Source organism: Shimazuella soli (assembly GCF_022511585.1).
GTDB lineage: Bacteria > Bacillota > Bacilli > Thermoactinomycetales > Thermoactinomycetaceae > Shimazuella > Shimazuella soli.
The window spans coordinates 1-57,671 of sequence record NZ_JAKWBN010000010.1 but is presented as its reverse complement, the minus strand read 5'-3'; the positions used below and the strand labels follow the sequence as shown (position 1 = coordinate 57,671).

54 protein-coding genes and 1 pseudogene (1 of these 55 running past the window's edge) are annotated in these 57,671 nt (G+C 38.4%); 48 read left to right on the top strand and 7 right to left on the bottom strand.

The window, feature by feature from the left end; genetic code table 11:
* The 3 genes in view from MK805_RS16130 to MK805_RS16120 are tightly spaced (at most 59 nt apart) and all read left to right on the top strand, a layout consistent with a single transcriptional unit that may run on beyond the window.
* A protein-coding gene (locus MK805_RS16130; protein WP_240876946.1) for a hypothetical protein crosses the window boundary here: on the top strand, positions 1-560 show its 3' portion. The gene continues 292 nt to the left of window position 1, outside the view; 560 of the gene's 852 nt are visible here — the last part of the coding sequence; the start codon falls outside the window, past its left edge; its stop codon occupies positions 558-560.
* Between the two features lie 59 nt (positions 561-619).
* Positions 620-1,345: a ClpP family protease gene (locus MK805_RS16125; RefSeq protein ID WP_240876945.1), complete on the top strand. Its 726-nt coding sequence runs from the start codon at positions 620-622 to the stop codon at positions 1,343-1,345.
* Positions 1,320-1,532, top strand: coding sequence for a YlzJ-like family protein (locus MK805_RS16120; RefSeq protein ID WP_240876944.1), 213 nt, complete (start codon positions 1,320-1,322; stop codon positions 1,530-1,532). The genes MK805_RS16125 and MK805_RS16120 overlap by 26 nt, the downstream gene beginning before the upstream one ends.
* Positions 1,533-1,553: 21 nt before the next feature.
* Here MK805_RS16120 and MK805_RS16115 read toward each other — a convergent pair whose 3' ends face one another.
* The gene (locus MK805_RS16115; RefSeq protein ID WP_240876943.1) at positions 1,554-2,414 is read right to left on the bottom strand and encodes an esterase/lipase family protein; all 861 of its coding nucleotides are present in this window, start codon (positions 2,412-2,414) and stop codon (positions 1,554-1,556) included.
* Between the two features lie 307 nt (positions 2,415-2,721).
* On the opposite strand from MK805_RS16115, the gene MK805_RS16110 reads away from it, so the two are divergent.
* The 13 genes from MK805_RS16110 to MK805_RS16050 all read left to right on the top strand — a co-directional run bounded on the left by MK805_RS16110 (position 2,722) and on the right by MK805_RS16050 (position 17,660).
* The gene (locus MK805_RS16110) at positions 2,722-5,064 is read left to right on the top strand and encodes an FtsK/SpoIIIE family DNA translocase (protein WP_240876942.1); all 2,343 of its coding nucleotides are present in this window, start codon (positions 2,722-2,724) and stop codon (positions 5,062-5,064) included.
* 489 nt (positions 5,065-5,553) lie between these two features.
* Positions 5,554-6,846 carry an EF-P 5-aminopentanol modification-associated protein YfmF gene (yfmF, locus tag MK805_RS16105; protein WP_240876941.1) on the top strand — a complete coding sequence of 431 codons (1,293 nt, stop codon included), beginning with the start codon at positions 5,554-5,556 and terminating at the stop codon, positions 6,844-6,846.
* Positions 6,843-8,132, top strand: a complete 1,290-nt coding sequence (gene yfmH, locus MK805_RS16100) for an EF-P 5-aminopentanol modification-associated protein YfmH (RefSeq protein ID WP_240876940.1) — start codon at positions 6,843-6,845, stop codon at positions 8,130-8,132. Before yfmF ends, yfmH begins: the two co-directional genes overlap by 4 nt.
* Complete coding sequence (gene ymfI, locus MK805_RS16095; protein ID WP_240876939.1) at positions 8,133-8,876, top strand: elongation factor P 5-aminopentanone reductase; 744 nt, start codon at positions 8,133-8,135, stop codon at positions 8,874-8,876.
* 199 nt (positions 8,877-9,075) lie between these two features.
* On the top strand, positions 9,076-9,324 hold the full coding sequence (locus MK805_RS16090; protein ID WP_240876938.1) for a DUF3243 domain-containing protein: 249 nt from the start codon (positions 9,076-9,078) through the stop codon (positions 9,322-9,324).
* A 240-nt stretch (positions 9,325-9,564) separates the two neighbouring features.
* Positions 9,565-10,320, top strand: a complete 756-nt coding sequence (locus tag MK805_RS16085) for a DUF3388 domain-containing protein (protein WP_240876975.1) — start codon at positions 9,565-9,567, stop codon at positions 10,318-10,320.
* Between the two features lie 23 nt (positions 10,321-10,343).
* Positions 10,344-10,715, top strand: a complete 372-nt coding sequence (locus MK805_RS16080) for a helix-turn-helix domain-containing protein (protein ID WP_240876974.1) — start codon at positions 10,344-10,346, stop codon at positions 10,713-10,715.
* A 15-nt stretch (positions 10,716-10,730) separates the two neighbouring features.
* Positions 10,731-11,330, top strand: a complete 600-nt coding sequence (locus MK805_RS16075) for a helix-turn-helix domain-containing protein (protein WP_240876937.1) — start codon at positions 10,731-10,733, stop codon at positions 11,328-11,330.
* Between the two features lie 72 nt (positions 11,331-11,402).
* Positions 11,403-13,085 carry a helix-turn-helix domain-containing protein gene (locus tag MK805_RS16070; RefSeq protein ID WP_240876936.1) on the top strand — a complete coding sequence of 561 codons (1,683 nt, stop codon included), beginning with the start codon at positions 11,403-11,405 and terminating at the stop codon, positions 13,083-13,085.
* 56 nt (positions 13,086-13,141) lie between these two features.
* On the top strand, positions 13,142-13,909 hold the full coding sequence (locus MK805_RS16065) for a helix-turn-helix domain-containing protein (protein WP_240876935.1): 768 nt from the start codon (positions 13,142-13,144) through the stop codon (positions 13,907-13,909).
* Positions 13,910-14,158: 249 nt separating this feature from the next.
* Positions 14,159-14,743 (top strand): CDP-diacylglycerol--glycerol-3-phosphate 3-phosphatidyltransferase, encoded by a 585-nt coding sequence (gene pgsA, locus MK805_RS16060; RefSeq protein ID WP_240876934.1) that lies wholly within the window; start codon positions 14,159-14,161, stop codon positions 14,741-14,743.
* A gap of 11 nt (positions 14,744-14,754) precedes the next feature.
* Entirely contained in the window at positions 14,755-16,008 is a 1,254-nt protein-coding gene (locus MK805_RS16055; protein ID WP_240876933.1) for a competence/damage-inducible protein A, read from the top strand.
* The gene (locus MK805_RS16050) at positions 16,005-17,660 is read left to right on the top strand and encodes a DEAD/DEAH box helicase (RefSeq protein WP_240876932.1); all 1,656 of its coding nucleotides are present in this window, start codon (positions 16,005-16,007) and stop codon (positions 17,658-17,660) included. The genes MK805_RS16055 and MK805_RS16050 overlap by 4 nt, the downstream gene beginning before the upstream one ends.
* A gap of 45 nt (positions 17,661-17,705) precedes the next feature.
* Here the strand turns inward: MK805_RS16050 and MK805_RS16045 are convergent, their stop codons facing one another.
* Positions 17,706-18,020 (bottom strand): metal-sulfur cluster assembly factor, encoded by a 315-nt coding sequence (locus tag MK805_RS16045; RefSeq protein ID WP_240876931.1) that lies wholly within the window; start codon positions 18,018-18,020, stop codon positions 17,706-17,708.
* A gap of 233 nt (positions 18,021-18,253) precedes the next feature.
* On the opposite strand from MK805_RS16045, the gene recA reads away from it, so the two are divergent.
* From recA to MK805_RS15980, 13 genes and pseudogenes are all read left to right on the top strand, one after another.
* Positions 18,254-19,357, top strand: coding sequence for a recombinase RecA (gene recA, locus MK805_RS16040; RefSeq protein WP_240876930.1), 1,104 nt, complete (start codon positions 18,254-18,256; stop codon positions 19,355-19,357).
* Positions 19,354-19,989 (top strand): regulatory protein RecX, encoded by a 636-nt coding sequence (locus MK805_RS16035; protein WP_240876929.1) that lies wholly within the window; start codon positions 19,354-19,356, stop codon positions 19,987-19,989. Before recA ends, MK805_RS16035 begins: the two co-directional genes overlap by 4 nt.
* Positions 19,989-20,987, top strand: a complete 999-nt coding sequence (locus tag MK805_RS16030; protein WP_240876928.1) for a metallophosphoesterase family protein — start codon at positions 19,989-19,991, stop codon at positions 20,985-20,987. Before MK805_RS16035 ends, MK805_RS16030 begins: the two co-directional genes overlap by 1 nt.
* A pseudogene (locus MK805_RS16025) lies at positions 20,974-21,981 on the top strand (AAA family ATPase); the annotation flags it as partial. The gene MK805_RS16030 and the pseudogene MK805_RS16025, both read left to right, overlap by 14 nt.
* Positions 21,982-22,438: 457 nt before the next feature.
* Positions 22,439-22,687, top strand: coding sequence for a hypothetical protein (locus MK805_RS16020; RefSeq protein ID WP_420833102.1), 249 nt, complete (start codon positions 22,439-22,441; stop codon positions 22,685-22,687).
* Positions 22,674-23,348: an OLD family protein gene (locus tag MK805_RS16015; RefSeq protein WP_240876925.1), complete on the top strand. Its 675-nt coding sequence runs from the start codon at positions 22,674-22,676 to the stop codon at positions 23,346-23,348. The genes MK805_RS16020 and MK805_RS16015 overlap by 14 nt, the downstream gene beginning before the upstream one ends.
* Before the next feature lie 430 nt (positions 23,349-23,778).
* The gene (gene rny, locus MK805_RS16010; RefSeq protein ID WP_240876973.1) at positions 23,779-25,272 is read left to right on the top strand and encodes a ribonuclease Y; all 1,494 of its coding nucleotides are present in this window, start codon (positions 23,779-23,781) and stop codon (positions 25,270-25,272) included.
* Positions 25,273-25,353: 81 nt separating this feature from the next.
* A complete protein-coding gene (locus MK805_RS16005; protein WP_240876924.1) occupies positions 25,354-26,151 on the top strand; it encodes a TIGR00282 family metallophosphoesterase in 798 nt (265 codons plus the stop codon).
* A gap of 113 nt (positions 26,152-26,264) precedes the next feature.
* Positions 26,265-26,525 (top strand): stage V sporulation protein S, encoded by a 261-nt coding sequence (locus tag MK805_RS16000; RefSeq protein ID WP_022737614.1) that lies wholly within the window; start codon positions 26,265-26,267, stop codon positions 26,523-26,525.
* A gap of 59 nt (positions 26,526-26,584) precedes the next feature.
* On the top strand, positions 26,585-27,550 hold the full coding sequence (locus MK805_RS15995; protein ID WP_240876923.1) for a dipeptidase: 966 nt from the start codon (positions 26,585-26,587) through the stop codon (positions 27,548-27,550).
* A 163-nt stretch (positions 27,551-27,713) separates the two neighbouring features.
* A complete protein-coding gene (locus MK805_RS15990; protein WP_240876922.1) occupies positions 27,714-29,474 on the top strand; it encodes a 2-oxoacid:acceptor oxidoreductase subunit alpha in 1,761 nt (586 codons plus the stop codon).
* Complete coding sequence (locus MK805_RS15985; RefSeq protein ID WP_240876921.1) at positions 29,461-30,327, top strand: 2-oxoacid:ferredoxin oxidoreductase subunit beta; 867 nt, start codon at positions 29,461-29,463, stop codon at positions 30,325-30,327. The genes MK805_RS15990 and MK805_RS15985 overlap by 14 nt, the downstream gene beginning before the upstream one ends.
* A gap of 195 nt (positions 30,328-30,522) precedes the next feature.
* Positions 30,523-30,897: a DUF192 domain-containing protein gene (locus tag MK805_RS15980; RefSeq protein ID WP_240876920.1), complete on the top strand. Its 375-nt coding sequence runs from the start codon at positions 30,523-30,525 to the stop codon at positions 30,895-30,897.
* A 421-nt stretch (positions 30,898-31,318) separates the two neighbouring features.
* On the opposite strand, the gene MK805_RS15975 is transcribed toward MK805_RS15980, so the two are convergent.
* Positions 31,319-32,203, bottom strand: a complete 885-nt coding sequence (locus MK805_RS15975) for a DMT family transporter (protein WP_240876919.1) — start codon at positions 32,201-32,203, stop codon at positions 31,319-31,321.
* 243 nt (positions 32,204-32,446) lie between these two features.
* On the opposite strand from MK805_RS15975, the gene MK805_RS15970 reads away from it, so the two are divergent.
* The 4 genes from MK805_RS15970 to MK805_RS15955 all read left to right on the top strand — a co-directional run bounded on the left by MK805_RS15970 (position 32,447) and on the right by MK805_RS15955 (position 35,651).
* Entirely contained in the window at positions 32,447-33,142 is a 696-nt protein-coding gene (locus tag MK805_RS15970) for an SDR family oxidoreductase (RefSeq protein ID WP_240876918.1), read from the top strand.
* Positions 33,143-33,180: 38 nt separating this feature from the next.
* Positions 33,181-33,648, top strand: coding sequence for a nuclear transport factor 2 family protein (locus MK805_RS15965; protein ID WP_240876917.1), 468 nt, complete (start codon positions 33,181-33,183; stop codon positions 33,646-33,648).
* A gap of 27 nt (positions 33,649-33,675) precedes the next feature.
* On the top strand, positions 33,676-34,524 hold the full coding sequence (locus MK805_RS15960; RefSeq protein WP_240876916.1) for an alpha/beta hydrolase: 849 nt from the start codon (positions 33,676-33,678) through the stop codon (positions 34,522-34,524).
* A gap of 224 nt (positions 34,525-34,748) precedes the next feature.
* The gene (locus tag MK805_RS15955) at positions 34,749-35,651 is read left to right on the top strand and encodes an AraC family transcriptional regulator (RefSeq protein WP_240876915.1); all 903 of its coding nucleotides are present in this window, start codon (positions 34,749-34,751) and stop codon (positions 35,649-35,651) included.
* A 151-nt stretch (positions 35,652-35,802) separates the two neighbouring features.
* On the opposite strand, the gene rnz is transcribed toward MK805_RS15955, so the two are convergent.
* A complete protein-coding gene (gene rnz, locus MK805_RS15950; RefSeq protein ID WP_240876914.1) occupies positions 35,803-36,714 on the bottom strand; it encodes a ribonuclease Z in 912 nt (303 codons plus the stop codon).
* Positions 36,715-37,093: 379 nt separating this feature from the next.
* The gene (locus MK805_RS15945) at positions 37,094-38,326 is read right to left on the bottom strand and encodes a cytochrome P450 family protein (RefSeq protein WP_240876913.1); all 1,233 of its coding nucleotides are present in this window, start codon (positions 38,324-38,326) and stop codon (positions 37,094-37,096) included.
* Positions 38,327-38,571: 245 nt separating this feature from the next.
* Here MK805_RS15945 and MK805_RS15940 point away from each other — a divergent pair, with 245 nt between their 5' ends.
* Positions 38,572-41,214, top strand: a complete 2,643-nt coding sequence (locus MK805_RS15940; protein WP_240876912.1) for a phosphoenolpyruvate synthase — start codon at positions 38,572-38,574, stop codon at positions 41,212-41,214.
* A 120-nt stretch (positions 41,215-41,334) separates the two neighbouring features.
* Here MK805_RS15940 and MK805_RS15935 read toward each other — a convergent pair whose 3' ends face one another.
* Positions 41,335-41,628: a hypothetical protein gene (locus MK805_RS15935; RefSeq protein ID WP_240876911.1), complete on the bottom strand. Its 294-nt coding sequence runs from the start codon at positions 41,626-41,628 to the stop codon at positions 41,335-41,337.
* Positions 41,629-42,100: 472 nt separating this feature from the next.
* Here MK805_RS15935 and miaB point away from each other — a divergent pair, with 472 nt between their 5' ends.
* The 14 genes from miaB (at position 42,101) to glnA (ending at position 57,525) form a co-directional block, all read left to right on the top strand.
* Positions 42,101-43,573: a tRNA (N6-isopentenyl adenosine(37)-C2)-methylthiotransferase MiaB gene (gene miaB, locus MK805_RS15930; protein WP_420833099.1), complete on the top strand. Its 1,473-nt coding sequence runs from the start codon at positions 42,101-42,103 to the stop codon at positions 43,571-43,573.
* 14 nt (positions 43,574-43,587) lie between these two features.
* Positions 43,588-44,016 (top strand): YlbF/YmcA family competence regulator, encoded by a 429-nt coding sequence (locus MK805_RS15925; protein ID WP_240876909.1) that lies wholly within the window; start codon positions 43,588-43,590, stop codon positions 44,014-44,016.
* Positions 44,017-44,228: 212 nt separating this feature from the next.
* Positions 44,229-44,804, top strand: coding sequence for an outer spore coat protein CotE (gene cotE / locus MK805_RS15920; protein WP_240876908.1), 576 nt, complete (start codon positions 44,229-44,231; stop codon positions 44,802-44,804).
* A gap of 167 nt (positions 44,805-44,971) precedes the next feature.
* On the top strand, positions 44,972-46,324 hold the full coding sequence (locus tag MK805_RS15915; protein WP_240876907.1) for a putative amidoligase domain-containing protein: 1,353 nt from the start codon (positions 44,972-44,974) through the stop codon (positions 46,322-46,324).
* Between the two features lie 121 nt (positions 46,325-46,445).
* Positions 46,446-49,019, top strand: coding sequence for a DNA mismatch repair protein MutS (gene mutS / locus MK805_RS15910; RefSeq protein ID WP_240876906.1), 2,574 nt, complete (start codon positions 46,446-46,448; stop codon positions 49,017-49,019).
* Between the two features lie 12 nt (positions 49,020-49,031).
* Positions 49,032-50,855 carry a DNA mismatch repair endonuclease MutL gene (gene mutL, locus MK805_RS15905; protein ID WP_240876905.1) on the top strand — a complete coding sequence of 608 codons (1,824 nt, stop codon included), beginning with the start codon at positions 49,032-49,034 and terminating at the stop codon, positions 50,853-50,855.
* 1 nt (position 50,856) lies between these two features.
* Positions 50,857-51,630: a class I SAM-dependent methyltransferase gene (locus MK805_RS15900; RefSeq protein WP_240876904.1), complete on the top strand. Its 774-nt coding sequence runs from the start codon at positions 50,857-50,859 to the stop codon at positions 51,628-51,630.
* On the top strand, positions 51,627-52,556 hold the full coding sequence (gene miaA, locus MK805_RS15895; RefSeq protein WP_240876903.1) for a tRNA (adenosine(37)-N6)-dimethylallyltransferase MiaA: 930 nt from the start codon (positions 51,627-51,629) through the stop codon (positions 52,554-52,556). The genes MK805_RS15900 and miaA overlap by 4 nt, the downstream gene beginning before the upstream one ends.
* Positions 52,557-52,590: 34 nt before the next feature.
* Positions 52,591-52,842, top strand: a complete 252-nt coding sequence (hfq, locus tag MK805_RS15890) for an RNA chaperone Hfq (protein ID WP_240876902.1) — start codon at positions 52,591-52,593, stop codon at positions 52,840-52,842.
* A gap of 101 nt (positions 52,843-52,943) precedes the next feature.
* Positions 52,944-53,882 carry an AAA family ATPase gene (locus MK805_RS15885; RefSeq protein ID WP_240876901.1) on the top strand — a complete coding sequence of 313 codons (939 nt, stop codon included), beginning with the start codon at positions 52,944-52,946 and terminating at the stop codon, positions 53,880-53,882.
* A gap of 48 nt (positions 53,883-53,930) precedes the next feature.
* Complete coding sequence (locus MK805_RS15880) at positions 53,931-55,166, top strand: methionine gamma-lyase family protein (protein WP_240876900.1); 1,236 nt, start codon at positions 53,931-53,933, stop codon at positions 55,164-55,166.
* A gap of 14 nt (positions 55,167-55,180) precedes the next feature.
* Entirely contained in the window at positions 55,181-55,672 is a 492-nt protein-coding gene (locus MK805_RS15875; RefSeq protein WP_240876899.1) for a DUF456 domain-containing protein, read from the top strand.
* Positions 55,673-55,779: 107 nt separating this feature from the next.
* The gene (locus tag MK805_RS15870) at positions 55,780-56,163 is read left to right on the top strand and encodes a MerR family transcriptional regulator (RefSeq protein ID WP_240876898.1); all 384 of its coding nucleotides are present in this window, start codon (positions 55,780-55,782) and stop codon (positions 56,161-56,163) included.
* Between the two features lie 24 nt (positions 56,164-56,187).
* Positions 56,188-57,525, top strand: a complete 1,338-nt coding sequence (gene glnA, locus MK805_RS15865; protein WP_240876897.1) for a type I glutamate--ammonia ligase — start codon at positions 56,188-56,190, stop codon at positions 57,523-57,525.
* 53 nt (positions 57,526-57,578) lie between these two features.
* Here the strand turns inward: glnA and MK805_RS15860 are convergent, their stop codons facing one another.
* Positions 57,579-57,671 (bottom strand): IS3 family transposase, encoded by a 93-nt coding sequence (locus MK805_RS15860; RefSeq protein WP_420833056.1) that lies wholly within the window; start codon positions 57,669-57,671, stop codon positions 57,579-57,581.

Sequence of the window (57,671 nt, the reverse complement as noted above, 5' to 3'; positions counted from 1 at the left end):
AACCTCCAATTGATGAACCAACAGTAAAAGTGACATCACCAAATGATGAGCCAATTAAAAAAGATACTCCTATTACAAAACATAAGGAAGAGAAATCAAAAGATTCGGAAAAGAGTAACCACGAAAAGCATCCGAACGAACATAAATCAGAACCGACCGAATCAAAATCCACATCTGAGCAAAAAACACTTCCTGCATCCAATCAGAATACAGCTATGACATCATCTAAATCGGATAACTATACTTCAAATTCTACGGCTTCATCTGCTGGAGAGCACAAAGTAACAGCATCTGCAGGAAATATTCAAACAGACAAACAAGAGGTTCAAAACAAATCTGTTTCTGGAGCAGTTGACACAAAAACACAAACCAACCAGAAAAGTAATTCATCTGACAAAGTCGCAGTGTCATCAGAAGAAACTCCTGATCCTAAGACAAAGTCTGGAACGTTGCCAGAAACAGCCGGAAATGATCTAAATCATGCAGTTGCTAGTTTTGTCATTGTTTGTTTTAGCATTGCCTATCTCTTAGCAAGAAAAGAAACTCATCCTGAAAATTAGGATGAGTTTCTTTTTGTTTGGTTCATACTAAGGAAAACATAGAAAGGTGGATTTTATTAATGAATGATGAACCAGAAATCCAAGAAGATGCGAAAAAGAAAAACGTAGTTCAAGCAATTCAGCAGTTAGGGCAGACCAATGTACCACAAATGGAGTCAAATATTTTCTGCCTGCCCATCATTGGACAAATAGAAGGGCATTTGGTTATGCCGCCACAAAACAAAACAACCAAATATGAGCATGTTATTCCCCAAATTGTCGCAGCAGAGCAAAATCCAAAAATTGAAGGAGTAGTACTGATCTTAAATACAGTCGGTGGTGATGTAGAAGCAGGATTAGCCATTTCAGAGATGATTGCCACCATGAGTAAACCTACAGTTTCCATCGTATTAGGTGGTGGACATAGCATTGGCGCCCCAATCGCAGTTTCTGCTGACGTTTCTTTTATAGCTGAAACAGCAACAATGACCATACACCCCATCCGGCTAACAGGTTTGGTGATTGGTGTTCCACAGACATTTGAGTACTTAGAGAAAATGCAAGATCGGGTGATTCGGTTTATTTCCAGTCATTCCAAGGTGACAGAAGAGAAGTTACGTGATTTGATGTTTCGGACTGGTGAACTTGCAAGAGATATCGGAACGAATGTGGTGGGAAAAGATGCAGTGGGAATGGGGCTCATTGATCGAGTTGGTGGTATTTCCGATGCAATGAGTGAGCTTAATCGGCTGATAAAAGAGCGAAAAGGAGGAAGCACTGATGCTTCATTGGACACTTCTTCCTGAGGAAATCGTATTCCAAGATCTCACCAATGCGGTTCCACCTATTCATGAAACGATTGTGGATGGTGTAAGGCTTTTAGTTCAGCAAGATGGAGATGCTATGCGAGTAGTTCGGTTACTAAGCCCTGATCCTGCTCATTTTCTCGACCCCCGATTTCAGCCTGGAAATGTGATTTTTCACAGTTCATAATATGATTTTTGTGAGAAAAATTTATTTCACGGCGCGTTCAGGGTTTGCTGGGCCATCATGACTCAATGCATCAAGGATAAAGTTGAAGGTATTCAGATCAAATGGAATGAATTGATGTTCAATCAAATCCAAAGGATAGTAATTTTGTAAGGTGATGTTGACTACTCGTTCAGAAGGCCCAGTTAAAAAGGCTGAAGTATAAGGGACAACTACTTCATCGGTACGTGTGCCAATTGATGTATAAGACACAGTGCCAGGAGTTTCGTCCCCTTGATTTAGTTTTTGAAGAAAATCTGACCCTATCAGTTGTTGCTTGCAAGCATCGCAGTTTGTAAGATCAGCTACGGTAGAAGTAAGCAATTGTAAATTGGCAATCCCATTAGTACCATGATTGCTAGGAACCAGCCCGATCAGATCATCTACTTTATCTTGTCCGCCAAGAAATTTGATATAGTAACGGGCCATCATTCCTCCTTGGCTATGACCAACAAGAGAAACTTTTTTCGATCCTGTCAGTTTCAGTACATTGTCTACAAAGATTTTTAACTCGTCAGCGGACTTTTCGATAGGTCCAGTAGAAGGACCAAGGTTTCCGAGGCCATAATTCAGCGTGTATACACAATATCCCCTCGCTGCTAACCAAGGAGCAAGTGCAGCCCAATTTGCCTGCATGGTTTCAAATGTTCCCGGGACTAATATAACTGGATAAGGGTGTTTCTCATCTGGATGACAACTGGGATTATTTGCTCCAATTGGCGCAGGTCCTTCCTCCGATAGAAATGCTGTGGAGGAATTGGTTTCTGCAAATGCTGTGTTACTAATTAACATGAGACAGGCGCTGGCAAGAAAGGAAAAAATAATTCGGTAAGCTTTCATTTGCATTTGAGTTCCCCTTCCGTCGCATAAAGAAAAAGACCTACAAATTTCTGCGTTTAAACAGAAAAATTGCGGTCTCCATTCTCCGTGCAATTCTTTTATTTTTGATTAACTTATAGTTATTAAAACAAAATGATGAAAGCGCTGTCAATATATAATTTCATATTTTTATATAAGGTTTTGCTTTTTTTAAATTGCAGATGGAAGAGCTTAAATCCACTTCCATATCTAACCAATAAATTCCCAAAAAAACTCACTTGACACGGTGATCCATGTTATAATGCTGGTGAAAGGTTACAGGGAGTTGGATGAAATGGCGAAAAAAGCAACGAAACCAATAAGTACGCCGCGTACAGAAAAATTCAAGCGAGAATTATTATTTGAAATATATGGTATAACGATTCTGGCATTATCGATTATTGCTATGGCAAGTTTGGGAGCGATCGGTAGGAATTTAACGTACCTGGCACGCTTTTTTGTAGGGTCCTATGATTTTCTCATTCCTTTGATTGGAGTGGGTTTAGGTTTTTATGTGATGTTGAAACGCAGATGGCCAAATGATTGGTCACCACGTATGACTGGTATTGTTATAGTTCTCCTTTCGCTTTTAGCTTTCTCCCACTATTTTACGTTTCAATTGCTGATTGCCCAGGGGTTTCATGGGTCCATTATCGATAAGACTTGGAATCTGCTCTTAGCAGAACGGGAATCACGCCTGCCGACGGATGTAGGTGGTGGGATGATTGGCGGAGTGATCTTTGCTCTTTTTTATTTTTTATTTGAAAGTATTGGAACCGTTGTGGCACTCTGTGCATTATTTTTGTGTGGTTTTTTACTTGTGACGGGTTTTTCCTATGTGAAATTTTTCCATCATATAAGTAAGTTTTGGGATGGCAAAAAAGCTGCTTGGAAAACAAAATTGGCTACGTTTTTCGCTTCTTATTATAAGAAAGAACAAAATGTAAAAAATAAAAGACGGCGCAAAGTAACATCTATCGGAAGCGTGACAAAAGATCCAATCATCGAAGAGAAAGAAGAGATAAAGCCGACAATCTTTGATTTTGAAGAGTCTGCTCTAAATAAAGCACCAGTTGAAGAACCGAGGGAACAATTAACGTTAAAAATGGGAACTAAACAGGAGTCACTAAAGCCAGTAAAAGAAGAGGAACATGTAGAAGTTCCTTTTCAGATGGAATCTTCCAATGAACATTATCAGCTGCCTCCGATAAACATCTTGGCACAGCAGAAAAAAACACCGATAGCGGACAAGCACGATCTTAATAAAAATGCGGAAAAATTGGTACATACATTAGAGAGTTTCGGTGTTTCTGCAAGAGTCATCCATATTCATCGTGGACCAGCTGTGACCCGATATGAAATACAACCGCAAGTAGGAGTAAAAGTAAGTAGAATTGTAAATCTAGCCGATGATTTGGCTTTAGTCCTAGCTGCAAAAGATATTCGGATCGAAGCTCCAATACCAGGAAAATCAGCAATTGGTATTGAAGTGCCAAATACAGAAGTTGCGATGGTTGGTCTGCGTGACATCATCGAAAGTGATGAATATCAAAAATCTGATTCAAAATTGACGATTTCTCTTGGTAGAGATATTTCAGGAGACCCCAATGTTGCGGTTCTATCGAAAATGCCGCACTTATTAGTTGCGGGGGCAACAGGTTCAGGAAAAAGTGTGTGTATCAATGGTATTATTGTGAGTTTGCTCTATAAGGCAAAACCAGATGAAGTAAAACTGATGATGATTGATCCTAAAATGGTAGAACTTAACATTTACAATGGTATTCCACATCTTCTTGCTCCAGTTGTCACTGATCCACGTCGAGCAGCTATTGCTCTTAAAAAAGTAGTCAAAGAAATGGAAAAACGATATGAAATGTTTGCAAATATTGGAGCTAGGGATATTGAAAGGTATAATACTTTAGTAGCACAAGAAAAGAATGGACAGCCAAAGTTACCATATATTGTTGTGATAGTAGATGAGTTAGCTGATCTTATGATGGTGGCACCCGGTGATGTAGAAGATGCGATTTGTCGTCTCGCACAAATGGCCAGAGCCGCAGGTATTCATTTGATTATTGCAACGCAAAGGCCATCAGTTGATGTTATTACTGGTGTGATCAAAGCGAATATCCCTTCTCGTATTGCATTTGCTGTTTCTGCTCAGACAGATTCTCGAACAATCCTAGATATGGGTGGAGCAGAAAAACTACTAGGAAGAGGAGATATGCTCTACTTACCAGTAGGAGCTCCTAAACCAGTTCGACTGCAAGGTACGTATTTATCCGATGAGGAAGTGGAGCAAGTTGTTTCTTTTGTGAAAGGTCAACAAGAAGCAAAATATGTACAAGAAATGATTCCTACTTCGACAGAAGGACAGCAAATAGATGATCCTCAAGACGACCTATATTTAGAAGCTGTACAACTAGTTGTAGAAGCGAAAACTGCTTCTGTTTCCTTACTGCAAAGAAGGTTGAGAGTTGGTTATTCCCGAGCAGCTAGATTAATAGATACGATGGAGCAAAATGGAATTGTTGGACCATATGAAGGTAGTAAACCTCGAGAAGTTCGTCTTTCTCTAGAAGAATGGAAACAACAACAAAATGGTAACGCTAATTCCAAGACAGAACAAATTAATTAGAAATCAAAAAGACACCATCAAACGGTGTCTTTTTTTACGAAAATAAGAAAAAATGGTTGAAAAATTTTTTCCTACACAGACTAGGAATATATGTCTTTCTGTAGGAAGGAGAGTAATATAAGCAGTAGAAATAAGAGGAATCACCAAAGTAATACTTGGGCAGATTTTAACTAGATAGAGCACTTAATGATAAGGCGAATCAATTTCCAAATCAAAAATTTGGGATAGTGGATAGCAATTCAGGAGGAAAAATAACGAAAAATGTCGTAGCTATTACTTTTAAAGAGAATGGAATTTTCGATCCGAGAGTTGACGAAAAAAATTGACGATCAGAGTGTCATTAAGAATTAGAGGACTACAAACAACAGATTATAAGCGGTAAAATAAAGGTACCCACTTCTTTATAATCGATAAAACCCTAGTGGAGTGATCATTACTAAGGTTTTTAAGAGATGTAAATTAGGTGAAACATATGAAAGAGGTGTATGCATGAGTTTTGCAACTTTTCAAACTGTATCATTAGGAAATATTCGACTTCATATTTGTCCAAGTGATAAATTCAAGACGACTACATTTTCTGCATTTATTACTAATTCACTGCAATCCGATTCGGTAACAAAAAATGCCTTATTGCCAAATGTTTTAAGCAGGGGAACTCGTTCTTATCCTACTACTGTCGCCCTACGACAAAAATTCAATGAATTATATGGTGCTGGTTCATTTGGAGATGTATTTAAACGGGGAGAACGACAAGTAATTCAGTTCGGAATGGATTTAGCCAATGAGACATATTTACAAGATGCACCATCTTTATTGGAAGAAGGAATCCGCTTATTTTGTGAGATTATATTAGATCCTTTTGCGGAAAATAATCAATTTCATCCTGCTTTTGTGGAAGCAGAGAAGAAAAATTTAAAACAAAGAATAGATAGTTTACAAGATGATAAAATTCGTTATGCTGCTGAACGATGTGTACAAACGATGTGCGAAGGGGAACCTTATTCTCTCTATACATATGGAAATGCAGAAGATATTGCGGCAATTGATGCAAAATCACTTTACGATCATTACCATGAAATACTTGATCGCTCTCCTATCGATCTTTATTGTGTAGGGGATGTAGATAGTGAAGAAGTAAAAACATTATTTGCAAAATACTTCGATGATAAGATGCAAAAAGCTACAAGAGCAGAAGTTCCATTTGCAACCGTTTCTCATCATGTTGACAAAGTAAAAATGGCAGTTGATCGATTAGATGTCAATCAAGGTAAACTAAACATGGGTTGTCGTACGCAAATATCTATTCGTGATGAAGCTTACCCTGCTCTACTCATGTACAATGGTATTCTTGGTGGTTTTGCTCATTCTAAATTATTTATGAATGTCCGAGAAAAAGAAAGTTTAGCATACTATTGTTCTTCGTCTATTGAAAGCCACAAAGGGCTTTTGTTCATTCAAAGCGGTATTGAAGAAAAGAATCTAGAACGTGCGATTGAAATCATAAAAGAACAATTAACAGTTATGAAAAATGGCGAAATTACGGATAGAGAATTAGAACAAACCAAAGCAACACTTTCCAACCAATTACGAGAGGGACAAGATAGAGCCTTTGAATTAATCGGTTTTCATTTTCAATCTGTCTTAAGTGGGAAATCTCGTACATTAGAAGAACTGCTGCAAAAAATTGATGCGATAACCAAAGAAGATATCAAAAAAGTAGCAGAACAGGTTGAATTGGATACGATATATTCTTTGCGTGGAAAAGAGAGGGAAAAACAGTGAAAAAGTTAGATCATCCTCAACTGAAAGAAACATTGTATTATGAGCAACTGCCAAATGGTCTACAGGTATACTTATTACCTAAACCTGGTTTCCAAAAGACATATGCAACTTTTACTACCAAATATGGGTCTATTGACAATACCTTTCAAAGAGAAGGGCAAGAGAAACATCAAGTACCAGATGGGATTGCCCATTTTCTTGAGCATAAGATGTTTGAACAAGAATCTGGAGAAGATGTATTCCAGCAGTTTGCAAGACAAGGAGCTGCAGCAAATGCTTTTACGAGTTTTACTCGTACGGCTTACTTGTTTTCTTGTACAGACCACACAATGGAAAACTTGTTAACACTCCTAGATTTTGTTCAGGAACCTTATTTTACGGATCAAAATGTAGAAAAAGAAAAAGGAATCATCGGCCAAGAAATTAAGATGTATGATGACAATCCAGATTGGCGATCTTATTTTGGATTGATCGAAGCGTTTTATCAAAATCATCCAGTTAAAATTGATATAGCAGGAACGGTTGAGTCTATCAGTAAGATTACGAAAGAAACACTATATGACTGTTACCATACTTTTTACCATCCAAGTAATATGTTGTTGTTTGTAGTGGGTGGTATTGAAGCTGAAAAAACGATTCAATTGATTCGTGAGAATCAGGCAGCTAAAAAGTTCGATCCACCAGCGAAAATTGATAGATTTTATCCAGGAGAATCCAATGCAGTTTCCGAAGCTAAAAAAATCATGAAATTGAGTGTACAGACTCCAAAATGTTTAATGGGTTATAAGGAGAAAAATACAGAAGTAAATCGTACTGGTACAGATCGTTTAAAGCAAGAGCTAGCAACTCAAATTTGTTTAGACGCTATGTTTAGTACTTCTTCCGATTTTTATCAATCTCTATATGATGATGGCATTATAGATGATACTTTTGGTTTTGATTACTCACTGGAGCAAGGATATGGTTTTACGATGTTTGGTGGAGACACACATCAGCCTGAAGAGTTAATTAAACGTATTCAAGAGGAGGTTCCTCGTCGTCTCTCTACTGGTATAACACAAGAAGAATTCAATCGGATTCAAAAGAAACGGATTGGTGCAAGTCTTCGCTCTTTAAATTCATTGGAATGGATTGCCAATCAGTTTACGAGTTATCGCTTTCAGGATGCTGATTTATTTGATATTATTCCTACATTAGAAAAACTGACTTTGGATGATGTGAATGAAAGATTGAGAAACCATTTTCAACCTGAACAATTTGCGGTTTCCCTGGTACTGCCAAAATAGATGTCAGTAGATAAAAAGATCGCATGGATTACAGGTGCTAGTGGAGGGATAGGAGCTGCTATTGCTACTCAATTAGCTAGTGCAGGGGTAGATGTGGGTGTTTGTTATAATCGGAACCAAGCAAAAGCAATGGAAGTAGTACAACAGTGTCGTGATAATGGTGTGGATGCTTATGCTTTTAAGCTTGATGTTACCAAAGAAGAAGATGTGAAAAAGGTATACAAATCTATTTATTTTTCATTGGGAAAACCAACAATATTAGTACATGCAGCGGGACATACAGAAGTAAGCCTCTTCCAAGATTCGAGTACAGAACAATATCATCGTTTGATGGATGTACATGTAAAAGGAGCTTTTCTTCTTGCAAGAACTACTTTGCCACATCAATTGCAAGAAAGATGGGGAAGAATTATATTCGTCTCTTCAATCTGGGGATCAGTTGGCGGAGCAACAGAAGTTTTATACTCAACAGCAAAATCCGCTCTTCATGGAATGACGAAAGCTTTAGCAAAAGAAGTTGCTTTATCAGGAATCACAGTGAATGCAGTTGCACCTGGAGCAGTGGATACGAAACTTTTAAGACAACAACTTACAAAAGAAGAAATTCAAGATTTGGAAGAAGAAATTCCCGTGGGTAGATTAGGGAATCCACATGAGATTGCATCAACAGTTGTATTTTTGTGTCAACAAGAAACATCCTATATAACTGGACAAGTGATACATCAAAATGGTGGTTTGTACTAACGAAAGGAAGTTTCAATAATAGAAAATGTAGAGGTTCCTTAGGTCAGTGGGGATAGATGAGTTCTTGGAGCCAGTGTCTGGTAATTCTTGTCACATCTTAGCGAAAAGACATACTTTCCTATAGGACCGACGCATAATTCCTCTAAGAAGTGGTGATATTATCTTTAGAATGTTATTCACTTTAGGAGGGAAATCTATCATGTCTGTACTACACAACTTTGATGAATGGAAAAAATTTTTACAAGATCGTGTGGAACAAGCATCTAGTCTTGGAATGGACAAATCAACTATACATGATCTTGCTTATGAAATCGGAGACTACCTATCAAAAGACGTAGATCCTAAAAACGAACAAGAGCGTTTGTTAAAGGAATTGTGGGATGTTGCGGATGAAAATCAGCAGCGTGTTATGGCTGATCTTATGGTGAAATTAGTCGACCGCACATAAGTAAAACGTCTGGTTCTCTGATGAAGAGTTCCAGACGTTTTTATTTTGACTCCTAAACTCTACACAATTTTATCATAAAGGCTTCGACTTGCGAAACCACGGGGATTTTATAGCTTCACATTTGTTTTTATTCATTCATACTAGAGTTTTATAGGTGTATTCTCTTCCGAGAGAAAAGAACATGTGCTATACTAATGCGTATAGCTCATGAAGCCTGTCATTCCTTTGAGAGGTGGTATCATGGCAAGTCAAGAATGGTACATGGAGTACCAAATACATAAAAACAGACCAGGGTTATTAGGTGATGTTGCCTCTATATTAGGGATGCTTGCTATCAATATTATCACGATCAATGGTGTTGAAGATCGGCGACGTGGTTTACTCTTACAAACGAGTAACCACGATAAGATTGAATCGCTTCGTCATATATTGTTGCAAGTGGAAGACATTACGCTAACAGCACTTCGACCTCCTAAATTAGTGGATCGTATTGCGATTCGACATGGAAGATATTTAGAACGGTCATCTGAAGATATGCGTACCTATTTTTTTACAAGAGAAGAATTAGGTATATTGGTTGATTTTATGGCAGAGCTATTTCAACGTAAAGGTCATCAGCTAATTGGCATTCGAGGCATGCCTCGAATTGGGAAAACAGAATCGATTGTTGCTTCCAGTGTTTGTGCAAATAAGAGATGGATTTTTTTGTCATCCACTTTGTTGAAACAAACAATGCGTAGCCAACTTACGAGAGATGAATTCTCCGAAGAAAGGGTTTTCATCATCGATGGTGTTATGTCGACTAGAAGAGGCGATGAAGAGCACCGAATGCTACTCAGAGAAATAATGAGTTTAAACGCAACTAAAGTAATTGAACATCCAGATGTATTTGTCCAACAAACCGAATACTCCTTAGATGATTTTGATTACATTATTGAATTAAAGCAAGATTCGTCTGAAACTATCACACTTGAAGACTTGGAACAAGATTTTTAAGGGGGATAATGCACTTGGCTGGCGTGGGGAAGTACTTGAAACAAGCGCGTGAGAAAAAAAGTTATACGCTTGAAGATATGACTGAACTCACGAATATTGAGAAGAAATACTTGCAAGCTTTGGAAAAGGAAGAGTATGATTTACTTCCTAGTCCTTTTTACGCACGCGTCTTTCTTAAAACGTATGCAAAGTATTTAAACCTTAATATAAGTTCTCTTTTGCAGTTGTATGAATCATCGCAAATGGCAAAACAGTCTTCCACGCCAATAAAGCCAAAGATAGAAGCAGTTGAATTACCTAAGCGGTCACCAGCTAAAAAAAAGAAAATTTCTTCTCTCTGGTTGATTGTAGCTATTATCCTCATTTTGGGTATGGTTTACATGCTTTTCCAATAGAGGGAGGATCAAAAGTTGAAAGAATTGGGATACCATTTGCGATCAACACGTGAACAGTTAGGTATTTCCATTGAAGAATTGTCAGAAGCGACTAGGATAGAAATAAAATATTTAGAGGCGATTGAACGTGGAGATTTTGAAGCTCTACCTGGCCCAGTATATATTCGGTCCTATCTTCGTACATATTCCATCTATATAAATTTGGACCCTCGCAAGGTTATTAAGATTTATCAAGAAAGTAAACAGGTAGCAGCTGAGCACTTGTCACGTACTGCAAGGATTCAAAGAGAACAAGTGCTACAGCGTTCCGATGAAACCTCGGTCCTTTCTCGAAGTAAAAAGCAGGAATTTGGACGTTCTTCGGAAAAGATGGTAACTATGTCACGTGCTGTGAAAAACCAATCACAGACAAATAAGTCTAAAAAGAAAGCCAAAAAGAAAAAAGATTCAGGATTTGCTAAGTTTTATAATGGATTACTAATCACTGGTTTTCTGTTATTATTGGTTGCGGCAGGTATTGTTGTTTATCTCCGCTCAACAAGCACAGAGGTTGCAGAAATATCTGACAAGGTAAAGCCTTTGACAGCTTCAGAATCCAATGGTATGCTTGGATAAAATTTATGACAATTTTATGTCGGTTGTGCAATTGTTGATGATTGATGCACAACCTATCAGGAGGTGGCTGGGGTGTCTGTCGAAATTGGTAATTTTCTTCGACAAGCCCGAGAGTCGGTAGGACTGTCCCTCGACGAAGTACAAGAAAAAACGAGAATACAAAAATCGTTTTTAGAAGCAATTGAAAAGGGAGATTTCGATAAATTACCAAGTCCATTTTATGTGAGAACCTATCTTCGATCTTATGCAAATTGTGTAAAAGTGGAACCTCATTACATTTTGCGTGAATATCGGAAAAAGGAGCAAGCAGAACGATACCAAACAGGTCAATTTGACGCTTCTCAATTGACAGAGCAGTTAAACAAATTGGGTCAAACTGGTATGCATAAGTTTGGGTTAACTGGTGCAATGCCGAAAATATCACCAAATACGAAATCTTCGGCTGCTATTAATCGAACAAGCGCAAAAACAGCTCTAACCATTGCAAATCCAATATCGAACACTGCTAAGCTTCCTATGATGCAGAGGCGAGAAGAATTAGAGAAGACAGCAAAACCTCAGGTTCTCTCGAGCAATAAGCCTAAAAAGGAACAAAAGTTTCCATCTTTATTACCATCACAAGCACTTACTACTCGTGGTGGAACACCTACAGTAAAAGAAAAACGTTTTGTAACAAATGAAAACTCTATGGTAAACCCGTCTAATAAAGAAGGAAGTACCGCTGTAGAACAGACGACATTGATTCAGAAACAACAATCTTCTCGCTTGAAAAAACAGGTTACATCACCTCAATCTACGGCGAGTAGTACTGCACAATTTGTACCATCAAGATTGAATAAAACACCTGAATCTTCTACTTTATCTCGTACACAAGCAAATAAAAGACCAACTCAACCAGAACAGGTCGTAAATGAACATACAAAACCACTTAAAACAGAACAAAAGACAAATTCTTTCCAAGAAAGTACAATACTTTCTCGGTCTTCACGCTTTCGTAATTCTAACACTTTACCTACTGTTAATAATAAGTTTTCAAATGGAAATACAGAGTTACAGGAGAAAGCGGCAGTAGAAGAGGAAAATATTAGTAATAATCGGTCAGTTGGCGGTTTCAAAGAATCTCGTTTTGCATCAAGAGATACAGGGGATTTCAAGACAGGATCTTCTATCTCCCAAGATACAACAGAAGTAAAAACACTTCGCAGAAGTTCTATTCGAAATCGTCCGGTTCAAAACTCAAATGGGTTCTTTAGTAGTAGAGTTATCATCGCTAGTATTGCTGCTGCTCTACTTCTTGTGGGTATCGGTTGGTATTTATTATCAGGAAATAGTGAGGACGACAAAAAAGTTGTTCAAGAAAAAAATACTACCACTGAAGAAACAAAAACAGAACAGAAACAGCAAACAGCTGGTCCTTCTACCAAAGAGACTGCTGCTAGTACATCTCTGGGGAACTTGAAAAAGGAATCTGCAGGACTTTACACGCTGACAGGTACAGATACTGCAAAAGTTGTTCTTGATCCATCTGGAACATCTTGGGTACAGCTTCGGACTCAGCAAAATCCTACCACTGATCCTAATAAATATTTAAAAGATGTTACCTTAACAAGTAAAGATGCTACTTTTGAATATAACCATACATTCAAAGATAAACCTGATCTTTATATTGTATTAGGTTCACCAGATAATGTAAAAGTAACAATTAACGGTACTCCCGTTACTTCATCAAAAATCATACACATTGTAAAAAAATAAGAGCAATGGCCCTCTCTTGGGCTGTTCTTTTTTATATACTGATAGGGGAGAGACTATTGAGTCAACTTAAAGAAGTGCGTGAAACGTCTTTTCTCGATCTGGAGGAGATTTCAGATCATCTTTCTATACCTAAGTTGTATTTGCAAGCAATCGAGGAAGGGGATTTTTCTCATTTGCCTCAAAAAAGGCAATTGGCAGAAAGATATATTACTACTTACGCTGATTTTTTAGAAGTTGATGTGGATCCTATTATTGATTCTTATCGTCATTTTAGGCGTCCAGAACAAACTTTCACTCCCAGAAGAAGGGGAAGTAGATCTGCTCGATCAAAAGAGAAGCCTGTTTGGTATACTTATCGATATTATTTATTAATATGTGGTGCTTGTTTAAGTTCAGCACTTGTCGCATGGCTCTTCATACCAAGTGAGAAATCAGGAAGTACAAATTCGATGAAGCAACCATTACAAAATCAAACAACTCCTGTCTCATTTAACAAAGAAAGGCCGATTTTTACATTACAGAAAGCATCCTCTGATTCATCCATCGAACAGACATGGTTTATTTCACAAGCGGATTATATACATGTGCAAATACAATCACTTGAAGATGTCAATTTTCGAATTCGTGAAGATAATATCAAAGGGAAAATCATTGCCGATAAAGAATTGTCAAAGAGTGAATCTTTTGATTTAAACGGCAAAAAGTGGGTTTTTATTCACATTGATGACCCGAGCAAAGTAATAATGAGAGTGAATGATGTTGTAATTGATACAGTTTCTCAAAAAACGGGAACTACCTATGAATTTAAAATTGTATCTAATTAAATTCTATCCTGTTACATTTTTGACATCACTCTCTGCTGTAGTTTATACTTACGAAAGGATTGCTTTCTTCCTTTTTTGATATTCAATTTTGAATGGAAATAGTGGATAATAGTGATGAAGACCGAGAAAGTTTCATAAATAAACATGTGTGCGATATCCGTACAACAAAAAGCCCATGGCATTGGGATAACGGCTTATTTTTCATCTCCCTTCCCAGCCAAGAGAAGTAAATCAGGGAGGTAGTTGTTGGTGAACTTGGCCAATAAAATAACATTAGTACGTATTTTTCTTGTGCCTGTCGTGATGATTTTTTTGCTAATTCGCTTTGATTTTGGCGTCGTGCGACTTGGCGTGGTTACACTTCGGGTTAGTGAGCTGATCGCAACTTTTGTTTTTATTATCGCTGCTGTTACAGACGGATTAGATGGCTACATAGCAAGAAAAAATAAAACCATTACCAATTTGGGCAAGTTCTTAGACCCACTTGCTGACAAGCTATTGATAACCGCTGCGCTTATCTCACTTGTAGACATGCAGCGGCTCCCGGCGTGGATTGCTATTGTAATCATAAGCCGTGAATTTGCGGTTACAGGTCTTCGATTGATTGCAGTTGCGGAAGGCCATATTATTGCAGCGAGTACACTTGGTAAAATTAAAACCATTGTACAAATTGTGGCAATTGTATCGCTTATGTTGAATAATTTTCCGTTTTCTAACTTTGCTTTCCCCTTTTCCATCATTGCTACATGGTTAGCTGTCATTATCACCATTTTGTCAGGACTTGACTATTTTTATAAAAATAGGAAAATCGTATCTCTTACTAAAAACGGATGAGGAGTTGCTCCATGCAAGCCGAAGTAATTACAGTCGGATCCGAGCTCATGCTAGGTGTTACACTTAATACTCATTCACAGTTTATTTCTCGTGCATGCGTTCCTATTGGTGTAGAAGTTGCCTATCATACGTCTGTTGGAGATCATGCTGATCGTTTAGCAGAGGTAATAAAGGTAGCTCATAGTAGATCACAGCTGGTATTCCTATGTGGTGGTCTCGGGCCAACATTAGATGATTTAACAAAAGAGACATTGGCAGACATGTTAGGAGAAACATTAGTAGAAGATCTACAATGGCGACAACGTTTAGAAAGACATTTTTCAAAGCGTAATACTCCTATTCCCACTAATAATTACAAACAGGCATTGGTATTTTCCTCAGGAATTGTATTCCCCAATGAAAAAGGTACTGCTCCAGGCTTATCCATTACGAAAGATGGAGTTATTTATATATTATTGCCTGGTCCTCCCGGTGAATTAAAACCAATGTTTGAACAACAAGTACTTCCTTTTTTGCATCGTATATTACCATCGAAAGAGGTCATTTACTCACATCCCATGTCTTTTTTGGGGATTGGAGAGTCTGCTCTAGAAGAAGAGTTAAAAGATTTAATTATCACTTCTGATAATCCTATTCTTGCCACATATGCAATGGATATTGGAGTAACTTTGCGAATCACCTCACACGCAGAATCGGAAGATTTAGCAAAACAATTGATTGAACCAATTCGAAACGAAATTTTGTCCAGAGTTGGGAAACACTGTTATAGTGAGAGCGAAGAATCTCTAGAAGAATTAGTAATTCATCATTTAAGAAATAACAAGCAAAGTGTCGCTACAGCAGAAAGTTGCACAGGTGGCCTCGTTGTTCATTTATTAACTACTGTTCCAGGTGCTAGTGAAGAAGTGAAAGGTGGATTTGTATCCTATTCAAATAAAGCTAAAACCGATATTGTAGGTGTTTCCACTCAGGTACTAAAAGAATTTGGAGCAGTAAGTATGAAAGCTGCTGAGCAATTAGCAGAACAGACAAGACAAAGGTTTCAAACTGACTTTGCAATAAGTGTGACAGGAGTAGCAGGTCCTGCTTCATCTGAAAGTAAACCAGTTGGTTTGGTGTATATTGGTTTGGCTCAAATAGGTATGCCTACTGCTGTCTTGGAGTTATCGTTAACAGGAGATAGAGAACGTATTCAAAAATCTGCAGCAAAACATGCATTGTTCTTTCTACTTGAACGGCTAAAGAAAGGTGAAACTACGATATGAAACGTTTTGAGGATTTTGATCTAAGTAATGATATCATGAAAGGGATACAAGATATAGGTTATGAAGAGCCTTCCCCTATTCAAGCTGAGTGTATCCCAGCTGTTATACGCGGAGAAGATGTGATTGGGCAAGCTCAAACTGGTACAGGCAAAACAGCCGCATTTGGTATTCCAGTTTTAGAGCGTATTGATCCATCTGATAATCGTGTCCAAAGTATTATTTTAACCCCTACTCGGGAGCTAGCTATTCAAGTTTCCGAGGAACTACGGCGTTTAGGGCGTCCAAAAAGAGTGAAAACATTGCCTATATATGGTGGCCAATCCATAATTAGACAAATTAAAGCTTTACAACAAGGTGTACATGTGGTGATTGGCACACCGGGAAGATTACTAGACCATTTGCGCAGAGGCACATTAAAAACAGATGGTGTAGAAGTAATAGTTTTAGATGAAGCAGATGAAATGCTAGATATGGGTTTTATCGATGACATCGAGACAGTACTCAGATTTTTGCCTGGACAACGTCAATTACTACTGTTTTCAGCTACCATGCCCCCAGCAATTCGTCAGTTATCTCACAAATATATGAGAAAACCTAAATATATCACTATCAATCGGGGTGAAGTTACCGTACCTATGATTCAACAGGTTTATTACCGAGTCCTGGAAAATATGAAGGTGGAAGCTCTCTGTAGAATCTTAGATAGTGAAGAAATTGAGTTAGCAATTGTTTTTTGCCGTACCAAAAAAGGGGTCGATGATTTAACGGAGGCTCTTCAAGTAAGAGGTTATTTAGCAGGCGGGCTACACGGTGATCTGCAACAACAACAACGTGACCGGGTAATGGGGCAGTTTCGCCAAGGTGAAATAGAACTTCTTGTTGCTACAGATGTTGCTGCTCGAGGCATTGATGTCGGGAGTGTAACTCATGTGATTAATTACGATATCCCTCAAGATGTAGAAAGTTATGTCCATCGAATTGGACGTACTGGTCGTGCAGGTCGCACAGGGATGGCTCTTACTTTAATTACTCCTCGTGAAATGAAACAACTGCGTCTAATCGAGCAAGAAACAGGAGCAAAACTTGTATCCCGTGAGCTTCCCACTTTAGAAGAAGTAGCAGCGAAACAACAACAAAGTTGGATTTCACAAATTGAAGATGTTATTCGCTCTGAAGCTGATCTTTCTTTATTTGAAGATATGACCCAGCAGCTTGCCGACAAGTTCTCAGCAGAAAAAGTGGCAGCAGCATCTTTATACCTTACTTTCTTTGAACGATTTAATAAAGCTAGCGATGCTTCTTATAATTTTGGGGAGACAGGGGCTTCTCCTGGGATGGTGCGTTTCTTTATTAACGTCGGGCGTAATAGCAATCTTCGTCCACAAGAGCTCGCTAAAGCAATTGCTGATCATGCTGGTATTGGTTTGCGTCAAGTGGGACGAATCAATATTTATGATCGTTTCTCGTTTGTAGAAGTTCAAGAAGAGATTGCTCCGTTTGTTTACGAGGCTCTTCAACAATCCCGTATCAATGGAATGCGTGTCAACATGGAACCCGCAAGACCAAGGACCAATTCACCAAGACCTGCAACACGCGAATCACGTTCTGATTCAGGTAGGAGTCGCAGACCAGAAGTGAATGCAAGAGGTTGAATATAAGTAAAATGCACCTAGCTGAGGAATGCTAGGTGCATTTTTTCAATCTGGAATTCCTAGAGCTATTTTTGCATAGCGAGACATTCGGTCTTTGCTCCATGGTGGGTCCCAAACGATATCTACTTCAATTTCGTCTACACCTTCGACTTTTCGAACAGCGTCTTCTACTAGACCATTTATCATTCCAGCTAAGGGGCAACCCATTGCGGTTAAAGTCATGGTTATTTTGACATTATTGGATTCACTTATATCAATATCATAAACTAATCCTAAGTTAACGATGTCGATGCCTAGTTCAGGATCGTTTACTTCTTCTAACTGCTCCAATATTTGGCTTCTCAATTGATCTTTGTCCATATGACTACCCTCCTATGAACTTAGATTACCACATTTGTGCAAGTTCTAACGCAAATATTTTACAGAATAAATGTTCGGGAAAAGGCTTGTTATCCTTTGAGAAACAAGTTATGATAGAGAAGATGAAAGTGATGAAAAACTTCTTACTACTCATAAGATCGTGTATACAAACTGAAAATAAGTAAGAATAATGCAATCATTCTAACTTTATGAAAGAGGGAGAGTTTCTACATATGTCAGATCGTAAACAAGCCTTGGAAATGGCACTGAGACAAATCGAAAAGCAATTTGGTAAAGGTTCTATTATGAAAATGGGAGAAGAAGCTTCCAATCAAGTAGAGACTATCTCCAGTGGTGCTCTTGCTCTTGATATTGCACTTGGAGTAGGAGGATATCCTCGTGGACGTATTATTGAAGTATATGGACCAGAATCGTCAGGTAAAACCACTGTCGCATTGCATGCAATAGCAGAAATTCAAAGAAATGGCGGTCAAGCTGCATTTATTGATGCAGAACATGCCCTTGACCCTGTTTATGCACAAAAATTAGGTGTGGATATTTCTGATCTACTCTTATCCCAACCAGATACAGGGGAACAAGCATTGGAAATTTCTGAGGCTTTGGTGCGCAGTGGAGCAATTGATATTATTGTGATTGACTCTGTAGCAGCGTTGGTTCCAAAAGCGGAGATAGAAGGAGAAATGGGAGATTCTCATGTAGGTCTTCAGGCCCGATTGATGTCCCAAGCATTGAGAAAGTTATCTGGTGCGATCAACAAATCCAAAACTATTGCGATCTTTATCAACCAGATCCGTGAAAAAGTTGGTGTTATGTTTGGTAACCCAGAAACAACTCCAGGAGGACGTGCTTTGAAGTTCTACTCCAGTGTACGTTTGGAAGTACGTCGTGCGGAAACCATCAAACAAGGTACCGATATGGTTGGAAACCGGACTAAAATCAAAGTGGTTAAAAACAAAGTTGCCCCTCCATTTAAAGTGGCTGAAGTAGATATTATGTTCGGTGAGGGTATTTCAAAAGAAGGTAGTGCACTAGATATTGCTACGGAATTAGAGATTGTAAATAAGAGTGGAGCATGGTACTCTTTCAATGGTGATCGCATGGGTCAAGGCAGAGAAAATGCAAAGCAATTCCTCAAAGAAAATACGGATACCTTCTTAAAGATTGAAAATCAAATTCGTGCACATTATGACCTACCAGTTATTCATGTAGAAGAAGCTGCCGCTACGGTAGAAGTCGAAGAAGCGGAAAAGCCAAAAAGAGGCCGTAAAGCAAAGGAGAAAGCGGAGGAAGAAACACCGCTATTTGATCTCAAGTGATAATTTCAGCTATTGTAGGACAACGACATAAGCGTTACGAAATCCAAGTGGATGGAGAGCCTGTGCTCTCTGTCCATGAGGATGTTTTGGTAAAGTATGGTTTACATAAAGGGATGGAAATAGAACCTTCCTACCTAACAGAAATCAGCGAGGCTCAGGAGCGTCATTATGTAACCCAAGCCTTTTTTCGTTATATCAGTTATCGTCCAAGAACCGTGAAAGAAGCAGAGAAACATTTACTAGAAAAAGGATTTGATGAAATACTTATCAAATCTGTTCTCGAATCAATGAAACAGCAAGGCTTTTTGGATGATCATCAATATGCAGTTAGTTGGATTAAAGAAAGACAGATGGGTAAAAAACTAGGAATTAATCGTCTTAAGCAAGAATTAAAACGCAAGGGAGTTTCTTCTACTAATATTGATAAGGCTATTCAAGAAGAGAACATCATCGAGGAGCGCCAGTTGGTGACGGAGGTCGCCGAACGGCGCTATTCTCGTCTTTGTCAAGAAGATTGGCAAACCATTGAACGTCGATTGGGCTCTTATCTTTTACGAAGAGGATTTCCCTCCCATTTGGTTCGTCAAGCATTGCAGCATATCAGAAACAAACGTGATCTGGAGGGGTCATAATGCGTTTGCTTTATTTCACAGATACGCATATTCGAGGGACTTCTCCTCGTGGTCGTACAGATGATTTTTTTGAGTCGATGAAGCGAAAATTAAACGAAATTATACAGATAGCAGAAAAAAATAAAGTGGACTATGTGTTACATGGTGGAGATGTCTTTGACCGTCCTAACTTGTCCCCTGCAGTGGTTCGGGAGTTTGCCCAACTTTTTCGTGAATTTTCCGTCCCCGTATATGCCATTGCTGGTAATCATGATATTTTTGGCCATAATCCTGCCACTGTAGATCGTACGATGCTTGGTTTACTAGAGGCTTTTGGTGTTTTGACATTAGTAAAACCAAAAGAACATGTTGTGTTATCAGATGGTACTTATCAAGTTCAATTAACTGGACAAGCATTTCATTACGATTTGGATAAACGTACCATAACAGAAGACTATGCCGTTACCAATCGTATAGGAGCAGATTATTGTATACATATGGTTCATGGTATGCTTGTAGACAAAGCATTGCCGGAAGGAGTGCCTCATACGATGGTATCCGCTTTATTGGAAATGGAAAGCGATGCAGATATATTATTGACAGGACACTATCATGCAGGTTTTCCTATCCAGCATAAAAACAATAAATATATTATCAATCCAGGTTCAGTTGCTAGACTTTCAAATCAGCAAGCAGAAATCAGGCGTATGCCACAAGTTGTTCTAATCGAATTAGGAAAAGAAATTCAAATCCAGTTTCAAAAATTAACGACAGCTGCTCGTGGAGAAGATGTTTTTGATCGATCTGTTCAAGAAGAGTCTTTATATCGACAGGAGAAATGGGCCCAATTTGCTCAAGAAGTGAATGCAGCGGGCATCTATCAAGGGATTCAAGTAGAGGAAATCATTGAAGAGATCGCTAAGATTGATCTATTGGATCCTTCTGTTAAAGCGGAAGCATTGAAAAGAATTGGAGAAGCTCAAGAGATGGCAGGGGAAAAGAATAATGATACATTTTAAAAAATTAATCATAAAAAACTTCCAATCCCATGTACATACAGAACTAGATTTTCATCCGGGTTTAAATGTGTTTGTAGGTCCATCCGATAGTGGAAAAAGTGCTATTTTACGTGCACTTCGTTGGGTCTTATTCAATTCCCCTAGAGGAACGGAATATATTCGTATAGGTGCTAATCTCTGTGAAGTAGCACTCCATTTAGATGATGGAACTATTATTAGACGAATTCGTAATCAAAATTCCATTAATCGTTATCAATTGGAAAAAATAGGCGAAGAGCCGCAAATTTTTGAAGGTTTTGGTTCAGAAGTGCCTTTGGAGATAGCCAATGCTCATCAATTTAGACCTTTGGAGTTGGATCAAAAAGATATTTTTTTACAAGTGGGTAATCAGCTTGATGGTCCTTTTCTCCTATCTGAATCCAGCGGGGTAAAAGCCAAGACAATTGGTCTAGTTAGTGGTGCCCATTTGATAGATAGAGCATTGAAGAAGTTAAATAGTGATCGAATACAACTCGCTTCAAAAAATAAATATCTTCTTGAACAAAGGAAAAATGTGGAGCAAAAACTTCAACCCTTTGAGAATCTAGATATCTTAGAGTCAGCTCTCCTACAAGCTGAAAAACGGGCATCTGACATAAAAGAAAAACAATCTCTTCTTATTCAATTAAAGCAGTTGGCATACCAATATAAACTGGTAACTCAAGAAAAACGAGTACAAAAAGATATATTGGAGAGGTTTCCTAATATAGGCGAAGCTGAACATATCTCTATTTCATTAGAAAATAAATTATTATATCTTCGCCAATATCGACAACTTTTAATTCGTTATCGTCTTCATGTTGAAGAAAAAACAGAACAGGAGTCTATTCATAACAAAACTGAATCTATTATCCAAGTAGAACAAATTCAACAGGAAATAGACACGAAAATGAAAATCGTGAATAACTACAAAAAGTTTCAAAATGAATACAGTAAGATTCAACTGGAAAAAGAAAAATTAAAAAATGTTTTGCAGCAAACGGAGAAAATAGATCACGGAATGAATTTTGTAAGCGCTGTAGAAGTAAAGCGCAATCAGTTAGAAGCATTAATGAAGTGGAAACAGATTTGGGAAAATACATGTGAAAGGAAACAAAAAGTAGAACAGTATTTAAAAATCAACGAAGGTTTTCTAGCAAATTTGCAACTTCATCTACCAGAAGTAGAAACAAAACTATCTCTTTTAGCAAAACTACAAACTTATTTGGTAGATTTAACAGATAAACGAAAAAGAATAGCAATAGGATATCAGTGCATAGCTGAGGTAAACAACACTTTACAAGGCTTGTTAAAAGAATATGGAGCTTTACTTACGGAACATGGAGAATGTCCTATTTGTGGGTCAGAAATCAATGATCACTTGATTCAACACTTATTACAAGAACTTGAAGGAGGAAGTAATTATGCAGCAGCTGGAAGAGAAGATCAGGCAAATAAAAACAAAAATTGAGGAAGCAAAAGATTTACGTCGTAGAGCGGAATTAAAACTAGAAAATCTGGAAAAACAGGAAAGAGATATATTAATGGAGTTGGAGCAACTAGGAGTAAAACCAGAGCAACTGACAGAAGAAATAAGTCGTTTGGAGCAAGAAGTTCAAGATGGATTAGAAGAAGTAGAACAATTACTTCCTAAGGAGCTACTTGCTGATGGAAACCATTGAGCAATTTGAGAGGATGGATCTTACATTAAAAGAAGCTAGAGAAGAATGGATTCGTCGAAAAACAAAAAAAGATATGCTTGTGAAGGAGCAGCAGGAGTTACTTGACCAAGAAGAGAAACTACGCCAAGAACAAGAGTTATTGGACAAAGTTCGTCTTTTGTTTCAACGATCTGGTGAATATGCACGTAAACAAGCAAAAACTCAATTGGAAACATTAGTTACGAATGCACTTCAATACGTATTTGGTTCTTCTTTTCGTTTTGAGATAGATCTATCACCCGCAGAAAAAAATCCTACAGCTGAGTTCTATGTTGTTACAAAATGGAATGAAGAAACGATCCGAACTAAACCTCAAGAAGCTAGAGGTGGTGGAGTAGTGGATATTATCTCCCTTGCCCTTCGAATTGCTTTCTTGGAGACAGTAAGGCCTCGATTAAATGGTCCGATTCTATTAGATGAACCAGGTAAACATGTAAGTGAAGATTATATTTTACCTATGACACAATTTTTACAGTCTGTACATGAGACTTTCGATCGTCAGATTTTATTTGTGACACATAATATTCATTTAACAGAATCAGCTGACCAATCTTTTTTTGTTCGTCTAAAGGATGGAAAATCAGAGGTGCATGTTAGTCGCCTTGACAATGGGATTTCATAACGAATACAATTGAGCTGTATCTTTTTATTTTTATCATCTTAAGATACACCTGACCGGTTGCATGTGTGCAAAATGAACAACAAGGTAAAACGGTAGACCGAGTAATTCGGTCTTGTTTTTAAAACCACCCATGTATTGAAGTAGTCTTGTGAGAATACTGCAAGATTGGTAATTTATCTTCAAAGATAGGAAAAACATAACTAAGTTTGGCTTATGCAGGAAATAGTAGATTGATCTCTACTATTGGACGGTAAAATTACGTGCCTCTTACTTAAAGAAATAGAGTATTTCTGGATTTTTTGGGAATAGCTCACTTCTGATAGTAAGAAAACCTCATCATAGTGGTGGGGGTTGAAATAAAAGAATAAGGGAGGTGAACACTACAGTGCTAGACACAGGACATATCCTGCTGCTGTTCGCCTCGCTAATCATGGGATTTGCTGGATATTGGCTACGGAAAAGTATTGCTGAATCTCGTATCGGTAGTGCTGAGAAACAAGCAGAACTGATTTTAGAGAAAGCTAGACATGATTCAGAGGCTATGAAAAAGGAAAAAATCCTTGAGTCACGAGATGAAGTATACCGATTGCGAAGCGAAGCAGAACAGGAAATACGTGAACAGCGAAACGAACTCTCTCGGATGGAACGAAGAATCGTTCAAAAAGAAGAAACATTCGATGTGAGACAACAAAATCTAGAAAAACGTGAAAGTGAACTAAATGATCGTGAGAATACGATAAACACACATTTAAAAGAAATAGAGGATTTAAAAGAAGCTGGGGTCAAAGAAATGGAACGTATTTCTGGCTTAGCAACTGAAGAAGCCCGTCAAATCATTATGAAACGTGTAGAAGATGAAATGCGCCATGAGACTGCCCAACTCATTAAAGAAATGGAGCAACAAGCGATTGAAGAAGGAGATAAGAAAGCTAGAAATATTCTATCTCTCGCTATTCAACGCTGTGCAGCTGATCATGTAGCAGAAACAACTGTGTCTGTAGTTACTTTGCCAAACGATGAGATGAAAGGACGGATCATAGGTCGTGAAGGGCGAAATATACGCACATTAGAAACACTAACTGGAATTGATTTGATTATCGATGATACTCCAGAAGCTGTAATTTTGTCCGGTTTTGACCCGATTCGTCGAGAAGTTGCGCGTGTTGCGTTGGAAAAATTAGTCGCTGATGGTCGAATTCACCCAGCCAGAATTGAAGAAATGGTTGAAAAGGCTCGTCGTGATGTGGATGAGAGAATTCGTGAATATGGTGAACAAGCTACATTTGAAACAGGGGTACACGGTTTGCATCCAGACCTTATAAAAATCGTTGGACGTCTTAAATTTCGAACGAGTTATGGTCAAAATGTATTGAAACATTCCATGGAAGTGGCTTATCTCAGTGGGCTTTTAGCTGCTGAGTTAGGAGAAGATATTCATCTAGCAAAGCGTGCGGGATTGCTTCATGATGTTGGAAAGGCAATTGACCATGAAATCGAAGGTTCTCATGTGGAAATTGGAGTAGAGTTAGCCAAAAAGTTTCATGAACATCCAGTCGTTATCAACAGTATTGCTTCCCATCACGGTGATGTTGAAGCAGAAAGCGTTATTGCAGTTCTTGTAAGAGCTGCTGATGCTCTGTCAGCTGCCAGACCAGGGGCTAGAAGGGAAACATTAGAGGCCTATATCCGTCGTCTGGAGAAATTAGAAGCGATCTGTGAGTCTTTTGATGGTGTAGAAAAATCATATGCTATCCAAGCCGGTCGAGAATGTAGAATTATTGTACGACCTGAAGAAGTAGATGATGCTGAGGCAACTCGATTAGCCAGAGAAATAACCAAACAAATTGAAAATCAACTAGATTATCCAGGACATATCAAAGTAACTGTAATTCGGGAGACTCGATCAGTTGAGTATGCAAAATAAAGTGGCCTCTGCGCCGCTTTATTTTTTTCATAAAATAAACGAATAAAAAGTTTTAGTGGATAGAAAGAGGATATCAAACACATGAGATTATTAATGATTGGAGATATCGTCGGTAAAGTGGGTCAAGATACACTTCGAACATACCTCCCCGAATTAAGACAAACCTATCAACCTGATGTTGTTGTGGTCAATGGAGAGAATGCTGCTATAAATGGTAGAGGAATCACTAGAGATATTTATCGAGGATTTCTTTCCTTAGGGATTGATTGCGTGACAATGGGCAATCACACATGGGGGCAATCTGAAATCTTTGATTTTATTGAGGATGAGGAGAGAATTATTCGGCCGGCTAATTACCCGGAGGGAACACCAGGAAGAGGGTATACAATCATTTCCACAACAAAAGGGAAAGTTGTAATTATCAACCTTATGGGCAGAACATATGCTGCTAGCTCATTGGATTGTCCATTTCGAACAGCAGATAATATTTTAAATCGTATATCAGGAAATCCTTATATCTTAGTGGATATGCATGCAGAGACTACATCTGAGAAACAAGCACTTACATGGTATTTAGATGGGAGGGTATCAGCTGTGGTTGGAACGCATACACATGTACAGACAGCAGATGAAAGAATCTTACCAAAAGGTACCGGTTATTTAACGGATATTGGAATGACAGGTCCTTATAATGGAGTAATCGGAATGGAGGTTGATGCTGTTGTAAGAAGATTTGTAACGCAACTTCCGGTTCGATTTGAGGTATCAAAAGAAGGATTTATGTTGCAAGGAGTTTTAATTGATTTCGATACTTCAAATAAACGAACAAAAAAAATGAAGAGAATTCGTATTGATAATGACAGACCTTGGTTAAATTAAAATAATTTTATTTGGATTATTTCAGTTCTGTCTACTTTTTTAAGAAGGAATTTTTACACTTTAGTCGAATATGATAGGAGTGGACTTACTCCAACCATCGAGGAGGTACATTCATGGAAGTATTAAAAGTTTCAGCAAAATCGAATCCCAATTCCGTCGCAGGTGCACTTGCTGGTGTTTTGCGTGAGAGAGGTCAAGCCGAAATGCAAGCTATCGGCGCAGGTGCACTAAACCAAGCTGTTAAAGCGGTTGCAATCGCACGAGGATTTGTTGCTCCAAGTGGAATTGATCTCATCTGCATCCCTGCCTTTACCGACATTGTCATCGATGGTGAAGAACGCACGGCGATAAAATTAATTGTGGAACCTCGATAAACGTTTAAACCTGTTATGTCATGTAGCAGGTTTTTTCTTTATATATGGGGGGTGAGGGTTTGTATTGGATAGATAATCACTGTGATGTACTCTATCAGCTTTGGAAACGGGTAAAGGAGGATTGTTCTTTTTTTTCTAATAAACAACCACAAGAAAATTTATTTCTTTCGGATGATTCTCCTTTAGATGTTTCTTATAACTCTTTAAAATATAGCAATGTATTTCTTCAAAATTTTGCTATTTTTGTCCCAGATCATATCCCCCAAACTGGTAAATTAGGAGTTGCTCTTAAACAAATTGATTTGTTTTACCAAAACGTTGAACCTTTTGTTCCTCTTTTATCATGCAGAAATGGAAACAAAATAGAAGAAAAGACTCGCTCTGTACTTTCTCTCGAAGGTGGAGAAGCGGTGGGCAAAGATCTTTCTATCTTGCGTTTATTTTATCGATTGGGAGTAAGACAAATAGGTTTAACTTGGAATTGTGCGAATGCCCTTGCAGATGGTTGTAAGGAGACCCGCAATGGTGGTCTTACTAATTTTGGTAAGGAATTTGTGAAGGAAATGGTAAGACTCGGGATGATTGTAGATGTTTCTCATTTATCCGAGCAAGGATTTTGGGATGTTGTATCTATTCCAGACGTGAAAGTTATGGCATCCCATTCCAATTGCCGGAAAATTTGTGATCATCCTAGGAATTTGACAGATGATCAGATTAAAACAATCATCGAGTTGAATGGTTTAATTGGAATTACATATGTCCCTCAATTTGTGTTTCATCCTTATCAAGAGGCAACAATGGAACATTTGTTGTTTCATCTTGAACATATCCAATATTTGGGAGGAGAGGATCATCTTTCTTTTGGTTCTGACTTCGATGGGATGGAGAATAAACTATATGGATTGAGTAATGCTTTTGACTTACCATCTTTTTACCGTGTCTTGAGTCGATATTTTCCAAAGTCATTAGTAGATAAATGGACTTACCGTAACGCACTCTATTTTTATAAAAATTCACTAAGATAAGATTGCTTATTGCAATTTCTATTACACAGGAATAGAATTAGAAAAGGCAATAGTTAGTGTTTGTTAATTTACCATAATAAACGAATGAATAAGCATTATTGATGCACATCTGGGAATTTCTCCAGATGATTGTTTGGCGTGAAGTATTAAAGGAGATGAGTTCATGATTAACCAGCTTTCCTGGAAAGTAGGCGGACAGCAGGGAGAGGGGATTGATAGTGCTGGGGAAACTTTAGCTACAGTACTCAATCGCCAAGGCTACTTTCTATTTGGGTATCGTCATTTTTCTTCCCGTATTAAAGGTGGCCACTCCAATACGAAAATTCGTATTAGCACAGAACCTACCAGCTCTATTTCAGATGATCTAGACATTTTAGTTGCATTTGACCAAGAAACGATTGATTTAAATTCTTATGAACTAATAGACGGTGGTGTAATTTTAGCTGACGCAAAATTTAATCCTACTGTTCCAGAAGGCATCAAGGCACATTTAATTGCAGTGCCATTTACAAAGATTGCTGAAGAAGTTGGTATGGCTCAAATGAAAAACATGGTAGCTGTTGGTGCATCTGTAGCGCTACTAGGTATTTCTGTTGAATCATTCCGTGAAGTTTTAACAGATAGATTTGCGAAAAAAGGACAACAAGTGATTGATAAAAACATGGATGCAATCACAAGAGGAATTGAGTATGTCAAAAACGAAGCTACCAATCTTTCTATCAAAGACTTCAGCTTAGCACCATCTGATGGAAAGAAACGTTTATATATGATTGGTAATGATGCTATCGCTTTTGGTGCGGTTGCTGGTGGAGCAAGACTTATGGCGGCTTACCCGATTACTCCATCTTCTGAAATCATGGAATACTTAATCCGTCGTTTGCCTGAATTTGGTGGAACTGTAGTACAAACAGAAGATGAAATTGCTGCAATCACAATGGCAATTGGTGCAAACTATGGCGGTGTGCGTGCATTGACAGCTTCCGCTGGACCTGGGCTATCTTTAATGACAGAAGCTATAGGTCTTGCAGGCATGACCGAAACACCTGTTGTAATTATAGATACACAACGTGGTGGTCCAAGTACAGGACTTCCAACTAAACAGGAACAAAGTGATATTCTTGCTATGCTTTATAGCACACATGGTGAAATACCTAAAATCGTTATTGCACCAAGTTCAGTGGAAGAATGTTTCTATGATACGATTGAAGCATTTAACCTCGCTGAAGAGTATCAATGTCCTGTAATCATTGTTACAGATTTGGCATTGTCTCTCGGCAAACAAACCGTAGAACCACTAGATTATAGTAAAATTGAGATTCGTCGTGGAAAATTGGTTACGGATGAAGAGGAATTACCGGAACTTGAAAATTCAGAGTTATTCCCGCGCTATGGATTCAGTGAAGATGGCGTGTCTCGTCGTGTTCTTCCTGGGAAAAAACATGGCCTCCATCATGTGACTGGTGTGGAGCACAATGAATCAGGGCGTCCATTTGAAGGTGCTGTCAACCGTAAAAAAATGATGGACAAACGATTGTCCAAATTGACTAACTTATCTTTCCCAAATCCAATTCATGCAGATACACGTCATGAAGATGCAGATATCTTGATTGTTGGAATTAACTCTACTTATGGAACCATCCAAGAGGCAATGGGTCGTTTAGAAGCAGATGGATTAAAAGTAAATCATGCTCATATCCGTCAATTGATGCCTTTCCCAACCGAACAATTAAAAGAGCAAATGGAAAAAGCGAAAAAAGTAATTGTCGTAGAAAACAATGCTACTGGACAACTGACCTCACTCATTAAAATGAATGTAGGTATGGCTGAAAAATTGGTTCACGTTGGCAAATACGACGGAAACCCATTCTTGCCTATGGAAATTTATAAAGAGTGTAAGGAGCTGTTGGTTCATGGCAACGTTTAAAGAATTCCGCAACAAAGTGAAACCTAACTGGTGTCCTGGTTGTGGTGACTTTACGGTTTTGGCCTCTATGCAACGCGCGTTTGCAAACTTAGGTAAGGAACCTGAAGAAGTTGCTATCGTTTCCGGTATCGGTTGTTCTGGTCGGATTGCAGGTTATGTGAATTCCTATGGATTCCATGGTGTTCATGGTCGCTCTCTACCAATCGCTCAAGGTTTGAAACTCGCCAATCGAGATCTAACTGTAGTTGCTTCTGGTGGAGATGGTGATGGCTTTGCGATCGGTATGGGACATACGGTTCATGCCATTCGCCGTAATGTGGATATCACCTATATTGTAATGGACAATCAAATCTATGGTCTTACCAAAGGTCAAACTTCTCCACGTTCGGAGATGGGATTTAAAACGAAAAGTACACCAAATGGTTCCATTGAAGCTGCGATTTCTCCAATGGAAATGGCACTAACAGTAGGAGCTGGTTTCGTAGCACAAACGGTATCCAGTGATTTAAAAGGAATGACTGCTGTAATCGAAGCAGGTATTAAACATAAAGGTTTCTCGTTGATCAATGTTTACAGCCCATGTGTGACTTACAACAAAATCAACACGTACGATTGGTTTAAACAAAATCTTACTAGTCTAGATGATATTGAAGGATATGATCCATCAAACCGTGGAAAAGCAATGCAAACCTTGATGGAACACAATGGTCTTGTTACTGGAATTATCTATCAAAATTCTGAAAGACCTTCCTATGAAGAATTAATAAAAGGTTATAAAGAAGAAGCCCTTGTTAAACAAGATCTAAATTTAACAGAGGACCAATTTGATCGTTTGATAAGTGAATTTGCATAAAATTATGGAGAGCAGGGTTTATCCCGCTCTCTTTTTATTTGCAGTTCATTTGCGAAGTGGTTAAACGATATACTCCAATGCACAAGAAATAAATGGATTAGAAAATATAATGTAAACAAAGATTGACACATGAGGATAGCTGGCGACTAGATCATAATTTTTTACTATTCAAAATTTCTAGTTGGAGGAAAAGAGTTGAAAAAATGGATAGATGTTTATCGATCACATATCTTTTTTCGAAGAGCAGAATTAGCCCTAACGGAAAAAGAACTGTCGAAAGGGCTCCTTGGACGAAATTCAGCTGGTAGTGGATTGTTTCTCATGGGGGGAAGAATGGTTCATACGTTTCAAATGAAATTCCCGATTGATATCGTCTATTTAAATCAGAATGGAGTTATTATTGCATTAGAAAGGAACGTAACACCAAACCAGTATGGAGGTTACTATGAAGAGGCAGCACATATAGTGGAGTTTGATGCGGGGACTATTCAAGTTTGTCAGATAAATATTGGAGAAAAATGGGGTTGGGGAAGACCGATTGTAGGTGAAAGTCAAGCAATAAGTAAGTAATAGGTAGAATTTGGTATTAAATGTAGTTCGTAAGAATTTATAGTCGATGAAATTAGTCATACAGCTTTTAACTTCATCCATGCAATAATTATACAGTGATAGAAACAAGTATCAACAATAAAGTATGTATTAAACCTCAAAAGTTGGGCCAATAAATCCAACTTTTGAGATTCATATCAGTAGTAGATATTTGTTTTTCGGCGTATTGTTAGATCAAATCTTACATAGTTACGTAGATACTTTATATGATTTTGATATATTTATCCACGAAGTGGTTGGGAAAAGGCTTTACAAGTTCAAATTCCAATTGGAACCAAACCCAGACTCATTGTTCTGTGGGAGTTTAGGCCGCCGATTAGTCGGCCATTTTGCCCGAAGGGTTGATGCCCCTCTGGTGCTTGGCTCCCAACTTCATCTGTCACTAGGCCATGGAGGATCGATTCATCGATGAAATAAATACACCAATAATCACCAGTCCCGTTCCTATCACTTGCGTAATTCCAATGTGTTGTCCCATTGCTACAGAAGCGAGCAAAGTGACGACAGGTACAAGATTAAAAAAGACGGAAGTTTTACTTGCCCCAATGGTAGCAACCCCTTGATTCCACCATAAAAAGGTCAACACAGCACCGCAGGTTCCCATGAAAGCAATAGCTCCCCAACCGATCCAGAGCGTTTGACTCGATACAGCTGCATGCTGCAGGGAAACAAAGGGTAACAGACAGAGAGTTGCGACTGCCATGGTGTAAGTCGTCGTAGCTAAGGAAGAACTATCTTTTAAAAATTTTCTCCCTAAAACAGCATACAAAGCCCATGTGATATTGGCTCCCATTGCCAAGAGATCACCGAGGTTTACGCTTTGAAAAGTCGATAGGAACGAACCGTTGGTGATAACATAAACCACTCCAACGATAGATAAAACCATTCCCAATAGCTGTGCGAGGCGTAACCGTTCCTGCAATAGAAAGAATGCAAAAATCGCTGTAACCATTGGATTAGTTGCCATGATCAGTGATGGATGCAACGGTGATGTAAATTTGAGTGCGTAAAATTGGAAAGAATTGGTGACGAATACTCCCACAACTCCTAACATCACATACATTTTCCAATTCATTTTGAGTAACTTCTTGGTTGGTGGTTCTTTGATCCATAGAAGAGAGACCATTATGATTGTGGCAATAATAAAGCGCCAAGCCGTCACCGTAAGCGGAGACATGATCTCCACAGCCAATTGTCCTGCATTAAAACTTAATCCCCAAAAAATAGCAACAAATGTTAATCGTAAATATATCATTCCTGTTTTCATATTATTATGCCCCTTCGTTCTATTGAAAGATGAGTGTTTTGATAATCTGAGTATAAGATAGGAAGAAGAGGCTATCTTGTACAATTCTCTGTTTTTCATTGTACAATTTCGCTTTCCAGCTATCGAAAATGCTTATAAAAATGAATTGTACAAAAAAAAGAGTAGTTTTGTACAATATTCGACCTAGCAGTTTTTTTAAGATAGAAACTGTAAAACAAAACGTGATGGAGGTGATTTAACGGTATGGAAAAGAAGGTAGCTTTGGTGACTGGAGGGAATCGAGGAATCGGTTTCGAAGTTTGTCGTCAATTGGCTCAAAAAGGATATCAAGTCATCCTTTCTTCGCGAGATATGCACAAAGGACAACAGGCTGTAGAGAAGCTTAGAGCTATTGGATTAGAAGTAGAATACAGCCCGTTGGATGTTACGAATTCAGTACAGATTCAACAACTTGCCACAACCCTATCATCTAGAAAGTTGGAAGTACTTGTAAATAACGCAGGTATTTATCTAGATGAAGGTATGTCGCTGTTAACCACAGAGGCAGATGTTGTACGGAAAACGATGGAAACTAATTTTATGGGGCCTTTGCAACTGATCCAGACTCTAGTTCCTATCATGAAAAAACAACCTAGTGGACGGATTGTCAATGTAAGTTCTGGTTATGGAGCTATGAGTAGCATGAGAGGGAGAACAGGGGTGTATCGTATTTCGAAAACTGCACTCAACGCTGTAACCAAAATTATAGCAGACGAACTCAGAGGAACTTCGATCAAAGTGAACGCTGTCTGCCCTGGATGGGTGAGCACGGATATGGGAGGACCGAATGCTCCTGTCAGTATAGAAGATGGAGCAGATACCATTGTTTGGCTTGCAACACTCGATCAAAATGGGCCAACAGGCGGATTTTTTCGCAATCGTCAACCGATTGCCTGGTGAAAGATAAGAAGTCAAAATATAGTAGAGGAGCTATCAACATGTCAAATGAACATACAAAAACGCTAGATAAGATAGAGATCAAGGAGACTATTGCAAAGTTTGCCTATTATGCGGATCATCGCGAATGGGATGCACTAACCAATTTATTTACGGAAGAAGTAAGAGTCGATTATACCTCATTGGCTGGTGGAGAACCAGGTACCGTGCCGGCATCCGCATTGGTAGCTAATTGGAACCAATCACTGACTCCATTGAAGATTACTCAACACTACATTTCCAATCATATCGTTGAGTTTACTAACGAACAGAAAGCCATTTGCCGCGCCTATTTCCATGCGATGCATGAATACCCCAATTCATTTGGTGAAGACCAATGGGTATTAGGTGGAACCTATACATTTACTCTCATAAAGCAAAATCAAGCTTGGAACATTTCTGAAATCACGATGACTGCACGTTGGGCTTCTGGGAACCAAAACATTCTCAACCTAGCCAATCCTTCATAGATCTATCAAACAAAGGAATGAAACAACATGAATATAGAAAAAGTCTCTTTTATTTCTGATGGACTCAGGATTGCGGGTCAAATCTTTTATCCCGAACATTACTCCGCTAATAAAAAATACCCTGCCTTGCTCTTTGAAGGACCCATGACAGGATTGAAAGATCAAGTAGTAGAGATATATGCTAAAAAGCTCGCTAATTTGGGCTATTTGACACTTACTTTTGATCATCGTTACTACGGTGAAAGTGAAGGTGAGCCAAGACAACTCGAAGCTCCTGCAAAAAAAGTAGAGGATTTACAAAATGCTGTGAGCTATTTGTTAACACGAGAAGATGTTGATGCTGATCGGTTAGGGGCAGTTGGAATTTGCGCTGGCGGCGGTTTTATGTCGAAAACGGCAGCATTGGATCAGCGAATCAAAAGTTTAGTGACAGTGGCTGGTTTTTATCATGACCCAAAGGTGGTTCGTGCATGGTTAGGTGAAGAAGGTTATCAACACAAGATCGAACTTTCCAAACAAGCTCAAGAAAAGTATGAACAGACTGGTGAAGTGGTATACATCCCGTCCGTTTCAAGCGATTCCAATGAGACAGAAGTGGCAATGCCAGGCGATGAACCTTATGCCTATTATGGAACAGATCGAGGAGTTTCTCCTCATTATATCAATCGTTTTGCTGTCATGAGTTTTGAAGAGTTTCTTCATCTTAACTCTCTAGATTTTGCAGGGCAGATTCACTGGTTGTTCATGGTACACAAGATTTGTATTGCACCCCTGAAGGTGCTCAACAATTTTTCGATCATCTATCCACCACCAAAGCCATCCAGTGGATTGAAACCACGAACCATATCGATTTATATGATCAAGATCTCTATGTAGATCAGGCTATTGACTATATCCATGAGTGGTTCCAACGCCACCTCCACAACAGATAAAATGGAACCAAATGACCTATTCTTTTGAATGGGTCATTTTTTTGTGCTCATAATAGAAAATATATTATATACAGAATTAAAAACATTTTTGATACAATTGATGCGGTCAGGCATATCTCTTTGCTAAAGTCTCAACCTTCGATCTAGATATAGAGGAGCGAGTAGATTATGAACGACCACTCATTACAGAATTCATCTCAGAGAAAGCCAACTGAGATACAAATGATAGGGAAACCCGTTTTACACTGTGAAGAATTAGGTTGGAAAAATATTGAATTTTCGCAGTGGATACAGGTTAAACCTCAAGAAGCCTATGCACCTCCGATGGACAAACATTTAATTGTTGTTCATATGACTCCACAACCAGTGAAAATGAGAGAATCTGCAGACCGCTATCAATACGAAGGATATGTACATGCAGGTGAAATAAACGTTTTATCATCAGGTGAAGAAAGTTTTTGTGCTTGGGATCGGGACCTTACTTTTTTGCGATTGGAAATTCACTCATCATTTTTACATCAAATTGCAGATCAAACCAATTTTTCTTACCATCAGCAAATTGAACTCGAACATTCTTTCCACCAACCCGATTCTAAAATCTTTCAAATTAGTCAATGGCTTCTTGATGAATTTAGAAAAGGAGCTCCTAATGGAACGCTTTATTTTGACTCTTTAGCTAACCTTTTGGGGATTCATTTGCTACAAAATTACACAGCTAAAAAGATAGATACCTCCCAACCCGATGTGATCTCCAAACAACAAATCAACCGAATTCTCGAATTCTTACATGCCTATTACCAGAAGAATTTTACACTAGAAGAGCTATCCACAGCCGTTCACATCAGTTCTTCGCACTTGGTTCGACTCTTTAAAGAAGCAACCCATCTCACTCCTCATCAGTATCTGATTAAAATCCGTATCGATCACGCCAAACAACTTCTCGAACAGCCGGAGTTAAGCATAGGAGAAATTGCCCATGAGGTTGGCTTTTTTGATCAAAGTCATTTTTATCGTTATTTCAAACGAATCGTTGGCATAACTCCCCGTGCCTATAGGAACCAACAGCGTTGATACGCTCCTTCTATTCTAAATAATCTATCATTGATCAGAATGTCATTTTGCTCATTCGTTTAAAGTCTCATTTTAGGGCCGATAGGAAATTAAAATTAGATTCTGTGCCTTCTTTGCAATTTTTCCCATCTATTGTGCCGCTTTGAGTCTATTAAATTTCATAGAATTGGTGTTCGTTTGCTATTTGGGCATTTGGAAAGATGCTTCTCACTTCTTCTATCAAATCATCTTCCATTACTTCATGGTAACGAGGACTCAAGTGGTTTATGATTAATTGTTTTGCTTCGGCTTTTTGGGCAGTGAAGGCAGCTTCGATAGTTGTAGAATGAAAGTATTGGGATGCTTTATTTTGTAATTTATGAAGTTGTGTAGCTTCATGAACTAATAGATCAGCATTTCTAGCTAATATGATACTATTTTGACATGGTAGCGTGTCTCCTAATATCGTAACTATTTTACCTGGTGTAGGAGCATCTATGAATTGCTTCCCATCTATTTGTCTCCCGTCTGGCAAAATGACAAGTTCTCCACGTTTTATTTTTTGAAAAATGGGACCAGGTTTTATCCCTTGAGACAGTAGTTTTTTTGTATTCAGTTTGCCAGGTTTATCATTCTCTTCTATACGAAATCCAAAACACGTAATTCTGTGTTCAAGTTGTTTAATACGAATCGTAAAATGTTTTTCAGTTAAAGTCATTTCATCTAGTATCTCTACATAGTCAATTGGATGACTTAAATGAGTTTCACTTATGGATAGGGTAACTTCTATAAATTCTTTGATTCCTCTTGGTCCGTAAATGGTGAGTGGAGACTCTGTCTGAAAAGAACGTGTACTGAGTAATCCAGGTAAACCATAAATATGATCCCCATGCAAGTGAGTAATAAATATACGACTGATTCTACTTAATTTAATAGGAGATTTCATAATTTGATGTTGAGTTGCTTCACCACAATCAAATAACCAAATATCGCCATTGTATTCTGGTAAAAGGAGTGCTAAAGAAGATACATTTCGAAAATTTGTGGGTACTCCTGCACTCGTTCCTAAAAAGTAAAGTTTCATAAGAATGTCCCTTTTCGTTTTTATATCTATTTCAGGTATGTAAACAGATAAAGATATTGTAACAAAAGCTTTGTCCAGTTTGCCAATAGTGTGCAATTGTATTTGCAAGGTGACCTAGCTATGAAAAATTGAATTCAAATACTTAGATAATTAATTAAATAGAGCCTGTTGCATTATTCAACGTAAAAGCGCAGATGCGGGTGGGTGAAGCGTCCTTTGTGTTTTTTCAACAACAGACGCGGAGAACACACACATCAAGCGACTTTATCCAGTGTTCAATTTTATTTATGCAACAACCTCTAAATATTGAATCAAGTATCGATGTGCAAGAAGGAAAAAGATAAGAACGGAAGTGTCGTCTTCCGTTCTTCTTCAACAGTTAGAAGGTTACAGGTAACTTTTCCAGTGAACGAAGGGTACTTGCTTGATAATGAAGCTGGTCAATTTTCGTATTTAATCGTAGGTGAGGAAATCGACGAAGCAAGGTACCAAATGCGATTTTTCCCTCTAATCGTGCCAGTGGAGCCCCCAAACAGTGATGAATACCCGTACTAAAAGCAAGGTGTTCCGCTTCATCTCGAGCAATGTTTAGTTCATCGGGATGGGTAAATTTGTTGAGATCTAGATTAGTGGAAGCTATGGAAATAACGATATTATCTCCTTTGCGAATGTTTTGTTCATGAAGTGCTATATCTTCTCCAGCAATACGATTGATAATCATAACAGGTCCAGTATAGCGTAGTAGTTCTTCTACAGCAGTTGAAAGCAGGGAAGGATTGTGACGCAACAAATTCATTTGCTCGGGATGCTGCATGAGTGCTAGCATCCCATTTGCGATCAAGTTAGCCGTGGTTTCATGACCAGCAGTGATGAGTAACCAAATAGTAGAAATTAATTCATTTTCGCTTAATTTATCTCCTTCTTCATATGCTTCTATTAAGCTGCTAATCACATCGTCCCTAGGGGATTTACGTTTCTCGTTTATTAATGCTTTGATGTAGCGAATAAAATCTTCAAGTGCAGCAGCAACCATTCCTGCTTGTTTTGGATCTAAAGAAGCTTTTTCGATTTTTTGAGTCCATCCTCGAAACTGATTTCGGTCATTTTTCGGGATTCCTAGCATCTCTGAAATGACTAAAATAGGTAATGGATAAGCAAAATCTTCGATGAGATCCATTGTGTTCTTATCCATTACCTTGTCCAATAGCTCATCTGCTATTTCTTGTATTCGGGGTTGTAGACCATCGATCATTCGAGGAGTAAATGCTTTAGACACCAATCTACGCAAGCGAGTATGGTCTGGAGGATCAACTGTAAGCATATTTGGCATCGTTTTCAACCATTCTACTAAGACACTAACAGAAGTATTTTCTTGGAGTTTTTCTTCCTCTATTTGCTGAGGCTGAAACTTGCGCATATCTTTTAGAAAACGTTTGTCCTTCAGTATACTAAGAGCATCATCGTAACGATGTACAAGCCAGGCTTTTCCCATACCAAAGAAATCATCAATAGGAACAAGGGCTTTCTCCTGAAATTGTATTTTTTCGTGGAACTTAGCGAAATCTTTCATATATTCTGGTGAGATAAAATCATTACTCGTGATTTTTTCCATTTTCATTCCTCTTTCTTTTTTAGAAATGAATCAATTGATTGGAGATTTTTTCTGATTGACTATATGGTCAATTGGTTCCTAGATTTATTTTATCCCATATCGACCTGATGGTCAATCACAGGAGGATGAAAGAAAGGATAATTCTCTGAAAGGAATAAGCCAGTAAAAAGTGAGTACTCACTTTACTTTGTAGGTGATTTGAGCTAAAGTAAAGAAAAAACATTGCTTTTTTTGGAGGGAAGTTCATGTGTGCGAATATTTTATTTTTTGCACAGATTCATGCCGAAAATATTGGGGAAGTGGGAGGAAAAGGGGCTAATTTGGGTGATTTATTTTCAGCTGGTTTTCCTGTACCTGATGGTTTTTGTGTAACTACTTTTGCTTACCAATCCATTATTGAATCGAGTTCTGAAATGGAAGCACTGCTAAAGGAGTGCACAAAAGTAAATGCAAATAATCTTGATGATATAAAAGATATAGGAAAACGGATTCGTGATCATATGGAGAGTTTGGCGATTCCAAGTACTCTCCAAAAAGAAATCATAAACGCTTGGAAATCTATTGGAGATAACTACACCTACGCAGTAAGATCAAGTGCTACAGCCGAAGATTTACCATCTGCATCATTTGCCGGACAGCAAGATACGTATTTAAATATTCGAGGAGAGCAGTCCTTGTTAGATGCCATCCGTAAGTGTTGGGCATCTTTATTTACAGATCGTGCCATTGCTTATCGGGCGAGAAATGGATTTGATCACCGTCAAGTTTATTTGTCTGTAGTAATACAGCGCATGGTTCATCCCGAAATTTCTGGGATTCTTTTTACTGCTGATCCTGTAAGTGGAAATCGACTGGTGACTTCTATTGATGCAAGCTTTGGATTAGGAGAGGCTCTTGTATCGGGATTAGTGACAGCAGATTTATATAAAGTAAAACATGGAGAAGTCATATCAAAGAAAATTTCAACCAAAAAAATAATGATTGAATCGCTTGAAGATGGCGGGACGAAACAGAGCGATATACCAGAAGAAAAGCAGAATCAACAAGTACTATCTGATACTCAGATTTTGTCTCTTGCTGATCTTGGAAGCCGAATAGAACAGCATTTTGGATTTCCGCAAGATATTGAGTTCTGTGTAGAAGATGGAAAGTTTTTTGTGGTTCAAAGCAGACCGATTACATCCTTGTATCCCATGCCAAAGATAGAATCCGAAACATTACGTGTCTTTTTATCTTTTGGGCATATTCAAATGATGACAGAACCGATGAAGCCATTAGGTATATCTATTTTTCAAACGCTTTTTCCATTTGGAAAAGAACAAGCAAGTACAACAAGCAAGTACATTTTGCCAGCAGGTGGAAGGCTATTTGTAGATCCATCAGATATATTGCGATATTCACTGGTTAGGAAAATTATCCCTAAAATTTTATCCAATATGGACAATAAGATGAGCCTTGCCCTTCAAGAAGTAATAAAACGTCCCGACTTTACTGCTGTTCCGCCTTCTAAAGAAATTGGTAAAGCAGTGAGAAAAAATATTTCCCCAGTAGTGAAAGAGGTTTATCAAAATATATTTCGAAGAGATCCTTTTTTAGCAAAAAATCGAGTTGAGATCTATATACAAGAACAACATACGGAATGGAAAGAGTCTCTTACAGGGTTAGAGGGGTACGAACAGTTAGTAAAAATGCAAAAATTATTATCTACTTCTTTATTATCCATTTTTCAATATCTATTTCCCTTTATCGCTCCATTTCTTTTGACAGCTGGCTTATTAAAGAAATATCTTCATGATTGGGTTCAAGATGATCAAGCCTTACAAAAACTGAGTCAATCTTATGATGGAAATATTACAAGTGAAATGGGACTTGCAATTGGAGATTTAGCTGATCAATTACGAATATTGCCTGATGTAGTGCAATATTTACAAACTGCTGATGACTCTACGTTTTTTACAGGATTAGATAAGATAGAAGGAGGAAAGCAGTTTCAGCAGGTGTTTCATGATTTCATAGAGAAATTTGGCCAAAGATGTCCTGGTGAGATAGATATAACAAACCCTAGATGGAGAGAGAAGCCGACTTTATTAGTTCCAGCAATTTTGGGACATATGAGAAGTGTAAAAACTGGGGAGCATAGAAGAAAATTTCAATCAGGGGCAGAGCAAGCAAAAGAAACGGAAATAAGAGTGCTTCAACAATTGAAACGTCATCCCATTCGTTATCGAATCATGAAGAGACTGATCAAATTATACCGTAACTTAGGAGCGCTTCGAGAGCACCATAAATATTTCCTCATTACCCTATTAGATGAATGCAAAAAAGTGATCATGAAGCAAGCAGATGACTTAGTAGTGAAAAAAGTAATCATGGATCGTGAAGATGTATATTATTTGTCACTTCCCGAAATCATTCAATTAGTAAAGGGGGAAGAGATAGAGGATTTGTCACAAACCATAAAAAATCGAAAAGAAGCGTTCATTATGCAACAAAAATGGACTCCTTCACGAGTGATGACAAGTGAAGGTGAAACAGTTACCCCTAGATCAAAATTAGAAAATTTACCAAAGAATGCCTTAGTTGGTACACCTGTATCGGCTGGTGTTGTACAAGGAAAGGCTCGAATTGTATATAAACCAGAAGAAGCACAGTTGCATGAAGGAGAAATACTGGTAGCACCCTTTACAGATCCAGGGTGGACGCCTTTGTTTCAATCTGCTATCGCATTGGTCACAGAGGTAGGCGGACTGATGACACATGGATCCGTAGTTGCGAGAGAATATGGTATTCCCGCCGTAGTTGGGGTAGAAGATGCGTTGAAGAAGATAAAAGATGGTCAAATCATACGTGTGGATGGGACACAAGGGTTTGTAGAGTTTGTAGAATAAGATATATGTATAAATACCCTTATTTCTTTAAATGATTTCAGGAGGTAAGGGTGTTTTTACTTGCAACATAGGCGCCCCCCGACCTGATTTTGGTGGGTCGGGGAGCTATCGCCCAAGTGCTCAGAGTCGATCACCCTTCACACTGAGAATCCTCTTCTCATCGAATCGGATCTCGGTTTCGAAGTGGTAGAACCAGTCTTTCTCTGTCACCAGTGTGATGCACCCTTCCTCTACGAAGGCCTTTTCATACTTGCCTTTGTGGGTGGACTGCCGCCTGACAGGGATGCCGAAGATTCGTTTCTCCGGAATGATGACCTTGTACTCCACACCTTCACGAGTGTACCTGAGATACCCTCCATTGGGAAGGCGGATTTCATTCTCTGTGCTTGTACTTGGGTGATTGTCAGCAATCATGGATTTCTCCTCTCGCTTGCTTAAATTTAGTATATCGAATTATATTTCAATATGCGAGAAAATTTTTTATAAACAGGTTTGCCATCCAAATCAAAAAATAGGAATAAATAACTCTACTATTCTAAAAGGAGAACAAAAAGGTAAGTTAGGTCCATTCGTTTCTGTGATAGAAGTGATGTTATAATTATTATTGCTAACAAATGGTAAAAGGAGATCGAAATATTATAAAAGAAAGTTTAATGGTGTCATTTATTCTTTAAAAGTTCACGATTTATTCTGCTGTTATATTAGTGATGCTAGTTTTATAAGCAAAAGGAATCCCAAATGACATTTTTGTTTTTAAAGAAAATAAAATAAACAAGTTTGCAATCCAAACGATTTGAAGAAAATGCATATATCCGATATAATAGTCAAGTTACAACGCTGAAATCATTGATCTGAATAGATATTCCATATAGAGAGGGTGGAAACCGTGAGTGGAAAAGATTACAGCAAATATTTTATTGCTCCTGATTTGAAAGAAGCGAAAAAGCGGGGCAAAGAAGATATCCAAGTTTTACAATTCGATCAGATACCACAAGAGATGCAAGGTATTGGATCAGGTAAGAAGTACATGATTGAAACATATGGCTGTCAAATGAATGTCCACGATAGTGAGACCATTGCTGGGATATTAGAACAAATGGCATATACACGAACAGAATCTCATCAAGATGCAGATATTATTTTATTAAACACTTGTGCAATCCGCGAGAATGCAGAAGATAAGGTGTTTGGTCATATTGGCAGTCTGAAAGCCTTAAAAACGGAAAAACCTGATCTTATACTAGGCGTTTGTGGATGTATGTCACAAGAAGAATCTGTTGTTTCACGTATCTTGCAAAAGCATCAGCACGTAGATTTAATTTTTGGGACTCATAATATACATCGATTGCCATATCTTTTATTTAATGCATTGATGTCCAAAGAAATGGTAGTGGAAGTATGGTCCAAAGAAGGCGATGTCATAGAAAACATGCCAAAAGTACGTGCAGATGGACTTCGGGCATGGGTTAATATTATGTATGGATGCGACAAATTTTGTACGTATTGTATTGTACCATACACTCGAGGAAAAGAACGCAGCCGCCGGCCTGAAGATGTATTAAATGAGATTCGCGATTTGGCTCGTCTTGGCTATCAAGAGATCACTTTGCTCGGGCAAAACGTCAATGCCTATGGAAAAGACTTTCATGATATCACCTATCGTTTTGGAGATCTGATGGATGATGTAAGAAAAATTGGCATCCCTAGGGTTCGTTTTACTACTAGTCATCCTAGAGATTTCGATGATCATTTGATTGAAGTATTGGCCAAAAAAGGGAATTTAGTGGAACACATTCATCTTCCTGTTCAATCAGGAAGCAGTGAAGTGTTAAAATTAATGGCAAGGAAATATGATAGGGAACGTTATCTGGAATTAGTGGCGAAATTGAAAAAAGCTATTCCAGACGTTGTGCTTACTACTGATATTATTGTTGGATTTCCAGGAGAGACGGAAGAGCAGTTTGCTGAAACTATTTCTTTGGTAAAAGAGGTAGAGTATGATATGGCATTTACATTCATCTACTCACCTAGAGATGGCACTCCAGCAGCAAAAATGAAAGACGATGTACCAATGGAAGTCAAGAAACGTCGTCTTGCTGAATTGAATGATGTGCTAAATGAAATTAGTAAAAAGAAAAATGCTTTATTACAAGGCCGAGTTGTCGAAGTTTTAGTAGAAGGAGAAAGTAAAAAAAATCCAGATGTGCTCTCTGGTAGAACAAGAACAAATAAATTAGTTAATTTTGTTGGGCCAAAACATTTGATCGGAAAAATGGTTTATGTCTCTATTGAAAAAGCACAGACATGGACATTGAAAGGCAAATGGGTGGAAGAAATATCTAAATCTCCAGTAGCATAGGGTGGGTGGATAAGATGTTAGAACATCCAGTTTTGAAATCTGCTGAGCTTTTCGCTGAAAAAGTACGTACAAGTTCTGAAGTAGAGCGATTCCATATAGCGGAGCAACAAGTCAATAATAGTCAATCTGTGCAAAACTTGATTGAAACGATAAAAAAGAAACAAAAAGAATTGGTTCATGCCAAACATTATGAGAAAACAGTGTACAGAATGCAACTAGAAAAAGAACTGGATGAACTGAATGATAGACTGGATCATATGCCTATTGTGTTGGAATATCAGCAACGGCAGGTAGAGATGAATGAGTTACTACAAATGATCCAACAAGTAATTGCTCAAACTGTTTCCGGAAAACTAGAAGTGGAGACAGGTGGTGTAGTCGCAAGTGGCTGTGGTAGTGGCGGTGCTTGTGGTTGTGGCAATAAACATAAAAAAACAGGTTAAATCGAGCAGGTAGGAAATTTCCTATCTGTTTTTTTATTAGAAAAGAAAAGACAATTTGCGCATTTGTATCATTTTTTTCTTATTTTTGCGTAATACATGTTATAAGATCAAAATCATTTGTACGGCTTTAAAAAAGTCTATGGGTTTTTAGCACCCAAGGCAGATGCCCTGCATACATTGGTTTTGAAAGACCGTTGGAGGAGGGAATTTAGGTGCCAAATACAGATAGAGTAGTGGAATATCGTCAGGTTATTACAAAAGCGGTAGTTGGGAAAGGGCGAAAATTTTCGCAAGTTACTCATTCCATTGAAACACCTGACAATGTACACAATGTTTTAGGGGCATGGGTAATTAATCATCAGTACGAATCTGCAAAAGTTGGAGAAGCAATTGAAGTACAGGGAAGCTATGATGTGAATATTTGGTATTCCACTAAAGGAAACACCAAAACAGATGTGATGAAAGAAACAGTAAGATATGTGGAACAAGTTCCACTCAGTTATTTTGACCCACATACGAGAGAATTAAGTGTTTCTGTAAGTGCTACAGCTACACAAACACCAAATTGTGTAGAGGCATCCATTTCATCCAATAATGATGCGGTGATCGTTCGGGTAGAGAAAGAGTTTGCAGTTGAACTTGTTGGTGAAACCAAAATTACGGTTGCCTGCTATCCAGCAGAATATGCAGAGATTGATGATAAAGATTTTGTTTTCCAATCCCAAAATGGGGAGGAAGGATTTGAAGAGTTGGATCCAGACTTGATCATTGATGATTTAGAAGATTAATCCCCCCAAAAAGTTTCCCCTTTTTGGGGGTACCAGAGAAGGCGGAGGAAGAGGCCTTCTTTTCTTTTTCATGGGTAAATATAGGAAAGATAAACAAAGCTTTCTTAATAACCTATCTACCTGTTACTACATAGACTAAGGGTAGTGGCAAAGAAGGGGGAAGGTTGATGAGAGCCGTTACCCTGCGGGATGAATATGAGAAAAAACAGGGATTATCATTACTAGATGAACATGGAAAATTATCTGCTACTACCCAACTTAATGAGCATATTACGCTAAATCCAGCTCAACAAGTTGAACGAGTAGCAGATGAGGCTACAAAAAAACGTGTTTTACGAGCACACGGTATTCTTGTTCAAGACCGAGGCTTTATTATAAGACAATATATCGTGTATGTGTGTCAAACCAAAGTTCTATTTATGTATTGTTCAAAATCAGATGGTCAATGGTTACAAAAAAGACCAGCTCAAGTAAGTTATCAACGAGTTCCAATAACTGCGGATAAATCAAAAGAAGTGCAAAATGTCCAGAATATGTCGATAAGAGCCGTATATGCACTTGGTCTTGATTATGCAGTTGTAATTTGTGGGATAGCCTCTGGTAAAAATATTGTGATTCGAAAAGTAAATCCAAGCCCAAAACTCAGTTCAACAATGTTAGATGCTTATGAAAAGGCATTTAAGCAACATAAAGAAAAGTCACGCACAACCATATCTGCTAATGAATTAATGATTGGTGCCGATCCTGAATTTGTAATGCGTTCTCAAACCGGGAATATTATACTTGCGTCTAAATACTTTCCGTTACGGGGGAAAGTAGGTTGTGATGCCATTTGGTTAGGGCAAAACCGTTCTCACAAGCCATTAGTAGAAGTAAGGCCGCGTCCCTCGACAGATCCACAAATTTTGGTAGAACGCATATACCATTGTTTGTCATATGCTGCTAGGAAAGTTGCGCATATACCATGTAGCTGGTTAGCTGGTGCTATGCCATTTTCTGGTTTTCCTATTGGAGGTCATATTCATTTTAGCGGAATAGAACCTAATTTTGAAATGCTTCGTGCACTTGACAATTATTTGACTCTTCCTCTCATGATGGTTGAAGATCAAAAAGGAATTAGCAGAAGGCCAAAATATGGCTATTTAGGTGACTATCGAATCAAAAATCATGGTGGTTTTGAGTATCGCACTCCTCCCAGTTGGTTGGTATCCCCTACACTTACCAAAGGTGTTATAGCTGTTGCTAAGCTCATCATATTGAATTACCGAAAATTAACACTCAATCCACTCAGTAACCCTGATCTTCAAATTGCTTATTATAAAGGGGAAAAAGATTCTTTTCGATTTTGGACATCATTGCTTATTCAAGAATTGAAAGACTTAGATGATTACTCGCAATATGAAAAATACTTAGATCCCTATTTTGAATATTTACAGAGCGGGAAGAGTTGGGATGAATCCCGTGATTTTCGCAGAGCATGGAGACTTCCGCCTTATCGGGAAGGATACAAGAGAAATTAACCAAATCCTTGATGCAAAGTGGGCATCAAGGATATTTCTAATTCATTATGTTTTATGCCATAATCTGTTGGGCATTTTTATGATACACTAAAGAGAAATTTATTGGTTGGAGGACTTACGATTGGCTAGATATACACCCATGATTGAGCAGTATCTTTCGATAAAAAACAAAAACCAGGATGCTTTTTTGTTTTTTCGATTAGGGGATTTTTATGAACTGTTTTTTGAAGATGCTGAAAAAGCTTCCAAAATTTTAGAGATAACGTTAACCGCTCGAGATGGTGGAGCAAGTGAAAAGATTCCTATGTGTGGAGTTCCATTTCACTCCGCTTCTGCATACATAGAAAAGTTAGTAGCAGCAGGACACAAAGTTGCAATTTGTGAGCAAGTAGAGAATCCAAAACAAGCAAAAGGTGTTGTGAGACGAGAAGTGATTCGTGTCATTACTCCTGGGACTGTGATGGAAGAAAATATGCTATTAGCAACAGAAAATCATTTTCTGACTGCTCTGTATCAAGAGGGAAGTAGCTATGGAATAGCTGCTGTGGATCTTTCAACTGGAGAGTGTTTTTTAAGCGAGTTACACCAGACGTTGCCGGCTGTATTAGACGAAATTGCAACTTTTGAACCCAAAGAATTAGTAGTGGTTCATGAGCTAGCTACAAACTCGTTACTACATGATGAATGTAAACGTTTAGGCATAGTAGTTAGTGAATTTGATGATATAGATACTGTTTCATCGTTGGAGGAACAATTTCCGAATGTACATGAAGTTTGCAATACTTCTGTGCTTCTGGGAACACTTCATTATGTCTATCAGTATTTATTACAAACTCAAAAACGATCTTTGGGCCATCTTAAGCGATTGAGGCGTTATCATGCTCATTCCTATATGTTATTAGATGAGGTAGCTCGCCGGAATCTGGAATTAACGAGATCTCTTCAAAATGAGAAACGAACAGGTTCTTTACTAGCTCATTTGGATCATACGGCAACAGCAATGGGGAGTCGCATGTTAAAACAATGGTTGGATAAGCCTTTACTTTCTAAAAAGGAAATTATGCATCGACAAAATATTGTGTCTCAGTTTATAGACGAGATGATTTTGTTAGAAGAGTTAACCGATCATTTGAAAAGGGTATATGATTTAGAGCGGTTAGCAGCTCGTGTTTCATTTGGATCGGCTTCACCACGTGATCTCTATCAATTAAGAAAATCACTAGAGGAAATACCTACGATCAAGGAGAAACTTGCATCTTTTTCATCTGATGTTTTACATCGCTTGGCGGATAGTCTCGATCCTTGTCAAGGTGTACAAGCACTTATTGCATCTGCTATTGTGGATGATCCTCCTATTTCTTTAAAAGATGGAGGAGTCATTCGTGAAGGATATCATGAAGAGCTGGACAAGCTTCGGCATATTCAGAGCAATGGGAAGGGTTGGATTGCCAAATTAGAAGAACAAGAACGGAAACGCACTGGCATCAAATCGTTAAAAGTAGGTTATAATCGTATCTTTGGTTACTATTTGGAGATTACCAAATCAAATCTCCATCTTGTACCAGAAGAAGGATACATTCGTAAACAAACATTAGCAAATGCAGAAAGATTTATAACAGCTGATTTAAAAGAACAAGAACAGCTTATTTTACATGCAAACGAAAGATCACTAGAATTAGAGATGGAAACATTAAAGCAGGTAAGGGATACAATTTCTAATGAAGTTGTGCGTTTACAGAATTTAGCTGCAAAAATAGCAGAAATCGATGTTCTACATGCATATGCTACCGTTTCTATCCGCTACCAATATACTCGTCCTATTATTACAGAAAGTGATCGGTTTTATGTTCAAAAAGGCAGACATCCTGTAGTAGAAGCAGCTCAATATGAAACTTACGTAGCAAACGATATTCATTTGGATTCAGACACAAGACAAGTACTAATGATTACAGGTCCTAATATGGCTGGGAAGAGCACATATATGAGACAAGTAGCACTTATTGCTATTATGGCTCAAATTGGATGCTTTGTACCTGCTGAAAAGGCAGAGGTAGGTTTGATTGACCGGATCTTTACTCGTATAGGAGCTTCAGATGATCTGGCGCAAGGTCACAGTACCTTTATGGTAGAAATGATGGAAACATGTGAAGCATTACAAGAAGCTACTCCGAAAAGCTTAATTCTTTTAGATGAGGTTGGACGTGGGACTTCTACTTATGATGGGATGGCTTTGGCTCATGCAATAGTAGAATATGTTCACGAGGAAGTAGGTGCAAAAACGCTTTTTTCCACTCATTATCATGAACTTACCAAACTAGAATCAGAACTTCCTAAATTGAAAAATGTACATGCCAAATGTGTGGAAAAAGATGGGAAAGTAGTATTTTTGCATCGGATTGTTCCAGGAGGCGCAGATCGTAGTTATGGGATACACGTAGCGGAATTAGCAGGACTGCCTGCTCCTGTAATTGATCGAGCTAAAGAAATTCTTACTCATTTAGAAGAGTCAAACACATCTGAAGTAGCAGTCGCCAAAGAAGAAGAGCCACTCACTTTATTTTCATTTCTACCGGAAGTTAGCCCGATTGAAGAAGAAATTACTAAAGAATTGCGAGCTTGGGATCTATTGGAGCATACACCTATGGAGTCTCTACAATTTCTACAAACGTTGCAACAAAAATTGAAGTCAAAGTAGGAGGGGTGGAATTTGGCTACGATTCAAATCCTGAGTGATCATCTAGCAAATCAGATTGCTGCTGGTGAAGTAGTAGAACGCCCTGCTTCTGTAGTAAAAGAACTAGTGGAAAATGCGATCGATGCTGATGCGACGAAGATCGAAGTGGATTTGGTTGAGGGAGGAATTAGCTCCATTCGAATATCGGATAATGGTATTGGCATGAGCATGGAAGATGCAAAACTTGCCTTTGAACGTCATGCTACTAGTAAAATCCGAAATGAGAGGGATTTATCAACTATTCGAACCTTAGGTTTTCGAGGAGAAGCTCTTCCGAGTATTGCTTCCGTAGCAAGAGTAGAGTTAGTCACATCCTCAAATGATTTAGAATTAGCTACCACCATTCAAATTGATGGTGGTAGCAAACGAGAAGCAACTTCCACTTCAAGAGTAAAAGGAACGGATGTAATTGTTCGCGATTTATTTTACAATACACCTGCACGCTTAAAGTATTTAAAAACGATCAGTACAGAAATTAGCCATGTAGCGGATGTAATAGGTAGACTAGCTTTAGCGCATCCTACCATTTCTTTTCATCTCCAACACCAGGGTAGAGAACTATTTAGAAGTACAGGAGATGGAAAGCTACTCCATGCCATACTTGCTCTGTATGGGAAGCAAGTTGCGGCACAAATGGTAGCAATAGAAGCCGAAGACAGCGATTTTAAATTATCTGGATATATCGGTAAACCAGAAGTGACAAGAGCAAGTCGAAAAGCGATCACGATATTGTTAAATGGAAGGTATGTTCGTAGTATTCCTTTGACCAATACTATTTTAACTGCTTATGGAACATTGTTACCTGTTGGAAGATATCCCATTGGTGTATTTCAAATTGAGATGGACCCAAAACTCGTGGATGTAAATGTCCATCCGGCAAAATTAGAAGTAAGATTAAGTAAAGAAAAAGAACTTGCTCATCTTATCACGAAAGCGATTAAATCTGCTTTTCAACAAAAAACATTAATTCCCATAGCTACACCACCAAAACAAACCATTTCTCCACCAAAAACCAAAGTAGAGCAGATGGAATTGTCTCATGAGAAACCATATCAAAAGCTAGAAGTCAAACAACCTGCACCTATAATACGAGAGTCTAGTTCTTTTGCTTTACCAAAAAAAGAAGTAGTAGATGCTAAAGAAGATCTTCTATCACCTCTATCAGATAGTTCCTCAAACGAACGAGAACTACTAGAGGTTAAGTCGACTCGTGTTCCACTGCCAGAGTTATTGCCATTGGCACAAGTGCATGGAACATACATCGTAGCTCAATCAGCAAATGGGATGTACTTGATTGACCAACATGCAGCGCAAGAGAGGATTTATTATGAGAAGTTTTTAGTGAAAATGAAGAAAGAAGATCATCACGTTCAGCCTTTGTTAGTTCCGTTGACAATAGAATGCACCTCAAGTGAAGCACTTTTATTAGAAAACTATCTAGAAGCTCTTAAAGATTGGGGGTTGGAGCTCGAGCCTTTTGGTGGAAATACGTTTTTATTGCGTAGCTATCCAGATTGGTTTCCTTCCGTTGAAATTTATCCATTACTGTCAGAAATTATCGAGTGGTTAAGGAAACATGGTCGGGTAAATACAACAGAGTTACGAGACACTTCTGCAAAATTAATGGCATGTAAAGCAGCGATAAAGGCAAATCGTCATCTACGGATGGACGAAATGGAAGCATTGCTCCGAACACTTGCGACATGTGAAACCCCTTATACATGCCCACATGGTCGACCTATTTTAGTTCATTTTTCTACTTATGAATTGGAGAAAATGTTTAAGCGGGTGATGTAAAATGATTGTAGTCACTACTTCGCATGAACCATCCACAAAGGAAAAAGAAAAGGCAGTTGCGATTGCAGATTCCCTATCTGTTCTTTACGTGGATAGAGATCGTGCGAGTTTGGATAAGATGTATAAACAATATGAAGTCGATGGAGTATTAATAGTTACTAAACAAGGATTGCGTTACGAAAGTAGTGGCTATCCATCATTTTTTTTTCATCCAAATTTGTCCGTTGTTCGTTTGAAACAATGGTCAAAAGGCGAAAATGATGCTATGGTGCGAGCTGCGAATCTCTTAGAAGGAGATCAAGTACTGGATTGTACCCTTGGAATGGGAGCAGATGCGATTGTTTCGTCTTTTGTGACAGGTGCTAGTGGAAGAGTGGTGGGGCTAGAAAGTGAACCTTTGCTAGCTTGTATGGTAGCAGAAGGCTTAAAAAATTACTGTAGTGGAAGACCTGCTGTAGATGAAGCGATGCGAAGAATTGAAGTAATGAATTGCAATTATCGATCCTATCTGGCTAAAAGCAGGAGCAATTCTTTTGATGTGGTCGTATTTGACCCTATGTTTCGTAAAACGGTATATGGATCAAAAGCGATGCAGATGTTAAAACCACTAGCTAATCCGACTGCTGTAGATGAAGAATCAGTTGCACATGCAGTACGAGTTGCTCGTAGGAGGGTCTTATTAAAAGAGAGGAAAAATAGTAGCGAATTTGCTAGACTTGGTTTTAAAGTGATCCATCAATCTTCTAGTTATGCATGGGGAGTGATTGACCCATGAAGCCTGATTTGTTGGTTATTGTAGGACCTACAGGGGTTGGAAAGACTGCCTTGAGCTTAAGTCTAGCAAAAGCGTTTCATGGAGAGATTATTTCTGGAGATTCCATGCAAGTATATCTGGGAATGGATATTGGAACAGCAAAGGCTAGTCCAGAAGAACAGTCCACCATTCCCCATCACCTGATCGATATGCTCCAACCAGATGAGTCATTTTCGGTTCAGCAATATCAAGAAATGGCAAGACAGAAGATTGTAGAGATACAAAATCGTAATCATCTGCCTATTTTAGTTGGTGGAACAGGACTTTATATTGAAGCAGTGGTTTTTGAATATCAAATGGCAAAAGTCACTGAAAATCCTGCTATTCGGCAGGAACTAACAGAGTTAGCAAGTAAATACGGAAATGAATTTTTGCATCAGCGTTTACAACAAGTTGATCCCACCCATGCCAGAAAACTTCATCCTAATGATCTGCGAAGGATCATCCGAGCGTTAGAAGTTTATCAGTTGACTGGCAAACCTTTGTCCGAACAACAACACCGAAGTGCTTCTCCATTTGAAGCTTTGTGGATTGGGTTGACAATGCCGCGCTTAGAGCTCTACGATCAAATTAATCGTAGAGTTGATCAAATGCTTCAAATGGGTCTAGAAAAGGAAGTGAGACAATTGCTTGCTACTGGGCGATTTGAAAAGCATACAGCATCTCAAGCAATTGGTTATAAAGAGATGATTCAATACATAAAGGGTAATATTTCTTATGAAGAGGCAGTATCCTCGATTAAACAGGGCAGCCGAAGATATGCGAAACGGCAACTTTCCTGGTTTCGTCGCATTCCCGAGATTCATTGGTTTGATAAAACAGATGTACATGCGTTCATAGAAATTAACCATTTAGTAGCAGGAAAGTTTCCATCTTACAGAGAATAGGTATCAGATAAGAAGATATGGGAGGTACCACACATTGAAACAGTCAATAAATATTCAAGATACATTTTTAAATCAAATTCGCAAAGAATCCGTTCCGGTAACTATATTTTTAGTTAATGGATTTCAACTCCGTGGTTTAATCCGGGGGTTTGATAATTTTACAATCGTGATAGATAGTGACGGTAAGCAACAAATGGTATATAAGCATGCGATCTCTACTTTTACCCCAGCTAGACCAGTTTCCCTCATGTCGGCAGATGAAGCTAAAGAAGAACAAAACGCTTAAGCATGGAGAGAAAAAGTCCCTTATATGGGACTTTTTCTTTTTCACCCTTTCTAGGCACTTGCGTATAGTGGAGTGTAATGAGTTGGAAAGGGGAATGACGTATGAGTAGAAAAGTTTTATTGGAGGAAACCAAAAGACGCATACAAATCGTATTTGATCGAGATGTGGAATCTACTCCAGCAGATTGGGAAAAAGAACATCAATCACTGACGAAGTGCCTTCATTCCCTAAGACATTTAATCGGTTTAACAGAAATCAAGTCATTTGTGGAAGAGATATATGCTTGGTTAGAAATTGGGAAAAGACGTAAAAATGCTGGATTGACTCAGGAGCAACAAGTGCTTCACATGGTGTTTACGGGAAATCCAGGTACAGGAAAAACAACTGTAGCGAGAATTATAGGTGAGCTTTTTCAAGAGATGGGAGTGCTTACGCGAGGACATGTCATTGAGGTGGAACGTGCTGATCTCGTAGGCGAATACATTGGCCATACAGCACAAAAAACGAGAGAACATGTGAAACAAGCATTAGGCGGCATACTATTTATTGATGAAGCATACGCACTCTCTCGAGGCGGAGAAAAAGATTTTGGCAAAGAGGCAATTGACACATTAGTGAAGTCGATGGAAGATTATAAAAATGAATTTGTCCTTATTCTTGCAGGATATTCGCAAGAGATGGAAGCGTTTATCCGCTCTAATCCAGGCCTACCATCCCGATTTCCTATCCATTTGAAATTCCCTGATTTCTCGATAACGGAATTATTAGAGATTGCTGACTTAATGGTAAAGCAAAGAGAATATGTATTTTCAGCAACTGCAAAAGAGAAAATACGTCAGTTACTTCAAAGAGAAGCAGAAAGAAAAAATCATACGTTTGGCAATGCTAGATTTATCCGAAATTTAGTAGAGCAGGCAATACGATTACATGCTGTTCGATTGTTGAAGAAAAAAGAAGCTGATCGTCATAGTTTGATGACTATTTTACCAGAAGATATCTTATTTGAATCAATTGGACGAAAAAATTATTCTTCATGGTAGAATAGAGTTGTATAAAAAAATGATTCTACGCAGAAAAGATGGTAGTGTATGTCAAATGTTAAAACGCAGCAAAAAACAATTTCTAAAATTACCCCTATCCTTGAACAAATAGAGGAAAGGGTTGAAAGACATCAAGCAAAACTCTTAGCTGCATTTCAAAAACATAAGGTGAGTGAAACTCATTTACAATCGTCTACTGGCTATGGGTATGATGATATAGGTCGAGAAACATTAGAACGCATTGTTGCTGATTTATTTGGTGGTGAATCCGCTTTGGTTCGACCAAATATCGTTTCCGGTACGCATGCGATAGCTGCCTGCTTATACGGTGTACTCCGTCCAGGGGATGAATGGATTTCACTTACAGGGAGACCATACGATACCTTGTTTCAAATCATCGGCTCTCCTGATGATGGGACAGGCTCTCTTGCAGATTTAGGTGTGCGCTATTATGAGATTGGATTAACAGACGAACATAAAGTGGATTGGGCTAAATTTCAACAAAAAGTAACTAGTAAGACAAAACTAGTAGCAATCCAACGCTCTAGAGGCTATTCCAACCGTCCATCTTTCACCATTGCAGAAATCGCAAAAATGATCACTCAAGTACGCCGAATTTTACCGAATGCAATCATATTTGTGGATAATTGTTATGGGGAATTTGTGGAAGATCGTGAGCCTCTTCATGTGGGAGCAGATTTGATCGCAGGTTCTCTGATTAAAAATCTTGGTGGTGGTTTAGCAAAATCAGGTGGATACATAGTTGGTCGTAAAACACTGGTAGAATTGGCTTCTTCTCGATTGGTTGCTCCCGGAATTGGGATGGAAGGAGGAGCAACTCATGGTTATCTGGCTGATTATTATCAAGGATTATTTTTAGCTCCTCATGTAGTAGGAGAAGCATTGAAAGGAATGGTTTTTGCTTCTGCATTGTTTGAAGAAGCGGGTTATACTGTTTCTCCCACTTATCGAGAAAAGAGAACGGATATTATTCAGCAGATTCAGTTGGGGAGTTCAGAAAAGCTGATTGCATTTTGCCAAGCAATTCAGGCTGCTTCCCCTATCGATGCTCATGTTCTCCCAGAACCCTGTGATATGCCAGGTTATAAAGATCCAATAATCATGGCAGCAGGAACCTTTGTGCAAGGAGCGAGTATTGAGTTATCTGCCGATGGACCACTTCGTGAACCATTTACGGTTTATTTACAAGGTGGGTTGACTTTTGCCCATGTAAAAGTCGCTTTAAAACAAGCTTTGCAATCGTTAAATCAAATACAAAAATAGATAGGAGAGACGCGATGAACGTTGTAGATATTTTTTGGTGGGTTGTCATTGGTTTTTTATTTTTACTGGCATATGCAGGATTATTCCTTCCGGCATTACCTGATGTACCGTTTATATTTGCAGGTTTCCTTGTTTATCACTTTCTCATTAATGATGGGAAATTAGGTTGGTTTTTTTGGTCGATTACACTTGTAGCAACTATCGTTTTGTTTTTAATTGATTACTTTGCCGGCGGGTATGCTGCTGCAAAAGTAGGAGGATCAAAGTGGTCTATACCAGCTGCTGCCCTCGGTGTAATTGTTTTTATGTGGCTTCCAGCAGGATTTCTTATCGGGCCGATCATTACGGTATTTCTTCTTGAATTATTTTTTATGCGCAGAACACCAGCAGAAGCCCTGCGAATATCGATTAGCACGTTAATTGGATTTCTCGGCGGAATGGTAGTTAAGTTTTTCTTGATGACTGCAATGATTATCTGGTTCTTAGCTTTAGTATTCTTCTTTTAGAACGCCATTTGGCGTTCTTTTTTTACACACTGATGTCAGCTTTGTTGACATAAATTTGACAGTGAAGATGACATCACCCTATAATGTTTTTCGAAGGAGGCGTTAGCGTGAATGATGATATCCGACGAAACATGTCGCTGTTTCCGATAAGCATCGTAAGTAAATTAACCGAGTTAACCGCGCGCCAAATTCGTTATTATGAAAAACATGGTTTGGTTAGTCCTGCTAGATCGAAAGGCAACCAACGTCTCTTTTCTTTTCACGATGTAGATATGCTCCTCAAAATCAAGATGCAACTAGAGAAAGGCTATAACTTGACGAGTATCAAGAATATGCTCTTGCCTAAGGAGCAAGATAAACAGAAAGAGAAGGGAAAGAAAGAGCTTTCTGATCAAGAATTACGTCGTATGTTACATAGGGAATTGTTCTCTGGTGACAAACATAAGACACCGCTTACACAAGGAGAATTATCTCGATTCTTCCGCCCATAATATTTTGAAGGGAGCCGTTTTTACATGGCCAAGCATCTATCGAAGGACGATATTTTACGAATTGCATCAGAAGAGAATGTACAGTATATCCGACTACAATTTACTGATCTATTAGGGACCATTAAAAATGTTGAAATTCCGCTTAGCCAACTAGAGAAGGCACTTGATAACAAAATGATGTTTGATGGTTCTTCTATCGAAGGCTTCGTTCGTATCGAAGAATCAGATATGTACTTATATCCCGATTATAATTCCTGGGTCATTTATCCTTGGGAGTCTGATAACGGTAAAATCGCTGGATTAACTTGTGATATATACAATCCAGATGGTACACCATTTGCTGGAGACCCACGTGGCATTTTGAAAAAAGTAATGGAAGAAGCAAAAGAACTTGGTTTTACTTCTTTCAATGTTGGTCCAGAGCCAGAATTTTTCTTATTCAAAACCGATGAAAAAGGAAATCCGACCCTTGATTTAAATGACCAAGGTGGATATTTTGACCTTGCACCACTTGATCTTGGAGAAAACTGTCGTCGAGATATCGTGTTAACCCTAGAAAAAATGGGCTTTGAAATTGAAGCATCTCACCATGAAGTAGCACCAGGTCAACATGAAATCGACTTTAAATATGGGGATGCTGTTACAACAGCTGACAACATCCAAACCTTTAAACTCGTTGTAAAAAATGTCGCACGCAAATATGGTTTACATGCAACCTTCATGCCAAAACCTCTATTTGGTGTAAACGGTTCTGGTATGCACTGTCACCAATCTCTATTCCGCGGAAGTGAAAATGCTTTCTATGACGAAAGTGACGAGTTAGGTCTAAGTGAAACTGCAAGACATTACTTAGCAGGTATCTTGACACACGCTCGCAACTTTACTGCGATCACCAACCCATTGGTGAATTCCTATAAACGACTCGTACCAGGATATGAAGCACCTTGTTATGTTGCTTGGTCTCCTAAAAACCGCAGTCCATTAGTTCGTGTACCAGCGTCTCGTGGACTTAGCACCCGTATTGAAGTACGCAGCCCAGATCCATCTGCAAACCCATACTTAGCATTAGCAGTAATGCTAAAAGCTGGTCTGGATGGTATCAAAAACAAACTTTCCCTTGTGCCTCATACAGACCGTAATATTTATGTGATGGATGAGTCCGAACGTAAAGATGCAGGGATCGAAAATTTACCAGCTAGCATCATCGATGCAGTGGAAGCATTGCAAAGCGATCCAGTTATCTGTGAAGCTCTTGGAGAGCACGCATTGGCACACTTTGTTGAAGCAAAACGCATCGAATGGGATTTATTCCGTACGACTGTCCACGAATGGGAACGAGATCAGTACATTTCACTATATTAATATCATCAAAAACCCCCACTCTTTGTACTGAACCCCAAAAGTTGAACTAAAAATTAAGCCGCAAGCTGGTTGGAATGAATCCTGTATTGAACAGGGCTCATACCAGCCAGTTTTTGTTTTATCCGTTTGTTGTTGTAGTAGTAGAT

What these genes read in the sequence shown, in the direction of transcription:
- MK805_RS16125 (WP_240876945.1), top strand. Translation starts at nt 620, where the DNA reads ATGAATGATGAACCAGAAATCCAAGAAGATGCGAAAAAGAAAAACGTA.
- MK805_RS16120 (WP_240876944.1), top strand. Translation starts at nt 1,320, where the DNA reads ATGCTTCATTGGACACTTCTTCCTGAGGAAATCGTATTCCAAGATCTC.
- MK805_RS16115 (WP_240876943.1), bottom strand. Translation starts at nt 2,414, where the DNA reads ATGCAAATGAAAGCTTACCGAATTATTTTTTCCTTTCTTGCCAGCGCC.
- MK805_RS16110 (WP_240876942.1), top strand. Translation starts at nt 2,722, where the DNA reads ATGGCGAAAAAAGCAACGAAACCAATAAGTACGCCGCGTACAGAAAAA.
- yfmF (WP_240876941.1), top strand. Translation starts at nt 5,554, where the DNA reads ATGAGTTTTGCAACTTTTCAAACTGTATCATTAGGAAATATTCGACTT.
- ymfI (WP_240876939.1), top strand. Translation starts at nt 8,133, where the DNA reads ATGTCAGTAGATAAAAAGATCGCATGGATTACAGGTGCTAGTGGAGGG.
- MK805_RS16090 (WP_240876938.1), top strand. Translation starts at nt 9,076, where the DNA reads ATGTCTGTACTACACAACTTTGATGAATGGAAAAAATTTTTACAAGAT.
- MK805_RS16085 (WP_240876975.1), top strand. Translation starts at nt 9,565, where the DNA reads ATGGCAAGTCAAGAATGGTACATGGAGTACCAAATACATAAAAACAGA.
- MK805_RS16055 (WP_240876933.1), top strand. Translation starts at nt 14,755, where the DNA reads ATGCAAGCCGAAGTAATTACAGTCGGATCCGAGCTCATGCTAGGTGTT.
- MK805_RS16050 (WP_240876932.1), top strand. Translation starts at nt 16,005, where the DNA reads ATGAAACGTTTTGAGGATTTTGATCTAAGTAATGATATCATGAAAGGG.
- MK805_RS16045 (WP_240876931.1), bottom strand. Translation starts at nt 18,020, where the DNA reads ATGGACAAAGATCAATTGAGAAGCCAAATATTGGAGCAGTTAGAAGAA.
- recA (WP_240876930.1), top strand. Translation starts at nt 18,254, where the DNA reads ATGTCAGATCGTAAACAAGCCTTGGAAATGGCACTGAGACAAATCGAA.
- MK805_RS16030 (WP_240876928.1), top strand. Translation starts at nt 19,989, where the DNA reads ATGCGTTTGCTTTATTTCACAGATACGCATATTCGAGGGACTTCTCCT.
- MK805_RS16015 (WP_240876925.1), top strand. Translation starts at nt 22,674, where the DNA reads ATGGAAACCATTGAGCAATTTGAGAGGATGGATCTTACATTAAAAGAA.
- rny (WP_240876973.1), top strand. Translation starts at nt 23,779, where the DNA reads ATGGGATTTGCTGGATATTGGCTACGGAAAAGTATTGCTGAATCTCGT.
- MK805_RS16005 (WP_240876924.1), top strand. Translation starts at nt 25,354, where the DNA reads ATGAGATTATTAATGATTGGAGATATCGTCGGTAAAGTGGGTCAAGAT.
- MK805_RS16000 (WP_022737614.1), top strand. Translation starts at nt 26,265, where the DNA reads ATGGAAGTATTAAAAGTTTCAGCAAAATCGAATCCCAATTCCGTCGCA.
- MK805_RS15990 (WP_240876922.1), top strand. Translation starts at nt 27,714, where the DNA reads ATGATTAACCAGCTTTCCTGGAAAGTAGGCGGACAGCAGGGAGAGGGG.
- MK805_RS15985 (WP_240876921.1), top strand. Translation starts at nt 29,461, where the DNA reads ATGGCAACGTTTAAAGAATTCCGCAACAAAGTGAAACCTAACTGGTGT.
- MK805_RS15975 (WP_240876919.1), bottom strand. Translation starts at nt 32,203, where the DNA reads ATGAAAACAGGAATGATATATTTACGATTAACATTTGTTGCTATTTTT.
- MK805_RS15970 (WP_240876918.1), top strand. Translation starts at nt 32,447, where the DNA reads ATGGAAAAGAAGGTAGCTTTGGTGACTGGAGGGAATCGAGGAATCGGT.
- MK805_RS15965 (WP_240876917.1), top strand. Translation starts at nt 33,181, where the DNA reads ATGTCAAATGAACATACAAAAACGCTAGATAAGATAGAGATCAAGGAG.
- MK805_RS15960 (WP_240876916.1), top strand. Translation starts at nt 33,676, where the DNA reads ATGAATATAGAAAAAGTCTCTTTTATTTCTGATGGACTCAGGATTGCG.
- MK805_RS15955 (WP_240876915.1), top strand. Translation starts at nt 34,749, where the DNA reads ATGAACGACCACTCATTACAGAATTCATCTCAGAGAAAGCCAACTGAG.
- rnz (WP_240876914.1), bottom strand. Translation starts at nt 36,714, where the DNA reads ATGAAACTTTACTTTTTAGGAACGAGTGCAGGAGTACCCACAAATTTT.
- MK805_RS15945 (WP_240876913.1), bottom strand. Translation starts at nt 38,326, where the DNA reads ATGGAAAAAATCACGAGTAATGATTTTATCTCACCAGAATATATGAAA.
- MK805_RS15940 (WP_240876912.1), top strand. Translation starts at nt 38,572, where the DNA reads ATGTGTGCGAATATTTTATTTTTTGCACAGATTCATGCCGAAAATATT.
- MK805_RS15935 (WP_240876911.1), bottom strand. Translation starts at nt 41,628, where the DNA reads ATGATTGCTGACAATCACCCAAGTACAAGCACAGAGAATGAAATCCGC.
- MK805_RS15925 (WP_240876909.1), top strand. Translation starts at nt 43,588, where the DNA reads ATGTTAGAACATCCAGTTTTGAAATCTGCTGAGCTTTTCGCTGAAAAA.
- MK805_RS15915 (WP_240876907.1), top strand. Translation starts at nt 44,972, where the DNA reads ATGAGAGCCGTTACCCTGCGGGATGAATATGAGAAAAAACAGGGATTA.
- MK805_RS15900 (WP_240876904.1), top strand. Translation starts at nt 50,857, where the DNA reads ATGATTGTAGTCACTACTTCGCATGAACCATCCACAAAGGAAAAAGAA.
- miaA (WP_240876903.1), top strand. Translation starts at nt 51,627, where the DNA reads ATGAAGCCTGATTTGTTGGTTATTGTAGGACCTACAGGGGTTGGAAAG.
- MK805_RS15885 (WP_240876901.1), top strand. Translation starts at nt 52,944, where the DNA reads ATGAGTAGAAAAGTTTTATTGGAGGAAACCAAAAGACGCATACAAATC.
- MK805_RS15880 (WP_240876900.1), top strand. Translation starts at nt 53,931, where the DNA reads ATGTCAAATGTTAAAACGCAGCAAAAAACAATTTCTAAAATTACCCCT.
- MK805_RS15875 (WP_240876899.1), top strand. Translation starts at nt 55,181, where the DNA reads ATGAACGTTGTAGATATTTTTTGGTGGGTTGTCATTGGTTTTTTATTT.
- glnA (WP_240876897.1), top strand. Translation starts at nt 56,188, where the DNA reads ATGGCCAAGCATCTATCGAAGGACGATATTTTACGAATTGCATCAGAA.